38 protein-coding genes, 1 tRNA gene, 1 pseudogene and 1 riboswitch are annotated in these 40,821 nt (G+C 66.6%); of the genes and pseudogenes, 33 read left to right on the top strand and 7 right to left on the bottom strand.

All coding sequences use genetic code 11. From position 1 onward, the window contains the following. Window positions 1-337, bottom strand: a pseudogene (locus FS787_RS14525) (hypothetical protein); the annotation flags it as partial. Between the two features lie 429 nt (window positions 338-766). On the opposite strand from FS787_RS14525, the gene def reads away from it, so the two are divergent. The 12 genes from def to hisF all read left to right on the top strand — a co-directional run bounded on the left by def (window position 767) and on the right by hisF (window position 11,249). Continuing rightward, a complete protein-coding gene (gene def, locus FS787_RS14520) occupies window positions 767-1,363 on the top strand; it encodes a peptide deformylase (RefSeq protein ID WP_144673412.1) in 597 nt (198 codons plus the stop codon). Next, window positions 1,360-2,280: a methionyl-tRNA formyltransferase gene (gene fmt / locus FS787_RS14515; RefSeq protein WP_144673410.1), complete on the top strand. Its 921-nt coding sequence runs from the start codon at window positions 1,360-1,362 to the stop codon at window positions 2,278-2,280. The genes def and fmt overlap by 4 nt, the downstream gene beginning before the upstream one ends. After that, window positions 2,277-3,920, top strand: a complete 1,644-nt coding sequence (locus FS787_RS14510; RefSeq protein WP_144673408.1) for an RsmB/NOP family class I SAM-dependent RNA methyltransferase — start codon at window positions 2,277-2,279, stop codon at window positions 3,918-3,920. The genes fmt and FS787_RS14510 overlap by 4 nt, the downstream gene beginning before the upstream one ends. Before the next feature lie 72 nt (window positions 3,921-3,992). Continuing rightward, a complete protein-coding gene (gene rpe, locus FS787_RS14505; RefSeq protein ID WP_144673406.1) occupies window positions 3,993-4,649 on the top strand; it encodes a ribulose-phosphate 3-epimerase in 657 nt (218 codons plus the stop codon). 184 nt (window positions 4,650-4,833) lie between these two features. Then, window positions 4,834-4,984, top strand: a riboswitch (FMN riboswitch). Window positions 4,985-5,240: 256 nt separating this feature from the next. Then, on the top strand, window positions 5,241-6,308 hold the full coding sequence (ribD, locus tag FS787_RS14500; RefSeq protein WP_260982582.1) for a bifunctional diaminohydroxyphosphoribosylaminopyrimidine deaminase/5-amino-6-(5-phosphoribosylamino)uracil reductase RibD: 1,068 nt from the start codon (window positions 5,241-5,243) through the stop codon (window positions 6,306-6,308). Beyond that, complete coding sequence (locus FS787_RS14495; RefSeq protein WP_144673402.1) at window positions 6,308-6,964, top strand: riboflavin synthase; 657 nt, start codon at window positions 6,308-6,310, stop codon at window positions 6,962-6,964. Before ribD ends, FS787_RS14495 begins: the two co-directional genes overlap by 1 nt. A 71-nt stretch (window positions 6,965-7,035) precedes the next feature. Further along, window positions 7,036-7,716 (top strand): 3,4-dihydroxy-2-butanone-4-phosphate synthase, encoded by a 681-nt coding sequence (ribB, locus tag FS787_RS14490; RefSeq protein ID WP_144673725.1) that lies wholly within the window; start codon window positions 7,036-7,038, stop codon window positions 7,714-7,716. A 13-nt stretch (window positions 7,717-7,729) separates the two neighbouring features. Next, complete coding sequence (ribA, locus tag FS787_RS14485; RefSeq protein WP_144673400.1) at window positions 7,730-8,425, top strand: GTP cyclohydrolase II; 696 nt, start codon at window positions 7,730-7,732, stop codon at window positions 8,423-8,425. A 79-nt stretch (window positions 8,426-8,504) separates the two neighbouring features. Continuing rightward, the gene (gene ribH, locus FS787_RS14480; protein ID WP_144673397.1) at window positions 8,505-8,990 is read left to right on the top strand and encodes a 6,7-dimethyl-8-ribityllumazine synthase; all 486 of its coding nucleotides are present in this window, start codon (window positions 8,505-8,507) and stop codon (window positions 8,988-8,990) included. Between the two features lie 166 nt (window positions 8,991-9,156). Continuing rightward, window positions 9,157-9,420: a phosphoribosyl-ATP diphosphatase gene (locus tag FS787_RS14475; protein ID WP_024367461.1), complete on the top strand. Its 264-nt coding sequence runs from the start codon at window positions 9,157-9,159 to the stop codon at window positions 9,418-9,420. Window positions 9,421-9,584: 164 nt separating this feature from the next. Continuing rightward, window positions 9,585-10,427: an ATP phosphoribosyltransferase gene (gene hisG / locus FS787_RS14470; RefSeq protein ID WP_144673395.1), complete on the top strand. Its 843-nt coding sequence runs from the start codon at window positions 9,585-9,587 to the stop codon at window positions 10,425-10,427. A 45-nt stretch (window positions 10,428-10,472) separates the two neighbouring features. Next, window positions 10,473-11,249, top strand: coding sequence for an imidazole glycerol phosphate synthase subunit HisF (gene hisF / locus FS787_RS14465; protein ID WP_144673393.1), 777 nt, complete (start codon window positions 10,473-10,475; stop codon window positions 11,247-11,249). Between the two features lie 116 nt (window positions 11,250-11,365). Here hisF and FS787_RS14460 read toward each other — a convergent pair whose 3' ends face one another. Continuing rightward, complete coding sequence (locus tag FS787_RS14460) at window positions 11,366-12,010, bottom strand: TIGR03085 family metal-binding protein (protein WP_056432204.1); 645 nt, start codon at window positions 12,008-12,010, stop codon at window positions 11,366-11,368. A 155-nt stretch (window positions 12,011-12,165) separates the two neighbouring features. Here FS787_RS14460 and hisI point away from each other — a divergent pair, with 155 nt between their 5' ends. The 11 genes from hisI (at window position 12,166) to pyk (ending at window position 27,714) form a co-directional block, all read left to right on the top strand. Next, the gene (gene hisI / locus FS787_RS14455) at window positions 12,166-12,621 is read left to right on the top strand and encodes a phosphoribosyl-AMP cyclohydrolase (RefSeq protein WP_144673391.1); all 456 of its coding nucleotides are present in this window, start codon (window positions 12,166-12,168) and stop codon (window positions 12,619-12,621) included. 171 nt (window positions 12,622-12,792) lie between these two features. Beyond that, window positions 12,793-14,358, top strand: a complete 1,566-nt coding sequence (locus tag FS787_RS14450) for an anthranilate synthase component I (protein WP_144673389.1) — start codon at window positions 12,793-12,795, stop codon at window positions 14,356-14,358. Beyond that, window positions 14,355-15,002 carry a Trp biosynthesis-associated membrane protein gene (locus FS787_RS14445; RefSeq protein ID WP_144673387.1) on the top strand — a complete coding sequence of 216 codons (648 nt, stop codon included), beginning with the start codon at window positions 14,355-14,357 and terminating at the stop codon, window positions 15,000-15,002. Before FS787_RS14450 ends, FS787_RS14445 begins: the two co-directional genes overlap by 4 nt. Before the next feature lie 115 nt (window positions 15,003-15,117). Next, window positions 15,118-15,408 (top strand): HGxxPAAW family protein, encoded by a 291-nt coding sequence (locus FS787_RS14440; protein WP_260982572.1) that lies wholly within the window; start codon window positions 15,118-15,120, stop codon window positions 15,406-15,408. A gap of 2 nt (window positions 15,409-15,410) precedes the next feature. Further along, the gene (gene trpC, locus FS787_RS14435) at window positions 15,411-16,229 is read left to right on the top strand and encodes an indole-3-glycerol phosphate synthase TrpC (RefSeq protein ID WP_144673385.1); all 819 of its coding nucleotides are present in this window, start codon (window positions 15,411-15,413) and stop codon (window positions 16,227-16,229) included. A 92-nt stretch (window positions 16,230-16,321) separates the two neighbouring features. Then, a complete protein-coding gene (gene trpB / locus FS787_RS14430; protein WP_144673383.1) occupies window positions 16,322-17,653 on the top strand; it encodes a tryptophan synthase subunit beta in 1,332 nt (443 codons plus the stop codon). Further along, on the top strand, window positions 17,650-18,471 hold the full coding sequence (gene trpA, locus FS787_RS14425; RefSeq protein ID WP_144673381.1) for a tryptophan synthase subunit alpha: 822 nt from the start codon (window positions 17,650-17,652) through the stop codon (window positions 18,469-18,471). The genes trpB and trpA overlap by 4 nt, the downstream gene beginning before the upstream one ends. A 4-nt stretch (window positions 18,472-18,475) precedes the next feature. Next, a complete protein-coding gene (gene lgt / locus FS787_RS14420) occupies window positions 18,476-19,816 on the top strand; it encodes a prolipoprotein diacylglyceryl transferase (RefSeq protein ID WP_144673379.1) in 1,341 nt (446 codons plus the stop codon). Window positions 19,817-20,080: 264 nt separating this feature from the next. After that, window positions 20,081-24,691, top strand: a complete 4,611-nt coding sequence (gene gltB / locus FS787_RS14415) for a glutamate synthase large subunit (protein WP_144673377.1) — start codon at window positions 20,081-20,083, stop codon at window positions 24,689-24,691. Next, window positions 24,684-26,141: a glutamate synthase subunit beta gene (locus FS787_RS14410; protein ID WP_144673375.1), complete on the top strand. Its 1,458-nt coding sequence runs from the start codon at window positions 24,684-24,686 to the stop codon at window positions 26,139-26,141. Before gltB ends, FS787_RS14410 begins: the two co-directional genes overlap by 8 nt. A gap of 73 nt (window positions 26,142-26,214) precedes the next feature. Continuing rightward, on the top strand, window positions 26,215-27,714 hold the full coding sequence (gene pyk, locus FS787_RS14405) for a pyruvate kinase (protein ID WP_144673373.1): 1,500 nt from the start codon (window positions 26,215-26,217) through the stop codon (window positions 27,712-27,714). A gap of 87 nt (window positions 27,715-27,801) precedes the next feature. Here the strand turns inward: pyk and FS787_RS14400 are convergent, their stop codons facing one another. After that, window positions 27,802-28,242, bottom strand: a complete 441-nt coding sequence (locus FS787_RS14400; RefSeq protein ID WP_144673371.1) for a DUF302 domain-containing protein — start codon at window positions 28,240-28,242, stop codon at window positions 27,802-27,804. Window positions 28,243-28,385: 143 nt separating this feature from the next. On the opposite strand from FS787_RS14400, the gene FS787_RS14395 reads away from it, so the two are divergent. Both FS787_RS14395 and FS787_RS14390 read left to right on the top strand, forming a co-directional pair. Then, window positions 28,386-28,754 (top strand): YidH family protein, encoded by a 369-nt coding sequence (locus tag FS787_RS14395; protein ID WP_144673369.1) that lies wholly within the window; start codon window positions 28,386-28,388, stop codon window positions 28,752-28,754. Then, a complete protein-coding gene (locus tag FS787_RS14390) occupies window positions 28,754-29,137 on the top strand; it encodes a DUF202 domain-containing protein (protein WP_144673367.1) in 384 nt (127 codons plus the stop codon). Before FS787_RS14395 ends, FS787_RS14390 begins: the two co-directional genes overlap by 1 nt. 65 nt (window positions 29,138-29,202) lie before the next feature. Here FS787_RS14390 and FS787_RS14385 read toward each other — a convergent pair whose 3' ends face one another. Beyond that, window positions 29,203-29,808 (bottom strand): ANTAR domain-containing response regulator, encoded by a 606-nt coding sequence (locus FS787_RS14385; RefSeq protein WP_056431565.1) that lies wholly within the window; start codon window positions 29,806-29,808, stop codon window positions 29,203-29,205. A gap of 205 nt (window positions 29,809-30,013) precedes the next feature. Here FS787_RS14385 and FS787_RS14380 point away from each other — a divergent pair. Then, window positions 30,014-30,095, top strand: a tRNA-Leu gene (locus tag FS787_RS14380). A 534-nt stretch (window positions 30,096-30,629) separates the two neighbouring features. Here FS787_RS14380 and FS787_RS14375 read toward each other — a convergent pair. After that, window positions 30,630-31,556, bottom strand: a complete 927-nt coding sequence (locus FS787_RS14375) for an alpha/beta hydrolase (RefSeq protein ID WP_144673364.1) — start codon at window positions 31,554-31,556, stop codon at window positions 30,630-30,632. 86 nt (window positions 31,557-31,642) lie between these two features. Between FS787_RS14375 and FS787_RS14370 the strand changes: the two genes are divergently transcribed. The 4 genes from FS787_RS14370 (at window position 31,643) to ppk2 (ending at window position 36,233) form a co-directional block, all read left to right on the top strand. Beyond that, entirely contained in the window at window positions 31,643-31,981 is a 339-nt protein-coding gene (locus FS787_RS14370) for a helix-turn-helix transcriptional regulator (RefSeq protein ID WP_186329212.1), read from the top strand. 47 nt (window positions 31,982-32,028) lie between these two features. Beyond that, the gene (locus tag FS787_RS14365; protein WP_144673362.1) at window positions 32,029-32,421 is read left to right on the top strand and encodes an MFS transporter; all 393 of its coding nucleotides are present in this window, start codon (window positions 32,029-32,031) and stop codon (window positions 32,419-32,421) included. A gap of 1,741 nt (window positions 32,422-34,162) precedes the next feature. Beyond that, on the top strand, window positions 34,163-34,954 hold the full coding sequence (locus tag FS787_RS14360; protein ID WP_144673721.1) for a ZIP family metal transporter: 792 nt from the start codon (window positions 34,163-34,165) through the stop codon (window positions 34,952-34,954). A 343-nt stretch (window positions 34,955-35,297) separates the two neighbouring features. Next, complete coding sequence (gene ppk2, locus FS787_RS14355) at window positions 35,298-36,233, top strand: polyphosphate kinase 2 (RefSeq protein WP_144673360.1); 936 nt, start codon at window positions 35,298-35,300, stop codon at window positions 36,231-36,233. A gap of 307 nt (window positions 36,234-36,540) precedes the next feature. Here ppk2 and FS787_RS14350 read toward each other — a convergent pair whose 3' ends face one another. Both FS787_RS14350 and FS787_RS14345 read right to left on the bottom strand, forming a co-directional pair. Continuing rightward, window positions 36,541-36,831, bottom strand: a complete 291-nt coding sequence (locus FS787_RS14350) for a hypothetical protein (protein WP_144673358.1) — start codon at window positions 36,829-36,831, stop codon at window positions 36,541-36,543. A 290-nt stretch (window positions 36,832-37,121) separates the two neighbouring features. Next, window positions 37,122-37,529, bottom strand: a complete 408-nt coding sequence (locus FS787_RS14345; protein ID WP_144673356.1) for a hypothetical protein — start codon at window positions 37,527-37,529, stop codon at window positions 37,122-37,124. A gap of 632 nt (window positions 37,530-38,161) precedes the next feature. On the opposite strand from FS787_RS14345, the gene FS787_RS14340 reads away from it, so the two are divergent. The 3 genes from FS787_RS14340 to FS787_RS14330 all read left to right on the top strand — a co-directional run. After that, window positions 38,162-38,794 carry a PAS and ANTAR domain-containing protein gene (locus tag FS787_RS14340; RefSeq protein WP_144673354.1) on the top strand — a complete coding sequence of 211 codons (633 nt, stop codon included), beginning with the start codon at window positions 38,162-38,164 and terminating at the stop codon, window positions 38,792-38,794. Between the two features lie 375 nt (window positions 38,795-39,169). After that, entirely contained in the window at window positions 39,170-39,409 is a 240-nt protein-coding gene (locus FS787_RS14335) for a hypothetical protein (protein WP_144673352.1), read from the top strand. An 837-nt stretch (window positions 39,410-40,246) separates the two neighbouring features. Continuing rightward, window positions 40,247-40,821: pyridoxal-phosphate dependent enzyme (locus FS787_RS14330; protein ID WP_144673350.1), on the top strand; the 575-nt coding region annotated here is incomplete at its 3' end.

The following is a 40,821-nucleotide window of genomic DNA, read 5'->3' as shown; positions in this document are numbered from 1 at the left end:
CGGCCGTGCCGTCGGTGGAGTCGTCCCGCCAACCGGTGGTCCACGCCGTGTTCGCTTTCGGAGCGGCGGCGGCCTGTTTCCGGGTTCGGTCCACGGCGCCGGCCGCCACCAGCTGCAGGTAGTCCAGGGCCCGCGAGAGTTCCTCCACCGTCCCGGCGAAATCCGCGGCCTCCCGGAAATCCCACAAGGCAGCGTCCCCGGCAGCCGTCGACGACACCTCCCGGACCAGTGCCAGGGCGGTGTCCACACCCTGAACACCGGCCACACCGGACGGCCCTTCCGGAGCTATGCCCCGGCCTGAGTCCTCAACGGCGATGAAATCCCTCACGGCTTCCATAGAACTCACATTAGTGGCGAGCTACGACAAAATAACGCCGGCCAGCACCGGGCCCAGAAGTGGGCCAAAATCATCCTGCCGGCGTCGGTCCCGGTCCGCCACCACCGGATGCCGCCAGAATCGGATCCGGGCCACAAATGTGCCGCGGGTTGGCCGCACTCTGCAGGCCGCACGCATACCTCACGCCCGGAGCCACACGCGGCGCGCACGCAGGGATCCGCACCCCCGCCCCAGCCCGCGAGCGGAAACCGGGCCGCCCCGCCCCGCCTCGCGAACAGAACCCAGCAGAGGAACCCCCAACCCGCTCCACCATCACCGCCCACCAGTCCACCCCGCCCAGCCCGATGAACAGCTGCCGTCCGGGCCAGGTCCGGTGTGCAACTAAACTGGACTGGATCCGCCGCCGCCCACCGTAAGGACAGATTGCACATGGCCATTTTGAATATCCGCATCATCGGGGATCCTGTGCTGCGCACAGTTGCCGATCCCGTGACGGAATTCGGGCCTGAGCTAGCGAAGCTGGTTGCCGACATGACCGAAACCATGGAGGACGTGGACGGCGCGGGCCTGGCCGCGCCCCAGGTCGGCGTCAGCCAGCGCGTCTTCACGTACCGCATTCACGGCGTCGAGGGACACATCATCAACCCGGTGCTGGAAAACAGCGACGACTTCCAGCCCGACGAGGTGGAAGGTTGCCTCTCCATCCCCGGCCTCGGCTTCCCGGTCCGCCGCCACCGGCACACCCGCGTCACCGGCGTGGACCTGCACGGCAACCCCGTGACCGTCGAGGGCGAAGGCATGCTGGCCCGCGCCTTCCAGCACGAAACCGACCACCTCGACGGCATCCTCTTCACCGACAGGTTGGAAGGCGAGGACCGGAAGACGGCCCTGCGCGCCATCCGGAACGCCAACTACGACTCCATCACCGAACAGACGACGGCGAAGCGCGCCAAGACGGTCGGCACCAGCTTTGGGTCCGGCACCGCAGGCGCAGGCAGCTTCGGCTCCTTCGGAAACGCCCAGTGAAAGTTCTCTTCGCGGGGACTCCGGCTGTGGCAGTGCCGTCCCTGGACGCGCTCGTGGCGGCAGGATTCGACGTCGTTGCCGTCCTCACCCGCCCGGACGCGCCGCTGGGGCGCAAACGCGTGCTGACGCCGTCGCCTGTTGCTGCCCGGGCCGCGGAACTGGGCATCGACATCATTCACGCCGCCAGGGTCGACGCCGCGGTGACTGAGCAGATCGCGGCCGCCGGCCCGGACGTCGCCGCAATCGTGGCCTACGGCGGGCTCATTCCCCGGGTGGCGCTGGACATTCCCCGGCATGGATGGATCAACCTGCACTTCTCCTTACTGCCGGCCTGGCGTGGCGCAGCCCCCGTGCAGCGCTCCCTCATCGCCGGTGACGACGTCACCGGGGCTGTCACCTTCCAGCTGGAGGAAGGGCTGGACACGGGCCCGGTTTTCGGCACCCTCACCGAAGCTGTCCGCCCCGACGACACCGCCGGTGCGCTCCTTGAGCGGCTGTCCCATAGCGGCGCCGTGCTGCTGACCCAAACGCTGTCCGCGGTCGACGCCGGAAAGGCGGCAGCGGTCCCGCAGCAGGGCGAAGTGAGCCTGGCCCCCAAACTGAGCCTCGAGGACGGCCGGATCGACTGGACGCAGCCCGCCCTCGCGATCGGGCGGCGGGCGCGCGGTGTCACTCCGGAACCCGGCGCCTGGACCATCCTGGACGGCCAGCGGGTCAAGCTGGAACCGGTGGTGCTGCGGCCAGGGGGACCGGCGCTGACCCCGGGCCAGCTGGCCCTGGAGGGCAAGGCCGTGCTGGTGGGAACCGGTTCGCATCCGGTGGAACTCACCCGGATCCAGCCTTCGGGCAAGAAAATGATGACCGCCGCCGACTGGGCGCGCGGACAGGCAACACTTGAAAGCGTGGTATTCGAATGAGCGAGTCCGGGAGCGGCAGTGGCCGCGGCAACGGCCCCCAGCGTGGCTCCGGCCAGGGCGGCCAAGGCGGCCAGCGTGGCTCCGGCCAAGGCGGCCAGCGTGGCTCCGGCCAAGGCGGCCGGGGACGGGACGGCAGCCAGCGGAACGCGCAGGGCCGGGAACGCAACCGCGGACCGCAACGCGACTTCACCGAGAACGCGCCCTCCCAGCGCACCCGCCGGGCCGATCCTGCCCGGCTCGTGGCCTTCGAGGTGCTGCGCGCCGTCGCCTCCGAGGACGCCTACGCCAACCTCGTGCTGCCGGCCAGGATCCGGCACCACAGCCTGGACAAGCGCGACGCCGGCTTCGCCACGGAATTGAGCTACGGCGCACTGCGGGGCCAAGGCACTTACGACGCCATCCTGGCCCGCTGCGTGGACCGGCCGCTCGATCAGCTGGACCCGGCCATCCTCGACGCGCTCCGGATCGGCGCCCACCAACTGCTGGCCATGCGCGTCCCCGCCCACGCCGCGCTGGACCAGACCGTCGGCCTGGCCCGCGCCGTAATTGGCGCCGGACCGTCGGCCCTCATCAACGCCGTGCTGCGTAAAGTTTCAGCCCGCACTCTCGAGGAGTGGCTGGACCTGCTCTTGAGCGACGAGACGGACGAAACGAAACAAGCCGCCATCCGCTACGCCCACCCCGAATGGATTGTGCGGGCCCTCCGGCAGTCCCTCGTGGCGCACGGCCGTCCCGTCACCGAGATCAGCGACCTCCTCGAGGCAGACAACGCCGCGCCGGTAGTCAACCTCGTAGCACTCCCCGGGCTGGGCAGTTTGGACGAGGCCCTCGAAGGCGGCGCAACACCCGGCGAACTCGTCGAAGGCTCGGCGCTCTCCAACGGCGGAGACCTCGGCCGGCTCGCTTCCGTGCGTGAAGGCACCACCCGCGTCCAGGACGTCGGCTCCCAGCTGGTGGCCCGCGCCATGGCCGCCGTCGATCTGGGTGGCAGCAGCCAGGGGACCGGTAGCCCCGCAGCCGAAGTGTCAGCCGAAAAGCCAGCCGAACGCTGGCTGGACATGTGCGCCGGTCCCGGCGGCAAGGCGGCCCTGCTCGGCGCCCTCGCCCGGGAGCGCGGCGCCACGCTGCTGGCCAACGAACCGGCGCCGCACCGCGCCAAACTGGTTCGTCAGGCCCTCGCAGCCGTGCCGCACGAGGTCTGGCATGTGCGCACCGGCGACGGCCGCGAGGTGGGTACCGAGATGCCGGAGAGCTTCGACCGTGTGCTCGTCGATGCCCCCTGCACGGGACTCGGCGCCCTGCGCCGCCGCCCGGAATCGCGCTGGCGCCGGACCCCCAAGGACCTGACGGACCTGGGCCCGCTCCAGCGTGAGCTGCTCAAGTCGGCGCTGGCGGCCGTAAAGCCCGGCGGCGTCGTGGCCTACGTGACGTGCTCGCCGCACCCCGCCGAAACGACCGCCGTCGTGAGCGATGTGTTGCGGAAACGCGACGATCTTGAACTGCTCGACGCCGGCGCCGCGCTGGACAGCGTCAGCCTCACGGGCCACCTCGACGCCGGGCACGAGCTCACCGCCCAGCTCTGGCCGCACGTGCACCGGACGGACGCGATGTTCCTGGCGCTCATCCACAAAAAGGCCTGACCAACAGGGAATACTAGGCACGGGGGTTCGCGCCCCCACCGGACATCTCAGCAGAATGACAAGGAAATGCACATGGCCAAGAGCTGTATCCATCCGAGCATCCTCTCCGCAGACTTCGCCAACCTCGAAGCCGAGCTGCAGCGAATCGGCAACGCTGATGCGGTTCACGTGGACGTCATGGACAACCACTTCGTGCCCAACCTGTCGCTGGGGTTGCCGGTGGTTGCGCGGCTGCAGGAGATAAGCCCGGTTCCGTTGGATGCGCACCTCATGATCGAGCACGCGGACCGCTGGGCTCCGGCCTACGCCGACGCCGGGGTCGCCTCCGTGACGTTCCATGCCGAGGCCTCGATTGCGCCGATTAAACTCGCACGTGAGCTGCGGGCCCGCGGGGCCAAGGCAGGGCTGGCGCTCCGTCCGGGCAGCGGCGTGGAACCCTTCCTGGACCTGCTCGGCGAGATCGACATGCTGCTGATCATGACGGTGGAGCCCGGCTTCGGCGGCCAGGAATTCCTCGACCTTACGCTGCCCAAGATCCGCCGGGCCCGCGCGGCCATTGATGCGTCCGGCTTGGACGTGGCACTGCAGGTCGACGGCGGCATCACCGCTGACACCATCTGGCGTGCTGCCGATGCCGGCGCCAACGTCTTTGTGGCCGGCTCCGCCGTCTACGGTGCCGATGATCCGGCCGAGGCGATCGACCGGCTTCGCGCCGCGGGACAGCGCTAGCGGGCGCCGCAGGCCAGCGCTAGACAGCGCAAGCTGACGCCGGCCAGCGCCGGCCAGCGCTGCGGGCACGGCCCAGCGCCAGCTGACAGCGGCCCAGCGGAGGCGGAAAATGACGCACCCTGTAACATCACGACGGCGGGAATAGCCAAAGCTGCCCGGCGGTTGTGCCAGAATAGCAAGACACATACGTGCTCCGGGGTCGGTGTAAGTCCGAACCGGCGGTTATAGTCCGCGACCCGCGAGCCGGCACCTCCCACGGGAAGGCTGCCGGCAGACGGTTGAACCGGTGGAACTCCGGTACCGACAGTTAAAGTCTGGATGAGAGAAGCACGTACAGCTGTTACTGCGGAGCCCTGTGGCGCCGCGGAAGTTCGCTGTCGTATACCCCCGGAGCCATCGCGGCTTTGAGGGAAGGAACGACACACACATGCACTCTCTGCGATGGCTCTTCACCACCACTCCGGTCTTTGAAAGCCCGGTGGCAGGTTGATGAGCGTCAAACACACCACACACGAGGCGGCGGACGGCGCCGCTGCCGGGTACGTTTCAGTTCCGGCCGGAGCAGGCTTCAGCGCCACCGAGGCCGCGGCCATGGAGGCAGCCCTTGCAGCTGCCCTGCAGGGGCCCCGTGGCGCCAACCCGCTGGTTGGCGCCGTCGTGATTGCCGCTGACGGAACCCAGCTGGTCACGGGCTACCACCGCGGGGCGGGCACCGCCCACGCGGAAGCCGACGCGATTGACCAGGCAAAGGCCGCCGGCCATGACCTCAACGGCACCACCATGGTGGTCACCCTGGAGCCCTGCAACCACTGCGGCCGCACGGGTCCCTGCGCGCAGGCGATCATCGAGGCCGGTGTTGCGGACGTCGTCTACGCGATCGACGATCCGCACGACCCCGCCGCCGGCGGCGCAACCACCTTGCGCGCCGCAGGGGTCCGCGTCCGCTCCGGGCTCGGCGCGGAAGCCGCACTTGAGCTGAACCGGCGCTGGTTCGAGGCCGTTGCCGCCAGGCGGCCCTTCGTCACCCTCCACATCGCGCAGACGCTCGATAGCCGGATCGCCGCCAGCGACGGCACCAGCCAGTGGATCTCCAGCCCGGAATCGCTGGCTGACAACCACGCCCTGCGCGGCCGGATCGACGCGATCCTGGTGGGAACCCAGACTGTGCTGGTCGACAACCCGCGCCTCACCGCGCGCGGCCCCGACGGAACACAGACCGGCGAGCAGCCGCTGCGCGTCGTGATGGGCTACCGCGGGATCCCCGAGGGCGCCGCAATCAACGGCGACGACGGCAAGGTCCTCCACCTGCCCACCCGAGACCCGCACGAAGCGCTGGACGGACTGTTCTCCGCCGGAGTCCGGCACCTCATGGTGGAAGGCGGCTCCCGGATCCTCAGCGCGTTCCTCGCCGCCGGGCTCGTCGACGAACTCATCGTCTACCTCGCCCCGACGCTCCTCGGCTCCGGCACACCGGCACTGGAAGACCTCGGGATCACCACGCTGGCCGACGCCCAACGCTGGGAATGGGACCCGGCGTTTGGCGGGGCCGTGCAAGTGCTCGGCCGCGACCTGCGGCTGCACTTGCGCCCCGCCACCCACACTTCACCCGCTTCAACCCCGCTCCGCGCCAGCGCGGGCACCGCCGCAGGAGGCATCTGATGTTCACCGGAATAATCGCCGAACAGGGGAAGGTGTTGTCCGTTGACCGCAACGGCGACATCAGCGCCACCGTCCGGCTCCACGCCCCCGCCAGCACCGAGGGACTGGCCCTCGGCGGCTCCATAGCCGTCAACGGCGTCTGCCTCACCGCCACGGAGATCGATGGCAAGGACTTCAGCGTCGACGTCATGGGCGAGACCCTGACCCGCAGCACCATCGGCGAACTTACCGCCGGGGACCCGGTCAACCTGGAGCGCTGCGTTCCGGCCGGCGGCCGGCTGGACGGGCACGTCGTGCAGGGCCACGTCGACGGCGTCGGCCGGCTGCTGGAGCGGGAGGCTCTGGGTAACTGGGACCGGCTCCGCTTCGGCGTTCCCGCCGGGCTGGCCCGCTACATCGCGGAGAAGGGCTCCATCGCCGTCGACGGCGTGTCGCTCACGGTGACCGCGGTGAGCCCGGCCGCTGAACCGGCGCCGTGGTTCGAAGTGGGGCTGATCCCCACCACGCTGGCGGACACCGGCCTGGGCGCGAAAGCCATCGGCGGCCGCGTGAACCTCGAAGTGGATGTCCTGGCGAAGTACACTGAGCGCCTGCTCGCGTTTTCCGGCGCGGCAGCCGGGGGAGCAGCGGTACGCGCAGAGGGGGCAACAGCGTGAACAACGTCAAGGACATCAACGTCACGGACATCCCTGCCCGGCCCCTGCTCAACGACCCCTCCGACGCTGCCGTGCCGGCGGAGCTCGCCGCACCCGGAACAGTCGTCCCCCCAGCCGGACTCGACCGGATCGAAGACGCCGTCCGCGCCATCGCTGCCGGGCGTCCCGTCCTGGTGGTCGACAACGAGGACCGTGAAAACGAAGGCGACATCATCTTCGCCGCGCAGCACGCCACTCCGGCCCTGATGGGCTGGACCATCCGGTACAGTTCCGGGGTCATCTGCGTACCGCTCGACGGCGATCGGGCGGACGCCCTCGCGCTGCCGCCGATGGTGGCAATCAACGAGGACGCCAAGGGCACCGCCTACACGGTGTCCTGCGACGCCGCGGTGGGTGTCAGCACCGGAATCTCCGCCACGGACCGTGCGCTGACGGCCCGGATCCTGGCCGATCCGGGGAGCGAACCGGCGGCGCTGACCCGTCCCGGGCATGTTTTCCCGCTCCGCGCCGTTAAGGGGGGAGTGCGGGAACGTCCCGGGCATACCGAGGCAGCTGTGGAACTATGCCAGCTGGCCGGGCTCGAGCCCGTCGGTGTGATCGCTGAAGTGGTGCACGACAACGGAGAGATGATGCGGCTGGACGGACTTCGCGGCTTCGCCCTGGAGCACGGCTGCCCGCTGATTTCGATTGCGGACCTGGTGGCCTACCTTGAGGCCGGGGGTTCCGCCGGCCATGCAGCAGACCCCGCGTGATGGAGGAGAAAAGATGACGACATCTGAAGCACAAGAACAGTTGGCGGCCGGCGGCCCGCATCCGGTCAGCGCCGGCCCGATCGTGCAGCTGCCCACGGCCTTCGGCGACTTCGTGGCGCAGGCCTGGACCGACCTGGCCACCGGCGCCGAGCACCTGGCAGTCAGCTCCCCGTTGCCGCCGGTGGACGGGACGGCCCCGCTGGTCCGGCTCCACTCGGAGTGCCTCACCGGAGATGTGTTCGGCTCCTACCGCTGCGACTGCGGCGAGCAGCTGGCCTACGCTCTCGAGCTGATCAACGAGTCGGGCGGGACGCTGTTGTACCTGCGCGGCCAGGAAGGCCGGGGGATCGGCCTGGCGAACAAGATGAAGGCCTATGCCCTGCAGGAGGCCGGTTTCGACACCGTGGAGGCCAACGAACAGCTGGGCCTCCCCGTGGATGCCCGCTGCTACAAGGCCGCCGCCCAGATCCTCGCGGACATGGGACTTCACGAGGTCCGCCTGCTGAGCAACAACCCGGACAAGCAGGACCGGCTGGCCCAGGCCGGCGTCCGCGTTGTGGAGATGGTGCCCACCGAGGTGCCGTCCCGGGAGCAGAACCTCCGGTACCTGCAGACCAAAAAGGACCGCATGGACCACCGGCTGGTCCTGGACATGGAGCCGGCCGCCCCGGCCGCCGGCCCGCGCGGATTCGACCACGAACAAGACTGAACGACGTTCAGCCGGCCCCGGCGGGCCGCCTGGCGTTGCCCCACACCACACAACGACTTAGCAGAACAAGGATTTCCACATGAGCGGCCACGGCGCACCACAGATTGACCTCAGCACCTTCAAACCGGAGGAGACCTCGCGGCTGAAGCTGGCCATCGTGGCCGCCAGCTGGCACACCCAGATCATGGACGGGCTGCTGGACGGGGCCCTGCGCGCGGCGAAGGACGCCGGCATCAGCGAACCGACTGTGCTCCGGGTTCCCGGGACGTTTGAGCTCCCCGTCGCCGCCGCCCGGCTGGCACCGCACTTCGACGCCGTCGTGGCCCTCGGCGTCGTGATCCGCGGCGGAACCCCGCACTTCGAGTACGTCTGCGAGGCGGCCACACTGGGTCTGACCGAGGTCTCGGTGCGCACCGGCGTCCCGGTCGGCTTCGGCGTGCTGACCTGCGACACGGAACAGCAGGGCATCGACCGGGCCGGGCTGCCGGGATCCACCGAGGATAAAGGCCACGAGGCCGTCACCGCTGCCCTTGCCACCGCGGTGACGCTCCAGCAGTTCAGCTAGGACTGAAGCAAGGGTTCGGCCGGGACCCGGAGACGGCCCGGCCGAACCCTGCCCCTGCGGAACCCGGCCCTGACGGAACCCCGCCCCTGTGGAATCGCTCACATCCCCGCCGTCATGCGAGCCCCCGGAAGGCGCCCACCGCCCGCGAGCAAGTAGGCTGGAGGGTGTGAAGAATTTCGAATCGCTGTTCGCAGAACTGAGTGAGAAGGCAGCCGTCCGTCCGGAGGGCTCCCGCACCGTCGCCGAACTGGATTCCGGAGTCCACGGCATCGGCAAGAAAGTCGTGGAGGAAGCAGCCGAGGTCTGGATGGCTGCCGAGTACGAATCCGATGAAGCCGCCGCTGAAGAGATCTCGCAGCTGCTCTATCACCTGCAGGTTCTGATGCTCGCCAAAGGTCTCAGCCTGGAAGACGTCTACAAGCATCTCTAGCCACGTTCCCGCCGGAACCGCCCGGGCCCTGACCTGCGGATCCGGTGTATAGCGTGGCCCGCTGTGCCTGAACCGACTGATACTGGACGGAATGTTCCTGAACGGACCGTTTTTGAACGGACTGTTTTCGACGGACACCGTCCCGACCAAGAAAGACCTCCCCAATGCTGAGAGTTGCCGTCCCGAACAAGGGCTCCCTGTCCGAAGCCGCCTCCGCCATGCTCGCCGAAGCCGGCTACCGCCAGCGCCGCGACACCCGCGAGCTGGTCATGCTGGACCCGGACAACGACATTGAATTCTTCTTCCTCCGCCCCCGCGACATCGCTGTGTATGTCGGCCAGGGCACGCTCGACGTCGGCATCACCGGCCGCGACCTGCTCCTCGACGCCGAGGTTGACGCCGAAGAGCTGCTCCCGCTGGGCTTCGCGGCCTCCACCTTCCGTTTCGCCGGCCCGGTGGGCGACTTCAGCACCGTCGAACAGCTTGAGGGCAAACGCCTCGCCACCAGCTACGACGGACTGCTCCGCGGCTACCTCGCCGATCGCGGCATCAAGGCCAAGGTGGTCCGCCTCGACGGCGCCGTGGAATCCTCCGTACGCCTCGGCGTCGCGGACGCGATCGCCGACGTCGTCGAAACCGGCAACACACTCAAGGCAGCCGGCATGGAGATCTTCGGCCAGCCCATCCTGAACTCCGAAGCCGTCCTGATCGGCCGCAAAGGCGAGCAGAACCCGGCCGCCGAGGTCCTGATCCGCCGTCTGCAGGGCGTCCTCGTGGCGCGCCAGTACGTCATGATGGACTACGACATCCGCAAGGAGCTCGTGGAACAGGCCGCGGCGCTCACACCCGGACTGGAGTCTCCCACCGTTTCACCCCTGCGCGACTCGGACTGGGTCGCCGTCCGTTCGATGGTGCCGAAGCGGCAGACCAACCGGATCATGGACGAACTCTACGACCTCGGCGCCCGCGCCATCCTGGTCAGCACCATCCACGCCTGCCGCATCTGACCCGGCCCGCGTAAACCTTCCGCAAAGCGATTACCAGGAGAAGTCATGGCTGTAGCCGTCCGCGTTATCCCGTGCCTGGACGTTGATGCCGGCCGCGTGGTCAAGGGCATCAACTTCGAAGGACTCCGCGACGCCGGAGACCCCGTGGAACTGGCCCACCGCTATGACAACGGCGGCGCCGACGAGTTGACCTTCCTCGACGTCACGGCTTCCTCGGGCAACCGCGAAACCACGTTCGACGTCGTCCGCCGCACCGCCGAGGAAGTCTTTATCCCACTGACCGTCGGGGGCGGCGTCCGCGGCGTGGCCGAAGTGGACCGGCTCCTGCGCTGCGGCGCGGACAAGGCCGCGATCAACACCGCCGCCGTCGCCCGTCCGGACGTTATCGACGAAATTACGCGGCACTTCGGCTCCCAGGTCCTCGTGCTGTCGCTCGATGCACGCCGCACGCGTCCCGGGTCGCAGCCCACCCCCTCCGGCTTCGAGGTCACCACGCACGGCGGGCGCCAGGGCACCGGGATCGACGCCATCGAGTGGGCCCGTGAGGCGGCCGACCGTGGTGTGGGTGAGATCCTGCTCAACTCGATCGACGCCGACGGCACCAAGGACGGCTTCGACCTGGAACTGATCCGCCTCGCGCGGGCCGGGGTGAAGGTTCCGCTCATCGCTTCCGGCGGTGCCGGCAAGCCGGAGCACTTCCCGCCGGCCGTGGCGGCAGGCGCTGATGCGGTGCTCGCCGCATCGGTCTTCCACTTCGGGCCGCTGGACATGATCGCCCAGGTCAAGTCCGCGATCCGTGAAGCAGGCTTCGAAGTCCGGTAGCACAGGACTGGACGGCACGCGTCCGGACAGGGCAGAACCGGACAGCACAGAACGCAAAACGCGGGGCCCGTTACTTGGTAACCGGCCCCGCGTTTTTGCGTCTGAGTGGGTGGGGACTAGAGTCCCACTTCGGCGGACTGCAGGAGCGCGACGGCGTCCGGCTGGCCCTCGAAGGTCACCAGCGCATGCCGGGTACGGCCGTGGGCGTGCATCAGGAGTTCACCCGGATCGCCGACGATCGCCACGGACACCGGGGCGCGCTTGGCGACGTGGCGGGGTCCCGACGGGCGCACCAGGACGATTCCGAGGTCAACGCCGCGGTAGAGGATGGCCGCCCGCTTCACCAGTTCGTCCCAGAGAGCGTCGGAATATTCCTCGTCCAGGGCGCGGGGAGCCCAGCGGTCGACCGCCCGGCGGACGTCCTCGGTGTGGACGAAGTATTCGATCAGGTTGGCGCTTTCGTCCAGTGCCTTGATCTTCATGGGCGAGAACGCGGAAGGGCCGGCGCGGAAGGAATTGACTAGCCTGTTGTAGTCCTCCGGCGTCTTGAGCGTCGCGGCCAGCTCGGCCGTGGCCTGGTCCGAGGCCTTGGACAAACGCTTGAACAGCAGTCCCAGTCCGACGGCGGCTTTTCGCTCGCGCAGGTACAAGTGGGCAGCCAGATCCCTGGTGAGCCAGCCCTTGCAGAGCGTGGGGGAGTCAGGACCGGCCGCCAGTAGTGTTTCGGCCAGAACTTCTCGGGAAGGATCGACGAAATGCATCACTTGTGAAACTAGCACGAGACGGCGGCGCGTGTGCACCTGAACCGCCGTCGTTTTGGCTCCGGGGAGGCGATTCACACCGTGGTGACGCCGATGTTAAGTGCAGCGGCGGGCAGCTGGGCGGCGCCCCGCCCCGAGGCACTAGACTTGAGGCGATGTCTGAGCAGCCCGCCCCCGCCCGTCCCGAGGGAAACGCCGTCAGCGGAAACGCTGTTGACGGGGTCCGCCCGGGTCCAACCGCGCCCGCGCCCACAAGCCCGCTCCCTGCGGAACTAACCGCAGCCCTGAAACGGGACAGCGCCGGCCTGGTCGCTGCGATCGTGCAGCAGTTCGATACCAACGAGGTGCTGATGCTCGGCTGGATGGATGATGAGGCCCTGCACCGCACCATGACCACCGGGCGGGTGACGTTTTATTCGCGTTCCCGCCAGGAGTACTGGCGCAAGGGGGACACGTCCGGCCACGTGCAGTGGGTCAAGTCGCTCGCGATGGACTGCGACGGCGATGCGCTGCTGGTCCGCGTGGACCAGGTCGGAGCGGCCTGCCACACGGGAACCCGGACGTGCTTCGACGGACGCGGACTCGACGCCGTCACCGGTCACGCCGGCTGACCCCGCACACGCCGGCTGACCCAGAGCCGACGGCGGACCGGGGCAGCCAACCGCGGCGTACAGCCGCTCAAGGCAACCGCACGTGACAGCCGCACGTGACAGCCGCACCGGGGTGCAAGACCACACACTCAACCTTCAGGACCACTGAAAGAACAGGCGGAAACCACAGCCATGCAGGACCTTGGAATCATCAGCCCGGGCCTGGAGGAGTTCCGTGAACTCGCAGGCCACAGCCGTGTCATCCCTGTCCGGCTGAAGGTTCTTGCTGACGCCGAAACCCCGATCGGGCTGTACCGTAAACTCGCCCAGGGCCAGCCGGGCACGTTCCTGATGGAATCCGCGGCCGTCGGCGGCTCCTGGTCCCGCTACTCCTTCATCGGGGCCCGCTCACGGGCCACCCTGACCACCAAGGACGGCCAGGCGCACTGGCTCGGCGAACCTCCCGTCGGCGTGCCGCTCGGCGGCAACCCGGTGGATGCCCTCCGCGACACCGTCGAAGCCCTCCGCACCGACCGCTTCGAGGACCTTCCGCCGTTCACGTCCGGCCTGGTCGGATTCCTAGGCTGGGAAACCGTGCGGCACTGGGAGAAGCTGACCAGCCCGCCCGAGGACGATCTGGACCTGCCCGAGATGGCGCTGAACCTGGTCACTGACATGGCGGTGCACGACAACATGGACGGCACCGTCCTGCTGATTGCCAACGCGATCAACTTCGACAACAGCACCGAGCGCGTCGACGAGGCGTGGCACGACGCCGTTGCACGGGTGAAGGCCCTGCTGGCGCAGGTCAGCGCCCCCGTCAAGCAGCCGGTCTCCGTGTTGGACCCGGCGGCCTTGGACTTCGCCTCCAGCGTGCAGGAGCGCTGGGACGAGACGGAGTACCTGGCCGCCCTGGACCGCGGCAAGGAAGCGATCGTCGACGGCGAAGTGTTCCAGGTGGTCATCTCGCGCCGCTTCGAAATGGAATGCGGGGCGGACCCGCTGGACGTCTACCGGGTGCTCCGGAACACCAACCCCAGCCCGTACATGTACATCTTCAGCCTCGAGGACGCCAACGGCCGGCAGTACTCCATCGTCGGATCCTCCCCGGAGGCGCTGGTGACCGTGACGGGCGAGGAAGTCATCACCCACCCCATTGCCGGTTCCCGTCCGCGCGGCAAAACCGTGGAGGCGGACAAGGCCCTGGCCGAGGAACTCCTCGCGGACGAAAAGGAACGCGCCGAACACCTCATGCTGGTGGATCTTTCCCGCAACGACCTCTCCAAGGTCTGTGTGGCCGGCTCCGTCGACGTCACGCAGTTTATGGAGGTGGAACGCTTCAGCCACATCATGCACCTGGTCTCCACCGTGGTGGGCAAACTGGCGCCCACGGCCAAAGCCTACGACGTGCTGAAGGCGACCTTCCCGGCCGGAACCCTGTCCGGCGCGCCCAAGCCGCGGGCGCTCCGCCTGCTCGATGAGCTGGAGCCGCACCGCCGCGGGATCTACGGCGGCGTGGTGGGCTACCTCGACTTCGCCGGCGACATGGACATGGCCATCGCCATCCGCTCGGCCCTGCTCCGGGAGGGGCGCGCCTATGTACAGGCCGGCGGCGGCATCGTGGCCGACTCCGTCAACGCCACTGAGGCACTGGAAACCGTCAACAAGGCCGCCGCCCCGATGCGCGCCGTCCACACAGCCCGGTCGCTGCGCAACATCACGGCAGAGTCCATTACCGACGCCGGGACGCAGCCATGAGCGGCGCCACCGTCAAGAGCACCAGCCCCGCAGTTCCCCGCTGGGCCCGGAAATCGACCCTGGTCCTGGCCGTCGTCGCCCTCGCGCTGGCCGTCTTCGGCACCACCACGCAGACCTGGCTCACCGTCCACCTGGACCCGGCCCAGCTCGGCCAGGCCGTCAACAGCCAGGACGGCCTGCAGGTACAGGGCAGCAAAGCCGCCACCACCGTCACGGCCCTCGCCCTGGTGGCCCTCGCCGGCGGCCTGGCCGCGTCCATTGCCGGCCGGATCGCACGCTGGATCATCACGGCACTCATCCTGCTGGCCGCCGCAGGCATCGTCAGCGCCGCCGCAGTCGTGATCGCGGACCCGCTGGCCGCCGCCCAGGGCTCGATCGCCGCCGCCACCGGGATCACCGGCAGCGACGTGAACGTGGACGTCACGGTCTTCCCGGCCCTCGCCGTCGTCGCCGGCATCCTGCTGGGACTCAGCGCACTGCTGATCGTCCCGGCGGGCCGGTACTGGAAGTCCCGCACGAAATATGACACACCGGCGGCAGGAAGTGCATCTGGCACTCCGGCCGGCGGCTCCGCGACCCCGGCGGGGCCGGCGGACGAGATCGACAGCTGGGACCGTTTGTCCCGCGGCGACGACCCCACCTGATCCGATGCCGCGGGCGCTCCAGGCGGCGCGACCCGGCAGCGTGCCCCGCAACGCGGCTAATATCGCCGCCAAAAAATGGCAGAATGTAAGCAGTATTCACCCTGAGGAGATTTCAATGAGCAACGCACCTGTTTCCGCCCCCAAGCCCGCTGCCGGAAGTGGCTACTCCTACGACGACATCGATCACAGCGAGCCCACCGGCCACGGCAACAGCCCTGCCGCCTGGACCACCGTCTTTGTGATGCTCGCCGGCGCCCTCATTATGTCCATCGCCTTTGTCATCGCCAACACCCCGATCTTCATCGGGGGCGGCGTGGTCATGCTGGCCGGCCTGGTCATCGGGTTCGTCATGCGCAAGGCCGGCTACGGTGTGGGCGGCAGCAAGCTGAAGAACTCCGGCCACTGAGGGTGACTGTTCTCGATGACATCAATGCCGGTGTCAGGGAGGATATGGAGGCCCGTCAGCGCCTCGTTACGCTCGCGGAACTGAAAGAGCGCGCGGCCGCGGCCGCGCCGGCGCGCGATGCCTGGACCGCCCTCGGCGGTCCCGCGGACAATCGCGGGCAGCTGAAGGTGATCGCCGAAATCAAGCGCCGCAGCCCCTCCAAGGGCGACCTCGCCAGCATCGCGGACCCCGCCTCGCTCGCCGTGCAGTACGCCGACGGCGGAGCGGCCGTGATCAGTGTCCTCACCGAACAGCGCCGCTTCAACGGCTCCCTCGCCGATCTTGACGCCGTCCGCGCAGCGGTGGATATCCCGCTGCTGCGCAAGGACTTCATGATCGACGAGTACCAGATCTGGGAGGCCCGGGCACACGGGGCCGACCTGATCCTGCTCATCGTGGCGTCCCTGTCCGACGCGCAGCTGCGCGAATACAGCGCCCTTAGCCGCGAACTCGGCATGAACGTGCTCGTCGAGACGCACACGGCCGAGGAAATCGAACGCGCGGTGACCGCCGAGGCGCGGATCATCGGCGTCAACGTGCGCAACCTCAAGACGCTCGACGTCGACCGTTCCGTCTTCGCCGAACTCGCCGGAGGCATCCCCGCCGGCTCGCTCGTCGTCGCGGAGTCGGGGGTGCGCGGGGTCGACGACGTCCGGCACTACGCCGCACACGGCGCCAATGCAGTCCTCGTGGGCGAAGCCCTGGTCAGTGACGCGACCCCGCGGGAGCGGATCGCGGAATTTATGGCCGCCGGAGCCCAGGAAATCGCCGCACGATCCTGACCCGCGCTCCGGCCGGGCCACGCCTGCCCGGACGCGGAGCCTCCGTGCGGCACCGAAGATCTAGTTAGCAGTGGAAGAGGATGGTGAGACTGATGGTCGATGCGCCAGCAGCCGGCTCAGACGAAAGCGCAGTGGACGCGTTCCTGCAGGGTGGAGAATCCCTGCGGCACGCCCCCGGGCCCTACTTCGGCTCGTACGGTGGCCGGTGGATGCCCGAGTCGCTCATCGCTGCCCTGGATGAGCTGGAGGACACCTTCCAGAAAGCCAAGGCCGATCCCGAGTTCACCGCGCAGATCGCGGAGCTGAACAAGAATTACTCCGGCCGGCCGTCGCTGCTCACCGAGGCCAAGCGCTTCGCGGAGCACGCCGGGGGAGTGCGGATCTTCCTCAAGCGCGAGGACCTCAACCACACCGGTTCCCACAAGATCAACAACGTGCTGGGCCAGGCGCTCCTGGCCAAGCGTATGGGCAAGACCCGGGTCATCGCCGAAACCGGCGCCGGGCAGCACGGCGTCGCCAGCGCCACGGCCGCCGCCCTGATGGGTCTGGAATGTGTCGTGTACATGGGCGCCGAGGACTGCCGCCGGCAGTCCCTCAACGTGGCCCGGATGGAGCTCCTCGGAGCCACCGTCATCCCGGTGACCAATGGGTCCCAGACCCTCAAGGACGCCATCAATGAGGCACTCCGGGACTGGGTGGCCAATGTGGACAACACCCACTACCTGCTGGGCACGGCCGCCGGGGCGCACCCGTTCCCGGCCATGGTCCGTTACTTCCACGAGGTCATCGGCGATGAGGCCCGCGCCCAGATCCTGGAACAGACCGGCCGCCTGCCCGACGCCGTGTGCGCCTGCATCGGCGGCGGTTCCAACGCGATCGGCATCTTCCACGGCTTCCTGGACGACCCGTCAGTGCGGATCTACGGCTTCGAAGCCGGCGGCGACGGCGTCGAAACCGGCCGCCATGCCGCCACCATCACACTCGGCAAGCCCGGTGTGCTGCACGGCGCCCGCTCCTACCTGATGCAGGACGACGACGGCCAAACCATCGAGTCGCACTCCATCTCGGCCGGCCTGGACTACCCCGGCGTGGGCCCCGAGCACTCCTACCTCGCCGACATCGGACGCGTCAGCTACGAGCCCATCACGGACAGCGAGGCCATGGACGCGTTCCGGCTGCTCTGCCGCACCGAGGGGATCATCCCGGCCATCGAGTCGGCACACGCCCTGGCCGGCGCCATCAAGGTCGGCCAGCGGCTCGCCGCCGAGGCAGAGACGTCCGGCAGCAAGGCAGCCGACAAGATCGTGGTGGTCAACCTCTCCGGCCGCGGCGACAAGGACGTGGCCACCGCAGCGGAATGGTTCGACCTGCTGGACAAGGATTCACCCGAGCACGAAATCGCCAAAGAGGGGGAACAGCTGTGAACCACGTCGAATCGACTGTCCGGGGGGCCAGCAAGTCGGCCGCGGCCATTGACCGGGCCAAAGCCCAGGGCCGCGCCGCCCTGATCGGCTACCTCCCCGCCGGCTATCCCAGCGTCGAGGACACCATCGCGGCCGGCATCGCCCTCGCGGAGAACGGCGCCGACCTGATCGAGATCGGCATCCCGTACTCCGATCCGGTCATGGACGGCCACGTCATCCAGGCGGCCACCACTGAAGCTCTTGCTGCGGGCTTCCACGTCCAGCAGGTCTTCGACGTCGTCCGCGGCATCACCAGCAAAACCGACGCCGCCGTGCTGGTGATGACCTACTGGAACCCCGTCGTCCGGATGGGCGTGGATGAATTCTCCCGCCAGCTGGCCGACGCCGGGGGAGCAGGACTCATCACCCCCGACCTGATCCCCGACGAAGCTTCCGAATGGATGGCTGCCTCGGACAAGTACGGCCTGGACCGGGTGTTCCTGGTGGCGCCGTCGTCCTCGCCGGAGCGCATGAAGCGCACCGTTGAGGCGAGCCGCGGCTTTGTCTACGCTGTCTCGATCATGGGCGTCACCGGCGCCCGGACCTCGGTCAGCTCGGCGGCCAAGGACGTTGTGGCCGCCGCGCACGCCGCCGGCGCCGAACGCGTCTGCGTCGGGCTGGGCGTGTCCAACGCGGACCAGGTCCGCGAGATCGCCGCCTACGCGGACGGCGTGATTGTCGGGACCGCCCTCGTCGTGGCCATCCGCGACGGCGGCGTGAATGCGGTAGCGTCCTTGACGAAAGACCTCAGCACCGGCCTTACCAAGGAAGAAGCCTAAGCACATGCAGTCAGTCCTCCACGCGGCAGCGATGATTCCCGCGAGCATCCCGAGCCCGGACTGGTCCGGATTCGACATTCCGCTGCCGTGGGGGTCACTGCGCATCCACGCTTACGCCCTGTGCATCCTGCTCGGCATCATTGCCGGCCTGTGGTTGACGTCCGTCCGCTGGTCGAAGCGCGGCGCCCCGGAGGGGAGCGTCTGGGACATCGCCATCTGGGCCATTCCCTTCGGCATCATCGGCGGCCGGCTCTACCACGTGGTGTCCTCACCGGATGCGTACTTCGGGCCCGGCTTCGACGGCACCGGCGACCTGTCCCTGATCCCGCAACTCCAGCGCGGTGGACTGGGCATCTGGGGCGCCGTGCTGCTGGGCGCCGTCGGCGCCTGGATCGGGTGCCGCAAGGCCGGCGTCAAGCTCAGCGCTTTCATGGACGCCGCGGCTCCCGGGCTGCTGCTGGCCCAGGCGATCGGCCGCTGGGGCAATTACTTCAACCAGGAGCTCTTCGGCGGCCCCACCACCCTCCCCTGGGGACTGCAGATCGACGCCGACAACCCGAACTTCCCGCCCGGGATGGCCGCGGAGACGCACTTCCACCCGACGTTCCTCTACGAATCCCTGTGGAACCTCGCCGGCGTGGGAATCCTGCTGCTGCTGGACCGCAAGTTCCGGTTCCGCCGCGGCCGCCTGTTCTGCCTCTACGCGATCTACTACACGCTGGGCCGGGTCTGGATCGAAGCGATGCGGATCGACGACGCCGAGCTGATCAACCTCTTCGGCATCACCACCCGGCTCAACGTGTGGACCAGCATCTTTGTCCTTCTGGGCGCGCTGGCCGCCTTCATCATCCTGGGCCTGCGCAAGCCCACCGGACCCGACACCGTGTACCTGCCGGGCCGCGAACCGTCCGAGGTGGAACCGGTCACTGACAACGCTGCTGACAACGACGACGCGGACAAGGATGCCGTAGCCGCTGACAAAGACGCTGCCGACGCCGACAAGGACACCGCAGCCGCTGACAAAGTCACCGACGCCGCCGCGGACGCGGCCGGGAAGCCGGCCGCCGTCGTCGACCGCGCCGACGACGCCGGGAAGTCCGCCGGGGAGCCGGCTACCGTTCCCGCCGGTGCTGCCAGTGTCCGCCATTCGGATTCTGCTGTCTCAGATAGTGAGTCGCGTGGTAATCTCCCTGATAACCAAAGCGGTCCCGGCCGCGCTTCCGCCCCGGCGGGAGCGTCAAAGGAATCCACCGGCGGCACCACGCCCGCCACAGGAGCACCGGCGGCCGGAACACGCGGCCACCAGGGACACGGAACCGCGCCGGAAGCTGAGGGCACCAAGTAGCTCAGCCCCGGCAAACCGGGCCGCGGAGTCACCCCTCGCAGAGCCCGTTTCCACAGCGTCGTGGCAGCAGGGAAGGCGGCGGACAGCAAACAGTTGCTGTTCTCGCAAGCCCAGGGCCGGCGGCCGCGTAACTGTTAGTGCAGGAAGCGGCGCTGACCTACAATTCGAATAAGAAAACACTTTGTTGTGCCCGTCACACCGGCGCACCGATGCGGGCCAATGTTGTCCCTCCCATACGCACGATCAGGAGGAAGGACGTCTCCCATGACCCAAACCCTGCACAGCCCCAGTTGGTCCGAGCCGCAACAGGCCGCCATGTCGCCTTTCAAGCGGTTCGCGGCACTTCCCGAAGCCGCCGGGCTCTACAACCCCGAGCAGGAGAAGGACGCCTGCGGCCTCGCCATTATCGCCACGCTGCGCGGCGAGCCGGGTTACGACATCGTCGACGCCGCCCTGACCGCCCTGCGCAACCTCGAGCACCGCGGTGCCGTGGGCGCCGATGAAGGCACCGGCGACGGCGCCGGGCTGCTCATGCAGATCCCGGACGAATTCTTCCGCGCTGTCACCGACTTCGAACTCCCCGCCCCCGGCCAGTTCGTCGCGGGCACGGCGTTCCTCCCGTCCGAGAAGCGCGAATCCGATGCCGCCAAGGCCGGGATCGAAAGCCTCGCCGCCGACGAGGGCCTGACCGTCCTCGGCTGGCGCGAAGTGCCGATTGTTGCTGACCTTGTCGGGGCCATGGCCCGGGCCTGCATGCCCTACTTCTCGCAGCCGTTCCTTGCCTCCAGCACCGGGGAAGTCCTGGAGCGCAACGAACTCGACGCCCGCGCCTGGCGCATCCGGAAGCGGGCGCAGAACAAGTTCGGCGTGTACTTCCCGTCGCTGTCCTCCCGGACCATCGTCTACAAGGGCATGCTGACCACGGCGCAGCTCGAGCCGTTCTACCCGGACCTCTCGGACAAGCGCTTCAAGACCAAGCTCGCGATCGTCCACTCGCGCTTCTCCACCAACACCTTCCCGTCCTGGCCGCTGGCCCAGCCGTTCCGCACCATCGCGCACAACGGCGAAATCAACACGGTCAAGGGCAACCGCAACTGGATGCGCGCCCGCCAGTCGCAGCTCGCCAACCCGCTGCTGGGCGATTCACCCGAAGAGCTGTACCCCATCTGCACGCCCGGTGCTTCCGACTCGGCCTCCTTCGATGAGGTCGCGGAACTGCTCTGGCTCTCCGGCCGGCCGATTACGCATTCGATCATGATGATGATCCCCGAGGCCTGGGAAAACCACGCCACGATGGATCCCGCCCGCCGCGCGTTCTACGAGTACCACTCGCTGCTCATGGAACCGTGGGACGGCCCCGCCGCCGTGTCCTTCACCGACGGCAACCTGGTGGGGGCAACCCTGGACCGCAACGGCCTGCGCCCCGGCCGGTACTGGATCACCGAGGACGGCCTGATCATCTTCGCGTCCGAGGTCGGCGTGATCGACGTCGAACCCTCCAAGGTGGTCAAAAAGGGCCGCGTCTCACCCGGCAAGATGTTCCTCGTGGACACCGACGCCGGCCGGATCATCGACGACGCCGAGGTCAAGGCCGAGGTGGCGGCGGCCAACCCCTGGGCCGACTGGGTCAAGGAAAACCTGATCGACCTGGCGGAGCTGCCCGAGCGTGAGCACGTGGTGCACACCGCGGCCTCGGTCAACATCCGCCAGCGCACCTTCGGCTACACCACCGAGGAACTGAAGATCCTGCTCGGCCCCATGGCCCGCACCGGCGCCGAACCGCTGGGCGCCATGGGTTCCGACACTCCGGTGGCCGTCCTCTCCAAGCGCCCCCGGCTGCTGTTCGACTACTTCGTGCAGTCCTTCGCGCAGGTCACCAACCCGCCGCTGGACGCCATCCGCGAGGAACTGGTCACGTCGCTGACCTGCGCAATCGGCCCCAACGGCAACCTGCTGGACACCAAACAGGTCCGCCAGGCGCAGGTTTCGCTGCCGTTCCCCGTGATCAACAACGACCAGCTCGCCAAGATAGCGAACATCGAGAACGCCGACGGCGACAAGGTCGCCATGAAGGTGCGCGGCCTGTACCGCCCCGAGGGCGGCGAGAACGCCCTCCGCGCGCGGCTCACCGAAATCTGCGAGCAGGTGTCGGGTGCCATCAACCGCGGCGTGCAGTATGTGGTGCTCTCGGACCGTGACTCGAACGCCCAGTGGGCGCCCATCCCGTCCCTGCTGCTCGTCAGCGCCGTGCACCACCACCTGCTGCGCAGCGCCAACCGCACCAAGACCGCCCTCGTGGTTGAGGCCGGCGACGTCCGCGAGACGCACCACGTGGCCGTGCTGATCGGCTACGGCGCCTCCGCCGTGAACCCGTACCTGGCGATGGAATCGGTGGAGCAGCTGATCTCCACCGGCGACGTCGTCGGGGTCACCCCGCAGGACGGTGTCTACAACCTGATCAAGGGCCTCGGCAAGGGCGTCCTGAAGATCATGTCCAAGATGGGCATCTCCACCGTGGCCTCTTACACGGGTGCCCAGACCTTCGAAGCGCTGGGCCTCGGCCAGGACCTCGTGGACGAATACTTCTCCGGCACGCACTCCCAGCTCGGCGGCGTCGGCCTGGACGTCATCGCGGCCGAGGTTGCCGCGCGGCACCGGATGGCGTACCCCGAGAACGGCATCGAAGTGCCGCACCAGCCGCTGCTGGGCGGCGGCGAGTACCAGTGGCGCCGCGACGGCGAGCCGCACCTGTTCAACCCGGAGACCGTGTTCCGGCTGCAGCACGCCACACGTGAGCGCCGGTACGACATCTTCAAGGCGTACACCCGCGGCGTGGATGACCAGTCCGAGAACCTCATGACCCTGCGCGGGCTCCTGAAGTTCAAGGCCGGGCTGCGCCCCGCGGTCCCGCTCGAGGAAGTGGAGTCCGTCTCCAGCATCGTCAAGCGGTTCTCCACCGGCGCGATGAGCTACGGTTCCATCTCCCAGGAGGCGCACGAGACCCTGGCGATCGCCATGAACCGGCTGGGCGGCAAGTCCAACACCGGTGAAGGCGGCGAGGACGTGGACCGGCTGCTCGATCCCGAGCGCCGCTCCGCGGTCAAGCAGATCGCGTCCGGCCGATTCGGCGTGACCAGCCTGTACCTGACCAACGCCGACGACATCCAGATCAAGATGGCCCAGGGCGCCAAGCCCGGCGAGGGCGGGCAGCTGATGGCGCAGAAGGTCTACCCCTGGGTGGCCCGCACGCGGCACTCAACGCCCGGCGTCGGACTCATCTCCCCGCCCCCGCATCACGACATCTACTCGATCGAGGACCTCGCCCAGCTGATCTATGACGCGAAGCGTGCCAACCCGTCGGCCCGCGTGCACGTCAAGCTCGTCTCCGAGGTCGGGATCGGCACCGTGGCTGCCGGCGTCACGAAGGCCAAGGCCGACGTCGTCCTCGTTTCCGGGCACGACGGCGGTACCGGCGCCTCGCCGCTGAACTCGCTGAAGCATGCCGGTGTGCCGTGGGAGCTGGGTCTCGCCGAGACGCAGCAGACGCTGATGCTCAACGGCCTGCGCGACCGCGTGGTGGTGCAGGTGGACGGCCAGCTCAAGACCGGCCGCGACGTTGTGATCGCCGCGCTGCTGGGCGGCGAGGAGTTCGGTTTCGCCACCGCCCCGCTGGTGGTCTCCGGTTGCATCATGATGCGCGTCTGCCACCTGGACACCTGCCCGGTGGGCGTCGCGACGCAGAACCCGGAGCTCCGCTCCCGGTTCAACGGCAAGCCGGAGTTCGTGGTCAACTTCTTCGAATTCCTCGCCGAGGAAGTCCGCGAGATCCTGGCCGAGCTGGGTTTCCGGAGCATCGAGGAAGCGATCGGCCACGCCGAGATGCTCGACACCCGCGAGGCCATCAATCACTGGAAGGCCGAAGGGCTGGACCTGGACCCGATCCTGCACGGACTCGAGTTCGACGACGACGCCCCGCTGCGCAACCTCACGGGCCAGAACCACGAGCTGGACAAGCACTTCGACCAGCGCCTGATCGCGATGGCCGCGGAAGCCCTGAGCGACCGCAGCCCCGTCAAGATCGCCGTCGACGTCATCAACACGGACCGCTCCGTCGGCACCATGCTGGGCCATGTGGTCACCAAGACCTTCAGCACGGACGTGCTGGCGACGGACACCATCGATATCACGTTGACCGGCACCGCCGGCCAGTCGCTCGGTGCGTTCCTGCCGGCCGGCATCACGCTGCGGATGTTCGGTGACTCCAACGACTACGTCGGCAAGGGCCTGTCCGGCGGCCGCATCATCGTGCGGCCGGACCGCACCAACGTCTTCCCGGCCGAGCGCAGTGTGATCGCCGGAAACGTGATCGGCTACGGCGCCACCAGCGGCGAGATGTTCCTGCGCGGCCAGGTCGGCGAACGCTTCCTGGTCCGCAACTCCGGCGCGACGGCGGTGGTCGAAGGAATCGGCGACCACGGCTGCGAGTACATGACCGGCGGGCAGACGCTCATCATCGGGCGCACCGGCCGCAACTTCGGCGCCGGCATGTCCGGCGGCACGGCCTACGTCCTGGACCTGCAGACCGAACGGGTCAACAAGCAGGCCCTGGAATCCGGTGAGCTGCAGCTGCGCGAACTGGACGCCGAGGACCGTGACATTGTCCATGGACTGCTGGTGAAGCACTCCGAGGAGACCGAGTCGCTGCTCGCGGCACGGCTGCTGGAGAACTTCGACGACACCGCAGCCCGCATAACCAAGGTGCTGCCGCGCGACTACGCGGCCGTGCTGCAAACCCGTCTTGACGCCATCGAAGAGGGCCTTGACCCCGACGGCGAAGAAGTTTGGTCTCGAATCCTGGAGGTGACCGGTGGCTGATCCACGCGGATTTCTGAAAGTACGTCAGCGCGAAACCCAGCCCCGCCGTCCCGTTCCGGTCCGCATCATGGACTGGAAAGAAGTCTACGAGGCCCAGGAAAAGGGTGTCCTCAAGTCGCAGGCCGGCCGTTGCATGGACTGCGGCGTGCCGTTCTGCCACCAGGGCTGCCCGCTGGGCAACCTCATTCCGGAATGGAATGACCTCGTCTGGCGGGACAAGGGCGAGGAAGCGATGGAGCGGCTGCACGCCACCAACAACTTCCCCGAATTCACTGGGCGCCTCTGCCCGGCGCCCTGCGAGGCGTCGTGTGTGCTGGGCATCAACCAGCCCGCCGTGACCATCAAGCAGGTCGAGGTTTCCATCGTGGACCAGGCCTTCGAAAACGGCTGGGTCAACCCGCTGCCGCCAGCACGCCTCACCGGCAAGACGGTCGCCGTCGTCGGCTCCGGCCCCGCAGGGCTAGCCGTCGCGCAGCAGCTGACCCGGGTGGGCCACACCGTCGCCGTCTATGAACGCGACGACAAGATCGGCGGGCTGCTGCGCTACGGCATCCCCGATTTCAAGATGGAAAAGGAACAGGTGGACCGCCGCCTGGAGCAGATGAAGGCCGAAGGCACCCGCTTCCGGACCGGCGTCGCCGTCGGCACGGACGTGACCTGGGAGCAGCTGCGCCGCCGGTACGACGCCGTGGTGGTCGCCACCGGCGCCACCGTCCCGCGTGACCTGCCGATCCCGGGCCGCGAGCTCGAGGGTGTGCACTTTGCGATGGATTACCTCGTCCCGGCCAACCGGGTGGTGGCGGGGGAGACGGTGGAGAACCAGATCAACGCCGCCGGAAAGCACGTTGTTATCCTCGGCGGCGGCGACACCGGTGCGGACTGCCTCGGCACCGCGCACCGGCACCAGGCCGCCTCGGTGACCACCCTGGCCATCGGCAAGCAGCCGCCCGCGGAGCGCGCCAGCCACCAGCCGTGGCCGACGTTCCCCACCCTGTTCGAAGTTGCCAGCGCCCACGAGGAAGGCGGCGAACGCACCTACCTCGCCTCCACCGTCGAGTTCGTCGGCGAGAACGGCAAACTGACCGGCGTGAAGGTGGCCGAAACCGAATTCGTCGACGGCAAGCGCCTCCCGAAGGCCGGCACCGAGCGGATCATCCCCGCTGACCTGGTGTTCCTGTCGTTGGGCTTCACCGGTCCGGAGCGGGCGGGGATCACCGAGCAGGTCAGCGCCGAATTCGACGGCCGCGGCAACGTGGCCCGGGATGGCTACTACATGACCAACACGGAAGGCATCTTCGTCGCCGGAGACGCCGGCCGCGGCCAGTCGCTCATCGTCTGGGCCATCGCCGAGGGACGCGCCTGCGCCGCTGCGGTGGACAAGTTCCTGATGGGCAGCACCATCCTCCCGGCTCCGGTGGCGCCGACCGACCGTGCCATGGCGGTTCTTTAGAGCCCCTCCGGCCTGGCCGCTGTTACATTCCGCCAATAACTTCATCAATGCAATCGACTACTAGGGTAGGTATATGAGACGCGCTAAAATCGTGGCCACGTTCGGACCGGCAATCGCAAGCTACGAGAACACTCTCGCTGTGCTGGAAGCCGGCGTCGACGTGGCACGCATGAACATGAGCCACGGCGACTACTCCGTGCATGACAACACGTACGAGAACGTCCGCAAGGCAGCAGGGCAGCTCGGCAAGGCCGTCGCCGTGATGGCCGACCTCCAGGGCCCCAAGATCCGCCTCGGCCGGTTCGTGGACGGACCGCACCTCCTCGCCGTCGGCGACACCTTCACCATCACCACCGAAGATGTCCCGGGCACCAAGGACATCTGCTCCACGACGCTAAAGAGCCTCACCGAGGACGTCAACCCGGGAGACGCCCTCCTGATCGACGACGGCAAGGTGGCGCTGCGCGCCATCGACGTCGACGACGTCAAGGTGGTCGCCCAGGTGATCGTGGGCGGCTACGTGTCGAACAACAAGGGCATTAACCTGCCCGGTGTTGCCGTCAACGTTCCGGCGCTGAGCGAAAAGGACGAGGACGATCTCCGCTGGGCCATGCGCCGCGGCGTGGACATGGTGGCCCTCTCCTTCGTCCGAGATGCCTCGGACATCAAGCGCGTCCACGAGATCATGGACGAAGAAGGCCGCCGCGTGCCGGTGATCGCCAAGATCGAAAAGCCGCAGGCCGTGGAGCAGCTCCCCGAGATCATCGATGCCTTCGACGCCATCATGGTGGCCCGTGGCGACCTCGGCGTGGAACTTCCGCTCGAGGAAGTCCCGATCGTCCAGAAGCGCGCCGTTGAACTGGCCCGCCGCTGGGCCAAGCCGGTCATCGTGGCCACGCAGGTGCTCGAATCCATGATCGACAACCCGCGCCCCACCCGCGCCGAGGCTTCCGACTGCGCCAACGCCGTGCTCGACGGCGCCGACGCAGTGATGCTCTCGGGCGAGACCAGCGTTGGCAAGTTCCCGATCGAGACCGTGAAGACCATGGCCCGGATCATCGAGTCCACCGAGGTCCACGGCCTGGAGCGCGTCCCCCCGCTGGGCACCAAGCCCAAGACCCGCGGCGGCGCCATTACCCGTGCCGCCGTCGAAATCGCCGACCAGCTGGATGCGAAGTACATCTGTACCTTCACCCAGTCCGGTGACTCCGCCCGCCGCCTCTCGCGCCTGCGCCCGGTCCGGCCGGTGTTTGCCTTCACCCCGGTGGAGCACGTCTGGAACCAGCTCGCGCTGACCTGGGGCATCCAGCCGGTTCTGGTCCCCATGGTGGGCCACACGGATGAGATGACTGCCCAGGTGGACCGCAGCCTGCTGAGTCTGGACCTGGTCGAGGACGGCGACATGGTGGTTATCGCCGCTGGTTCGCCTCCCGGAAAGGCCGGTTCCACGAACATGCTGAAGGTCCACAAGGTGGGCGACCTGGCCGACGCCGGCAGCACCGGCGAAGCCGAGGTTGCCAAGGACAAGCTCGGGCCCTGGCCCGAAAAGAAGAAGCGGAGCACCAAGGTCTAGTTCCGCGGACCCGGACACAAAGGGAGGGTCCCCGCCACGCGCTTTGCGCGGCGGGGACCCTCCCTTCTGTCTTTCGTCTTCGGCCGGTTACACCTGCGGCGTGGCACCCGCCGCTGCCCCGGATTCGCTGAGGCTGGCAAGGGCTCTCTGCAGCCGGGTGTCTGCGTCGTTGGCCACGTCCTGGACTGCCGCGCTGTCGCTGAGCTGAACCATGGTCTGGGGGTCGATGGCGTTGATGGTCGTGACGACGTCGTCCCTGCCACGGCGGACCACAACGTTGCAGGGCAGCAGCGCGCCGAGCTCGGGTTCAGCCGAAAGGGCTCGGCTGGCCAGCGCCGGGTTGCAGGCACCGAGGATGACGTAGTCGCCGACAGCGCCGGCCGCGTCAGCGCCGAGCTTGGCCTCGAAGGTGGCGCGGACGTTGATTTCGGACAGGATGCCGAAGCCTTGTTCGGCCAGGGCGTCGCGGGTCTTCTGGACGGCCTCCTCCCAGCCAAGGGGAACAGTTACGGTGTGGGTGTAGCTCATACGGGGCTCCTTTCGATACCTAAGAGTATACCCCCGGGGGTGTTTGACTACCCCGGTCGGAATCTGCAATGCTCGAAGTGTCCCCGGTGCCTGCTTGAAAAGACTGAGCGGCCCCGGCGGACTCCCTTCGACCTGAAAGTGCCATGACTGACGCAACGAGACGATTTCCGGCAGCACTGTATTCCCAGGGATCAGATCCGGACGCCCGGTTCAGCCTCGCCAATGAACGCACGTATCTGGCCTGGATACGGACCTCCCTGGCGCTGATTGCCAGCGGCGTTGCCTTGGAAGCGCTGGGGTTGAACCTGCAGGACGGGTTGCGACTTTCGGCCTCCATAGTCCTCATCGTCGCCGGCATCGCCGCGCCCGTGCAGGCCTGGTTCGGCTGGATGCAGATCGAGCGTGCCCTGCGCCTCGACAGGCCGCTACCGGCCGCCCGCCTGGCATTCCCGATCGGGGCGGCCGTCTCCGTGGCAGGGATCCTGGTGGTCCTCGCGGTTGTCCTCGCCTGATGGCCGGCGGTCCTGGGGACGCGCCCGACCGGAGTCACCGGCCCTTCGACGCTGGCCTGCAGCCGGAGCGGACCGCTCTTGCCTGGCGCCGGATGGCGCTGGCGGTCGCCGTCGGATCCCTGGCGGCGCTCCGCATCCTCCCGGAGGTCCTGGGTTTATGGGCACTTGTTCCGGCCGCGCTGGGCGCTGCCGTGTCCCTTGTGGCGCTGATTGTCTCCCAGCGGCGGTACCGCCGGATTCACACGATCCTCACGACGTCCGACAGCGACAGGGTCGCCCTCAGCGGGGGAGCCTTGCCTGCCGCACTGGCCGTTGCCACAGTTGCCGGCGGAATCATGGCGCTTGCGGCCGCGGTGCAACTCGGCCAGCGGATAACGTACTAGCGGTTAACGTGCCGGGTCCGGGAGGCCGCGCGTGAGCGGCCTCCCGGACCCGGGGGAGATGCGTCCTAGTTGACCTGGTTGATGATGGTCTCGGCAACCTCGCGCATGCTGAGGCGGCGGTCCATGGAGGTCTTCTGGATCCAGCGGAACGCCTCCGGCTCCGTCAGGCCCATCTTGGTGGTGAGGAGACTCTTGGCGCGTTCCACGAGCTTGCGGGTGGCGAACTGCTCCTGCAGGTCGGTCACCTCACTTTCGAGGGCCTTGATTTCCTCATGGCGGGAGAGAGCGATTTCCAGCGCGGGGATCAGGTCCGCGGGGGTAAACGGCTTCACAACGTAGGCCATGGCGCCGGCGTCGCGGGCGCGCTCGACGAGTTCCTTCTGGCTGAAAGCGGTCAGCAGGACCACCGGGGCGATCCGCGCCTTGACGATCTTCTCGGCAGCGGAAATGCCGTCCATGACAGGCATCTTGACGTCCATCAGGACCAAGTCCGGCTTGAGTTCTTCGGCGAGCTGAACGGCTTTTTCGCCGTTGTCCGCTTCGCCGACGACGTCGTAGCCTTCGCCCCGCAGGATCTCGATGATGTCGAGGCGGATGAGGGTCTCGTCCTCGGCGACAACCACGCGGCGCGCCGGCGTGGTTGTGGGGTTTGACTCCGTCTGTTCTGACACGGGAACTCCTTGGAAAGGTACGGCGGGAACTAGACCATCTTAGGTTCTGTCCGCTGGTGTACTTGGACCGGACTGGTTCGATGCGGCGTCACTGGCGCGATTCTGGAATTCAGCCTATCTGCATGTAGAGTAATTTCGCGCACCGGAAGCGATCGCGTTGCTCACAGCACTGTGGTTGAGCGATTGTTAAACTGGTGTACTCCGCGCCCGAGTGGCGGAATTGGCAGACGCGCCGCACTCAAAATGCGGTATCGAAAGGTGTGTGGGTTCGAGTCCCACCTCGGGCACGTGTTTTCCCTGTTCAGGGGCCTGAGGGCCTCTGAGTGTGCACAAACTGTTCACTTATGGGCCCCTTCAGGGGCCTTTTTTGTTGGTGGCCGTTGCTGTGCCCGGCGGCTCCTTCTCTTGATTTCCGGCAGCGGTGGTGCTGCTTACTCGTTCATGGCCGGGAACGCTGCTAACTGCCTGACTGGACGCTGGCTGGGGGAGCGGCGCTGCCTTTGCTGGTCTGTATTTGTTGATGTCATGACTGTTGATGGCGCCGCTGCCAGGTAAGTGCATGACTTGGTGCGGTTTGTTGACAGTCAGACGGCCAGCGCTTCCTTGAGCCCGGGGCGGTGCCCGGTCGGCACGCTGGAAGGCCAGTAGTTGGTCGATCTTGGTGGCGTGGACATCGTGTTGCTTTTCATTGCTGCATGGGCAGGTGGGGCCCGTCGTCGCTCACGACGTCGAACACGTCAGCCCGACCCTTTATTGGATCGGGCTGACGATCTGGGGTTGCTCATCTTGCAGTGCGCCTCAACGGCGCCCGGTTGATGTCCCTACCGGGCGGGCAGCGCCTCGAGCAGGAACCGGGCCGCGTCGTCGAGGGCCTTGCGCCCCTCGGGGAGCCGGTCTTGGTGCATGTGCCAGACGTGGAACATCTCGGGCCAGACGTCCAGGCTCACTCGCACGCGATTCTCGGCCAGGTGCCCGGCGAGCCGGACTGCGTCGCTGAGCATGAGTTCATTCTCCCCGATTGTGACCAGGATCGGGGGCAGTCCGCGGACGTCGGCGAAGACCGGGGATGCGTCCGGGTTATTCGGCAGTGCCCCGCCTAGGAAGCTGCGTGCCAGCAGGTCCAGGACGGCCTTGCTGTTCAGCGGGTCGAGCCCTTCCCGGTTGGTCATCGACGCGCCTGTGTGCTCCAGGTTCGCCCAGGGTGACAGGGCAACCCCGGCTGCCGGCAGCGGCAACCCCAAATTGCGAGCCTTGATCATCACCGTGACTGTCATGGCGCCGCCGGCCGAATCACCTGCGACCATCAGACGCTTCGGGTCCTGACCCTGCTCCAGCAGCCAACGGTACGCGTCGACGGTGTCGTTGATCGGCGTGGGGAAGGGGTGTTCCGGAGCCAGCCGGTAGTGCGGCAGGAACACCCGGGCGTTTAGTCGAACTGCAAAGTTTCCGGCAAGGCCGTGGTAGCCCGCCGGGCTGCCGACGATGTAAGCACCGCCGTGGATGTAGAAAAGGGCCCGGTTGTCCTCCACGGTCTCGGGCGTCACCACGATCCCTGGGATCCCTCCCATGTCCACCTCTTCGATGGTGACCCCTTCCGGGGTGGGATGGGCGGCCAGCATCTCGTCGTATGCGGTGCGCAGTTCATCGAGGGTCGTGTCCGACGGTTCTCCGCGGAGCAGTGGGGGAAGGGCGGCCAGGCTGGAGCTCCAGCTGTGAACAGCGGTGGAAACTTCTGTGGTGATAGGCATGTTCGTTCCTTTCGAGGGGGTTGGTTTAAGTTTTAGCAGGTTCATCGGTAAATTGCGATATAACGATTTTGAGGTAGCCTTATGGAGTGCCTACAGATGAGAACCCCGGAACCCAGCTCCAGCAGGATGAGCTGCTTGCAGCACTGCGCGCGCTCTCCAACCCACACCGCCTGGCGATCCTGCAGTGGCTCCGCGACCCCGTGAAGAATTTCGAAGAACAGAAAGTCGACGCCACACGCTACGGGGTGTGCGTCTCAAGCATCAGGAAGCGTTGCGAGGTCTCCCAGTCCACCGCCTCGCAGTTCATGGCTACCCTCGCAGACGCGGACCTCGTGCAGACCACTCGCATTGGACAGTGGACGTACTTCGCCCGCAACGAGGCGGCCATCGACCGGTTCCGGTCCTCCGTGGCCACGTCCCTCTAAGCCTTCCCAACCTCCTGTCGCGGGAAAAGTGAGTGAAGGCAATAAGCTTGCCCGGCATCCCAGCCCAGGAATCCGGCATCGCGTCAGCGCAACTGAACTCCGCCCAGCAGATCGGCGTCGCCCTTGGCGTTGCAGTGCTCACCACAATCTCCGTAAGCATCACCGAATACAGGCTCCCCGACGCACTGACAGCGCTGTACACCTCACGCGCCTCTAGAGACGCTGCAGCAAACGCAACAGCCAGCCCTGCACTCACGAGTGGCTATACGACGGCGCTTTTCATCGCGGCCATCCTTCTCGCGGCATCGGCGCTTATCACAGCGCTGATCATCAACGCCGGCCGCCAAAAGGAAACCACCCAAGCGGCTACTCCCGAGGCAAGCCATAAAAGCAAACAGCCAGCTCCGCAAACCTCCACCGGCGGGATGCGCAAGGAATAGGGCACGGCAGGGATCGGTCTCACAAACGATCGATTACTGAGACCGTCGGGCGGTTTTCAGGGCGGGTCAGGACTGTCGAGGTAATGAGACGCGGCAAATTGTCCTCGCGGGAACGTTGCGGGTCTCCGTTCGCCGACGTAGCCCCGGCCAAGTGAACGGCGAGGGAAAGCCCATGTCGGCGTCGAACGGCCGAGTGAAGAGAACCAGGGGCGCGGCTTTCCTGCCGATCGGGATCGTTTTCGCTGCCGTTGCGATCGCAATGATATTTCTGGGAACCACGGCCTGGATGGCGTTCTTCACTATTGGGATCACGTTCCACATCCTCGGGATGCAGAACGCCGCAGCCAACGATGAGCGTCCACCCAGCGAGTCTTCACGAGGCTGACAGCGACCGCATCATCGCGCTGAATACTTTTGTGTCCCTGTTTCGGGGGAAAGGGACGGGGTCAGGCGGCCTGTGAACGCCGCCTCGGACCGCAGGCTCCCGGCACATAGGAAAGCCCCTCGACGGAGGACGCCGCGGTCGGCTCCGCTGCGCCGTTGGTGGTGCGTGCTCGCTTCGCGGAGGGCCGGACTGTCGTGTGGTCATGTAGTTTACTGTTCTTTTCTCGAGGAGATGTACGGAAAAGGAGGAAGCCGCTGCCATGATTTTCGTTGATTTCCAGCATGAGGGCCGCCCCGTTGTAGGGTGCTCATTTGCGGCCGGTCCGGTTCCGGAGGCCTGCTTTTCTTGTCGGAGCGAAATCGCGCCCAGGACACAACTGCCTCGCCCGGACGGGCGCTTAAGCAGCGTGGTTGGGGGCGTAGTGGGCAGGAAAGAGGGTGTGCACAATGTGCACACCCGGGGCTTCGGATCGGGTCGTACTGGTGTCGGACTGGGCCGGATTGGCAAGGTTTTCGGGGGAGTGGCGGATATTCAGGGGCTGGGACCCGGTTCGAGTCCCACCTCGGGCACGTGTTTTCCCTGTTCAGGGGCTTGTGAGCCGCTGAGTGTGCACAAACTGTTCACTTACGGGCCCCTTCGGGGGAGGCCTTATTTGTTGGTGGCCGTTGCTGTGGCCGGGCGGCTCCTTCTCGTGGTTTCGGGCAGCGGTGGCGCTGTCTACTCGTTCATGGCCCGGGGTGCCGCCAGCTGCATGACTGGACGCTGGCTGGGGGAGCGGTGCTGCCTCTGCTGGTTTGCATTTCTTGATGTCATGACTGTTCATGGCGACGTTGCCAGGTAAGCGCATGACTTCGTTCGTTTTGTTGACGGGTTCTTCGCGGCGTGGGGCGTGGAGCCTGGCTGATCCGATCGGGGTTGGTTCTGTCAATCCGGAGGATTCCATGTCGCAAGTGGCAGTGAAAGAAAATGCTCGTGTGGTCCGTACTCGCGATGGGACTCGGGACGCTCGTTGTCGGTGGCACGCGCGAATGGGCGTCCGCGACGTCGTCTGCGTGCCCTGTCTGGAATACCAGCTCCTTCGGAATCGGCAGTAGGGGCAAACACGGCTTGCGCGGCAGGAGCCTCGCCAGTGTGTCCTGCCAAGGAATTGGTGCCCCCTCGCTGCCGGCCCAGGCACTGAACGTCAACGCTGGTCGGAGTTGCACCACCACGACGTCGGGGTTCTCTTTGGCAAAATCTACGGAAATCGGGACGCAAATGTCCACAGAAACTGCTGCCCGGTGGGACGGTATTTCCGCGCACCCGGCCCACGCAGATGTACTCGTTGTCCTGGGTCGTGACTCCTATACTGTCCGTGTGGGGACGGCGCTGATTTTCGGTGTGGTGGCTTCCAGCGCCCTGATTATCGGGGCTTTCGTGGGGGTCCGCTTTGAACTGCCCAAGCGGTTCCTCGCGATGCTCTTGTCATTTGCGGCCGGGGCACTGATTACTGCCCTGACGTTCGAGTTGTTCGAGGACGCTTACGAGCGTGGCGGAATTTTGCGGGCCGCAGTCGGGCTGCTGGCCGGGGCTTTGGTGTTCACCATTTTGAGCGCGCTTCTGGACCGGTGGGCGCAACCGGGGCCAGACCCGACGCCCGCTGACGAGTTTCGGGGGAGCGCGAAGCTTGACACTGATGCCGCCGCCGCAGAGAAAGCGCCGAACCCGGTGTCCACTAGTGGTGCAGCCGGCATGGCCCTGCTGGCCGCGGTGACACTCGACGGGGTGCCGGAAAACGTGGCCTTGGGCGTGGCCTTGGGCGAAGGTACCGGCGGCCTGGCCCTTTTGGCCGCGATCTTCGTCTCCAATCTTCCGGAAGCGCTCGTGGGGGCCGCTTCGATGCGCAGCCAGGGCCGATCGTCCGTGGCCGTCATGGGCCTATGGACTATCTGCGCTGTGCTGCTGGTCGCTGCCGTGGTGCTGGGCGCCGGGCCCCTGTCGGGTACGGACCCTGCAACCATTTCCCTGCCGCTGGCCTTCGCCGCGGGCGCCGTCATCGCCTCTCTGGCGGACACCCTGATGCCCGAGGCGTTCGAACACGGCGGCCCCGCCGTGGCTCTGAGCACGGCCGCAGGGTTTGTCCTCTCCTTCGTACTCTCACTGGCTTGACGGGCAACAGCAACGCTGTACGTCGGCCCAGGATCGTGCTGACAGGGAACGGAGCCGGACTCAATTGGACGGGACGTCCAGCGCGCGGCATGACCAGAAGAGGGAAAGGCAGCATGTTAGGACCGCCCGGGCCCGTGGTGAAGCTTTTTCAGCCGGTTCGCTTCGGGTCGTGTACGGCGCGTCCACTAGCGGGCCCTACGCCACTCGGTGTCCGGCTGCTAGCGGGTTGCCTCCGTGTGCCCGTGCAGGACGGGTGCGTTTCTGAGGTTTCCACACAGCTTTCCGGTGAGACAATCATCTTGTTGGACGCGGACGATCCGGGCGGTTCCGGAAGGGGGACCTGATGGCGCAGGGGGAGGGGCCCTTGCAGCCCCAAGATCAATGGTGGGTGAGGGACAACCTGCGGGAGGCCATCGACCACCTGGTGGAAATGGGGTACACGGTCAGTGGCGGGCAGGCCGAGGACCCGGAGCTTATCGATCCCGGAGGCTCAGCGGTGCAGACGTGGCGGGATGACTACCCGTATGAGCAGCGGATGTCCCGGGAGGAGTACGAGTTCGAAAAGTACCGCCTGCAGATCGAATTGCTTAAGTTCCAATATTGGGGTCAGGATCACGGCCTCAAAGTCGTTATCGTTTTCGAGGGCCGCGATGCAGCAGGCAAGGGCGGCACAATCCAGCGTTTTACGGAACACCTGGATCCTCGCTCGGCCCGGACTGTGGCCCTGAGCAAACCCTCGGAACGTGAGAATGGTCAGTGGTACTTCCAGCGATACATTCAGCACCTTCCCACCGGCGGGGAAATCGTGATGTTCGACCGCTCCTGGTACAACCGCGCCAACGTCGAGCGGGTCATGAGCTTCTGCACGGAACAGGAGTACGACACCTTCATGGTCCAAGCACCGCTATTCGAGAGCATGCTCGTGGCCTCCGGTATCCACCTGACCAAGTTCTGGTTCTCCGTCACCCGCCGCGAGCAGCGTACCCGCTTCGCGATCCGCCAGATCGACCCTGTCCGGCGCTGGAAGTTGTCCCCTGTGGATCTTGCCTCCCTGGACCGGTGGGAGGAGTACACGGCCGCCAAGGAAGAGACTTTCCTGCGTACAGACACGGATCATGCGCCATGGATCACCGTCAAGTCCAACGACAAGAGACGGGGCCGGATCAACGCGATGCGATTCTTCCTCAACCAGTTCGACTACGACGGCAAGGACACCGCGATCGTGTATGAACCGGACCCACTCATCGTTCGCCGCGGCCGTGAAGCCATCGGCGACTAATCCGGCCGACTGCCGCCACGGCACCGCAGTACTCTACGTACAGTCCGACGCCGGCCCGGGCCTTCTGTGGGTGGCATTTCCGTCCGGTAAGAACGTTAGAGAAGCGAATCACTGAGGTGTACTACTGATGTGGGACACAGTTTGACAGTATTGTGCCCAGTGCCTTCCCGTTCCAGCAGGACAGCAAACCCTTAGGCCGCGACCAGGTCGAGCGTTTTGCATTGGAGACGGGGTCGGCAGCTTCGGCTCGCGGCGTCACGTGGGTCCCTTGCATGCCGACCCTAGGTGTCCGTCAATTACTGGTGCTCTAGCCGTTCATGGGTCCCACGGCGTGAACGTCGTCCGACCCCGGACCGGTGAGCTTAACCGTGCACCGGACAACGAGCTGGTCCGGGGCGTTTTCCACGTCAACCAGCGTTTCTCCCGCTTGGAGGACCGCATAGCTTTCCTCGCCGGTTAGTACCTTGAATCCCCTTTTAGCGGCGTCCTGGGTTGCGTTCGTCAGAGCCTCGCGGCGGAGCTCATCCAAGTATCCGGGGTCATCCGCGCGGGCGGCGTCGCCAAAGGCCCATCCGAAAAGCGTTCCGGGTTTTTCCATGAAGCTGAGTTTACGCACGAAGGTGGAAGATTTTACTGACAGCGGCGCCTCTGTTGGCGTCGGCGGGGAACACGTAGCGTCGTCCCAGGTCGGCAAAGAGGCGTCTTGCAGGCCCTCCGGCCGGAGCGCGGCAGGTCACAACTGCGCGGCAATGGCAGGAACTCCGTGTCACGACGAGAGGGTGCTTGAGCTAGGTTGTGGTCGGATCTGATTTAGAGCCAGGGGATCGGGCTTGTCCCGGCCCTGGCATTGAGGGAGCCGGTCACGGCTGAATGTCTGCGTTGGGTGTCCTAGCTTTCCTCCTGTTCGCCTGTGCGGTGGTTGTTGGCTCCCTCGGGGTGCCCGGTGCGGAGGGCGTCCTGGGCGTTGTGGGTGGTACGGGAGGATTCGGTCAGGTCTTTTGCGTAGGGTGCACGAAGCCGGGGCACGGCGTTGATGAGTTCGTTGGCGGCCATGGCCAGCAGATCCCGCTGCAGGGTGGGGAGGGACAGCAGGCCCTGGACGTAGGCTTCGACTTCGTATTCGCCGACGGTGCCGCCGATGCTGAAGTAACGTTCGACCAGGCCGGTTCCTAGAAAATGGCACCAGCAGTAACCCGCCGTCAGAGGTACGGATGAGCGCAGCGGACCGGCGGCAGCCCTAGTTTGATTGCGCTGACGGCCCTCCCGCGGAAGCAGGAAAGGCTTGCACGCCGGCACGTCGGAGCAGCCTTGGATATGTGGACGCTCCCACCCTGGGAAGCTGTACTGCCCGTTGGACGGTTCGTCCCGTCGCGCCCTGCCAAGGCCGGGGCCTCAGGTATCCGGAGGCGATGGTTGCTCCTCGGCGGAGGGGTCCCGTTTACTCAGCCGGAGTGTGAGGGGTATCGGCCGGGCGGGGCCCTGGGGTGACCGCACGCGGCGGACTACTACCATCTCCCAGGCACCGAGAAGGACGCCGGCGGTTACGAGGACGAGGCCAGCGATGAACCAGTTGCCGTGGTCGAGAATGAGCATGAGGATTCCATACTGGAGAGTCCTTTTGCCCCAGCGTCGATGTAGATCGGAGCCATGCGCTCAGGGTAGGTCCCGAGTCGCCAACGGGACAAGGGCATCAGGATTCTGGTTTCCAGGGCGGGGGCTGAGCAAGCGCTGGGTGGCCCTCGGGGGTTGAATCCGGTATGCGAATGCTTGTTTTATGGCCCGGATCCCGGGTGACAGAGGACGGTGCTCTACCGCGGCCTTCCAGTGGCCCGTATATTCGTTCTCGGCCGTGGGAGCGGTTGGGACATGTGTCCTTTGGGTTGTGGTGGCTGGTTAGCGCCGGAGCCTTCCCTGTATCGGAGGAATAGATGTGGTCGAAGCTTGATACGTACCTGTTTCCGCTCGGCCCCGGCGCGAAGTGTCCGTCCGGAACCTTCGAATTCCACGTCCCCACCCGCAAGATGGAGTGGTCCGAGGGCATGTTCGGCATCCACGGGCTGCGCCCGGGGGAGGTGCTGCCCACCTTGGAACTTTTCATGGCCCACAAACATCCGCTGGATCGTGGGCAGGTACTCTCAGTCTGGGCGGAGCTTCTGGAAGGTGGGGGACAGGGGGCACTGTTGCATCGGATCAATGACATCCGTGGCAAGGAGAGACGTGTTTTCTCGGCGCTCCAGGCCGTAGCGGGGCCCACGGGTCAGGTGGACTCTGTGCGTGGCTTTATGGTGGACGTGACTCAGAGCCTTCGCATCGAATCCCAGGACGCGGCCTCAGAGGCTATCGAGCGCGTTTACGCCCATAGGGACCTCATCGAGCAGGCGAAGGGGATCGTCATGGCGCTAAGGGGCGTTGACGGTCCTGCCGCATTCGACGTTTTGGCTGCCGTGAGCCAGCAGAGAAATGACAAGCTCCGCACGGTCGCGGAAGAACTGGTGAACGCTGCGGCAAACGGTAAGGCCGCCGAACACCTGGGGGCGTTATTTATCCCCACTGACCCGTGATCCCCTGAAACGGCGTGCGTTCCCCATCATAGTTATGAGGCGCCACCCGCAGCGAAGGTGAAGCAGATCATGGTGGACAGGAACACCGCCGATATCGAATAATCGGAAGTGTGGGCCAGCCGGCTGATCCCCCAATACAGCCGGCTGGCCCTTCCATTGGCCCGGCGCCGGACCGCGCTAACGCTGGCCGTCCCCCGCCCGCGAACTGCTGCAGCCGGCCGCCAGCGCCGTAAAGCTGTTCAGCGCGACACCCTGCCGTTCCGGCGGCTGTCCGCGACCGTAGGGATGCTTACCCGTCCTCGGGGGCGCGGTCCACGAACCCCTCTAGTAAGGGTCGGCCCCGGCGTGGGCCTGCTTCGTCGGGGAGGGATGCTCATGCAGGAAAATGATCAACAGGCTTTGACCGGGGCAGTGGTGAAGGAGCTGGGCATCAACCTGTTCGTCCTGTGGATCCACTTCGTCAGCCTTGGTGGAAACGCTGAGCTCGAATCGGTCCTGATGTACTTGGCGGGGGATGGTTCCTTGCCGGAGTGGGACCGGGACGTGCTCTCTACTGCCGCTAACGACCTTACGTTGCAGCCCCCGGCCCAGGCGCCGCGTTCCAACGAGGACTGAGCCGGTGATGACCCTGGGCTGTGGGGCGGGGCGAGGACTTCAGCTGCAGGGCCGATCCGAATCAGGCGGGTGAGCTCGCATGCTGGTTCCTTGACCGGCCAGTACATCGCCGGGCCCCTATCGCGGTTGTGTATAGGTGCGCCGCGGGTATGGACCCCCAATAGTGTTTTTGTCTTGAGCCATACCCGCGGAGGTTTATGGGGTTTCGTGCCCGCTGGGGGTCTGCGGGTCTTCGTCCGTGGCTTTCAGTCCGTGTCGAACTGTTTCCGCTTCCACGATCGAAAGCAACTCGCTTTCTATGGTGGGGCCGGGCACGGCGGCGGGGGAGCGTTGCAGTGACCGGCGCAGCGTGGGGAGATGCTGAACAGGCATCTGAGACCAGGGTGTAGAAGCGGTGAATGACCCGGTCCGGGCGGGGAGGGGACGCGCGGCCGCTCACGCTGCCACCCTTGGTGCGGAAGCTCGGGGCGGGGCGTTGAAGGCCAGGACTGCTCCGGGGATTACTTCGGCGGCGCTTTGATGCAGACGGTCCCGCCGTGGCGGCTGCCGGTGGGGGCTGTTTTTAGCCTAAGTCATTGCGGTTGGCCACGAAGCTTGGTTACTGTCGAAACAGAGGTTTGAGGCCTCAACTGTATTTCGGAGTATCCGCGGTGGGGAAGCCAGGTATTGCTGCTGGGGGAAATAGCGGCGGCCGCAGTATTCCGCTTGTGCCGCTCTGCGCGGCATTTCTTGAAAAGTAGAAGGGTCCGGACGAAGATGTCCGCCTCCCGTCACACGCAAGCTGGCAGGAGCCTTCCCCTTCCCTGACCACGCTCGTGGAAGGGAACGAGTGAGATCATGCCGATTATCAGGGATCCGCACCTTTTTAACGAGCAGAGCCTGTTCGTCGACTTGGAGGGGGTGCTGGGCTGGCGCCTCTTTCTAAAGATTGAGGGGTTCAATTTCGCCGGCTCAATCAAGCTTAAGCCCGCGCGGGAGATGGTCGAGCGCGCCGAGCGGGAGGGGTTGATCGGCCCTGGCTCCATCCTCGTGGAGTCCTCATCGGGTAACCTCGGTGTCGCGCTCAGCATGATCGCCGCCAGCAAGGGGTACCGCTTCGTGTGTGTGATCGATCCGCGCTGTAACCCGCCAACCCGGCAACTCATGGAGTCGCTGGGGGCACAGGTGGACCTGGTCACCGAACCGGATCCCGTCGACGGCTTCCTCGGAGCCCGGCTCAACCACGTGCGGGACCTGTGTGCGTCCGACGAGCGGTACCTCTGGCTCAACCAGTACACCAATCCCGGCAATTGGGGAGCGCACTACCGCTGGACTGCCCCCGAGATCTCCAATCAGTTCCCCGACCTGGACGTGCTGTTCGTGGGAGCGGGGACAACGGGGACCTTGATGGGTTGCGCGCGGTACTTCCGTGA

The sequence above is a fragment of the Arthrobacter sp. U41 genome, assembly GCF_007679325.1.
In the GTDB taxonomy this organism is placed as follows: Bacteria; Actinomycetota; Actinomycetes; order Actinomycetales; family Micrococcaceae; genus Arthrobacter.
This window is presented reverse-complemented; position numbering and strand designations above follow the sequence as displayed.

Excerpts from the sequence above, each read along its gene's own strand:
- def (WP_144673412.1), top strand. The coding sequence starts at position 767 with ATGGCCATTTTGAATATCCGCATCATCGGGGATCCTGTGCTGCGCACA.
- FS787_RS14510 (WP_144673408.1), top strand. The coding sequence starts at position 2,277 with ATGAGCGAGTCCGGGAGCGGCAGTGGCCGCGGCAACGGCCCCCAGCGT.
- rpe (WP_144673406.1), top strand. The coding sequence starts at position 3,993 with ATGGCCAAGAGCTGTATCCATCCGAGCATCCTCTCCGCAGACTTCGCC.
- ribD (WP_260982582.1), top strand. The coding sequence starts at position 5,241 with ATGGAGGCAGCCCTTGCAGCTGCCCTGCAGGGGCCCCGTGGCGCCAAC.
- FS787_RS14495 (WP_144673402.1), top strand. The coding sequence starts at position 6,308 with ATGTTCACCGGAATAATCGCCGAACAGGGGAAGGTGTTGTCCGTTGAC.
- ribA (WP_144673400.1), top strand. The coding sequence starts at position 7,730 with ATGACGACATCTGAAGCACAAGAACAGTTGGCGGCCGGCGGCCCGCAT.
- ribH (WP_144673397.1), top strand. The coding sequence starts at position 8,505 with ATGAGCGGCCACGGCGCACCACAGATTGACCTCAGCACCTTCAAACCG.
- hisG (WP_144673395.1), top strand. The coding sequence starts at position 9,585 with ATGCTGAGAGTTGCCGTCCCGAACAAGGGCTCCCTGTCCGAAGCCGCC.
- hisF (WP_144673393.1), top strand. The coding sequence starts at position 10,473 with ATGGCTGTAGCCGTCCGCGTTATCCCGTGCCTGGACGTTGATGCCGGC.
- FS787_RS14460 (WP_056432204.1), bottom strand. The coding sequence starts at position 12,010 with ATGCATTTCGTCGATCCTTCCCGAGAAGTTCTGGCCGAAACACTACTG.
- hisI (WP_144673391.1), top strand. The coding sequence starts at position 12,166 with ATGTCTGAGCAGCCCGCCCCCGCCCGTCCCGAGGGAAACGCCGTCAGC.
- FS787_RS14450 (WP_144673389.1), top strand. The coding sequence starts at position 12,793 with ATGCAGGACCTTGGAATCATCAGCCCGGGCCTGGAGGAGTTCCGTGAA.
- FS787_RS14445 (WP_144673387.1), top strand. The coding sequence starts at position 14,355 with ATGAGCGGCGCCACCGTCAAGAGCACCAGCCCCGCAGTTCCCCGCTGG.
- FS787_RS14440 (WP_260982572.1), top strand. The coding sequence starts at position 15,118 with ATGAGCAACGCACCTGTTTCCGCCCCCAAGCCCGCTGCCGGAAGTGGC.
- trpB (WP_144673383.1), top strand. The coding sequence starts at position 16,322 with ATGGTCGATGCGCCAGCAGCCGGCTCAGACGAAAGCGCAGTGGACGCG.
- lgt (WP_144673379.1), top strand. The coding sequence starts at position 18,476 with ATGCAGTCAGTCCTCCACGCGGCAGCGATGATTCCCGCGAGCATCCCG.
- gltB (WP_144673377.1), top strand. The coding sequence starts at position 20,081 with ATGACCCAAACCCTGCACAGCCCCAGTTGGTCCGAGCCGCAACAGGCC.
- pyk (WP_144673373.1), top strand. The coding sequence starts at position 26,215 with ATGAGACGCGCTAAAATCGTGGCCACGTTCGGACCGGCAATCGCAAGC.
- FS787_RS14400 (WP_144673371.1), bottom strand. The coding sequence starts at position 28,242 with ATGAGCTACACCCACACCGTAACTGTTCCCCTTGGCTGGGAGGAGGCC.
- FS787_RS14395 (WP_144673369.1), top strand. The coding sequence starts at position 28,386 with ATGACTGACGCAACGAGACGATTTCCGGCAGCACTGTATTCCCAGGGA.
- FS787_RS14390 (WP_144673367.1), top strand. The coding sequence starts at position 28,754 with ATGGCCGGCGGTCCTGGGGACGCGCCCGACCGGAGTCACCGGCCCTTC.
- FS787_RS14375 (WP_144673364.1), bottom strand. The coding sequence starts at position 31,556 with ATGCCTATCACCACAGAAGTTTCCACCGCTGTTCACAGCTGGAGCTCC.
- ppk2 (WP_144673360.1), top strand. The coding sequence starts at position 35,298 with ATGGCGCAGGGGGAGGGGCCCTTGCAGCCCCAAGATCAATGGTGGGTG.
- FS787_RS14350 (WP_144673358.1), bottom strand. The coding sequence starts at position 36,831 with ATGGAAAAACCCGGAACGCTTTTCGGATGGGCCTTTGGCGACGCCGCC.
- FS787_RS14340 (WP_144673354.1), top strand. The coding sequence starts at position 38,162 with ATGTGGTCGAAGCTTGATACGTACCTGTTTCCGCTCGGCCCCGGCGCG.
- FS787_RS14335 (WP_144673352.1), top strand. The coding sequence starts at position 39,170 with ATGCAGGAAAATGATCAACAGGCTTTGACCGGGGCAGTGGTGAAGGAG.